The sequence below is a fragment of the Paenibacillus sp. Soil724D2 genome, assembly GCF_001427935.1.
GTDB lineage: Bacteria > Bacillota > Bacilli > Paenibacillales > NBRC-103111 > Paenibacillus_E.
Window position 1 is genome coordinate 1 of sequence record NZ_LMRY01000006.1, and the last position, 57,671, is coordinate 57,671.

The following is a 57,671-nucleotide window of genomic DNA, read 5'->3' on the forward strand; positions in this document are numbered from 1 at the left end:
TTTTTTGTATTCGTCCACGAAAATACATCATATTATTCCTTATATAGGAAATTATTCTAACAATATTTTCATGTTAGGTTTGATGCATTTGTAGTGTGAAAAATATCCTTACAGCCTCGCTCAGCGCACAAAACTGCTTTTTTCTCGTCTGTAAGAATGAAAAACATCGTTACAGACACGATTCCAYTTCCCCCTCGCAYCTGTAACGATGAAAAATATCTTTACAGCCTCGTTCAGCGCACAAAACTGCTTTTTTCTCGTYTGTAAGAATGAAAAACATCGTTACAGACACGATTCCACTTCCCCTCGCATCCATAACGATGAAAAATATCTTTACAGCCTCGCTCAGCGCACAAAACTGCTTTTTTCTCGTTTGTAAGAATGAAAAACATCGTTACAGACACGATCCACTTCCCCCTCGCGACTGTAACGATGAAAAATATCTTTACAGCCTCGCTCAGCGCACAAAACTGCTTTTTTCACGTCTGTAAGAATGAAAAACATCGTTACAGACACGATTCCACATCCCCTCGCATCCGTAACGAGGAAAAATATCTTTACAGCCTATACACTGGCTGCAGGTTATTGCACGCTTTCCAACAATAAGAATTTGAATTGGCTACGTCAACTCTCATTGGAAAATATGCAGTATTCTAAGGGATGGGTATAACATTATGATCTGCAGATTGGATTATGTGCAATGGAATCATCTCAATCTCTCATACCTCAGAAAACTTATACCTTTCTTCATTCTTAAAAAAAGGAAGGAACCCAAACCAAGGGTTCCTTCCTCTTCTCCGCATCTTTATGGTAAGTTCGACGAACCCATCAAGTAACGATCTACTTCACGAGCCGCTGCGCGACCTTCGTTGATCGCCCAAACCACGAGGCTTTGCCCACGACGCATGTCACCGGCAGCGAAGACACCGTCTACGCTTGTCGCAAACTTACCGTAGTCCGCTTTCGCGTTGGAGCGCTCATCTTTGACGACGCCGAGTTGATCCAGCACCGTGTTCTCCGGTCCTGTGAAGCCCATCGCGATCAGTACCAGCTGAGCTGGGTATACTTTCTCGCTGCCCGGAACTTCCACAGGAACGAATTGGCCTTTCTCGTTCTTCTGCCACTCGATGAGCACCGTGTGCAGTTCCTTCAAGTTGCCATTCTCATCCCCCACGAATTTCTTCGTGTTGATTAAGTATTGGCGCGGATCTTCGCCTTGCACCGCAGCCGCTTCTTGTTGACCGTAGTCCACTTTGTGGACTTTTGGCCATTCCGGCCAAGGATTGTTCGCAGGACGTGTGTCCGGCGACTTGGGCATAATCTCAAATTGCGTAACGCTCTTCGCTTTGTGACGCAAAGATGTGCCCACGCAGTCCGTACCCGTGTCACCGCCGCCGATGACGATAACATCCTTCCCTTCGGCGGAAATGAACTCGCCGTCGGCATGCTCGGAATCCAGCAAGCTCTTCGTGTTCTTGCTCAGGAACTCCATAGCTAAGTGGACGCCGCCTAGCTCACGGCCCTCGATCGGAAGATCGCGGCCTTTCGTTGCACCGCCGCACAGAACGATGGCATCGAACTCCTCCTGCAGCTTCTCAATCGGGTAGTTCACACCAACGTGAGCGCCGGTAACGAACGTGATCCCTTCGGCTTCCAGCAGATCCACACGACGCTGGACGTACTTCTTATCCAGCTTCATGTTCGGAATCCCGTACATGAGCAGTCCGCCCACACGGTCTGCACGCTCGAACACGGTTACCCAGTGTCCGGCTTTGTTCAGCTGCGCCGCTGCAGCGAGTCCGGACGGACCCGAGCCTACGACAGCTACCTTCTTACCTGTGCGCACTTCCGGAGGCTCAGGTGTAATCCAGCCCTCATCGAAGCCTTTATCAATAATGGCTTTCTCAATGCTTTTGATCGTAACCGGTGTATCCTTCAGACCTACCGTACAAGATCCTTCACATGGCGCCGGACATACACGCCCCGTGAACTCAGGGAAGTTGTTCGTCTTATGCAGACGGTCCAGAGCCTCTCTCCATTGACCGCGATATACCAGATCATTCCATTCAGGAATGAGGTTATTAACTGGGCAACCAGCGGCCATGCCGCTGATTAACGCCCCCGTGTGACAAAATGGAATCCCACAGTCCATACATCTAGACCCTTGCGTCTGCAATTTATCTTCAGTCAGCGGCGTCGCAAACTCCTTCCAATGTCCAATCCGAACTAGGGGAGCAGCTTCAGTTGCCACTTCACGACGATGTTCTATAAAGCCAGTTGGTTTACCCATTTACGTTTAGTCCCTCCTGAGAGTTTTCGCTAGAAAACTTACTTCGTAAGCATGTGCTGAGTTCTTCGCTAGAAAAACTGGCATCGGAAGCAAGCGTCACATGTTTTGCTTATGCAAGACTTACTTCGTCAGCATCTGGTCTGATTCGTTAGTTTCCACCGACACGTGAAACATCCCTCATATTCGCCTCGAATGCAACCATGACGGCTTCTTGTTGGCTTAGTCCGGAGCGTTTCACCTTTTCGATAGCATCAAACATCCGTTTGTAGTCCTTCGGTATAACTTTCACGAACTTCCAAACGTACTCATCCCAGTGCTGAATAACTTGGTGGGCAACGCTGCTATCCGTAAATGTGGCATGATGCTGAATCATCGTTTTCAGTTCGTTCATTTCATACGTTTCTTCCAACTGTTCTAGGTAAACCATTTCTTTGTTCACCTTACTTGAGAAGTCCCCCTTCTCATCCAGCACGTAGGCGATACCGCCTGACATACCTGCTGCGAAGTTGCGTCCCGTAGAACCGAGAACAACAACACGGCCGCCTGTCATGTATTCACAACCATGGTCGCCTACACCTTCGACAACTGCTCGCACACCGCTGTTTCTTACGCAGAAACGCTCGCCTGCAATACCACGGATGTAAGCATCCCCGTCGGTTGCGCCATAGAACGCTGTATTTCCAATAATCACGTTATCTTCAGGAACAAAGTTCGACTTACTGGAAGGGAAGATAGCCAGCTTACCGCCGGATAAACCTTTACCAACGTAGTCATTCGCATCACCTTCCAACGAAAGCGTGATCCCTTTCGGTACGAAAGCACCGAAGCTTTGTCCCGCAGAACCATTAAAGTGGAGGCGGATCGTATCGTGAGGTAATCCGTCCACGCCGTGACGACGTGTAACTTCACTACCTACAATCGTTCCGACAACACGGTTGACGTTTTTAATTGGCAGGATGGCATGCACATGCTCCTTGCGCTCAATAGCAGGCTCACAAATAGCGAGCAGCTTCGTTACGTCCAAAGAGCGATCCAAACCATGATCCTGCGACATTTGGCAGAAACGGCCTACATGCTCGCCCATCTCTGGTTGGTGCAGAAGCGGCGATAAGTCGACGCCCTTAGCTTTCCAATGCTCGACAGCTTGCTTAGACTCAAGCACATCTGTACGGCCGACCATCTCTTCAATGGTGCGGAAACCAAGCTCAGCCATCATCTCACGCACATCCTGCGCGATGAAGGTCATGAAATTGACCACATGCTGCGGATCCCCGGCAAATTTCTTGCGAAGCTCCGGATTTTGCGTAGCAACCCCAACTGGACAGGTATCCAGATGGCACACGCGCATCATTACGCAGCCAATAGTAATGAGCGGAGTTGTAGCGAAGCCGAACTCCTCAGCCCCGAGCAGGGCAGCTACGACAACGTCGCGCCCCGTCATCAGCTTGCCGTCTGTCTCGACGACGATACGGCTGCGCAGGTTGTTGAGCACGAGCGTCTGATGCGTCTCCGCCAGACCTAGCTCCCACGGCAGTCCCGCGTGACGAATACTCGTCTGCGGCGACGCGCCTGTTCCTCCGTCGTAGCCGGAGATCAGGACAACGTCCGCTTTCCCTTTGGCTACGCCGGCAGCGATGGTGCCAACACCGACTTCGGATACCAGCTTGACGCTGATCCGTGCCCGCGGGTTGGCATTCTTGAGATCGTGGATCAGCTCTGCCAGATCCTCGATCGAATAAATATCGTGATGCGGCGGCGGCGAGATTAAGCCTACGCCTGGCGTAACGCCGCGAACCTCGGCTACCCAAGGGTACACCTTGGTTCCCGGGAGCTGACCGCCCTCGCCGGGCTTCGCGCCCTGCGCCATCTTGATCTGAATCTCGTCAGCATTGACGAGATAATGGCTTGTGACGCCGAAGCGGCCGGACGCCACCTGCTTGATTGCGCTGCGGCGAAGGTCGCCGTTCGCATCCGGCGTGAAACGCTCTGGATGCTCGCCGCCCTCGCCGGTATTGCTCTTGCCGCCGATGCGGTTCATCGCAATCGCAATCGTCTCATGCGCTTCTTTACTGATGGAGCCATAGGACATGGCTCCCGTCTTGAAGCGCTTGAAGATCGACTCAATCGGCTCCACCTCTTCGATCGGGATCGGTTGTCGGCCTTCCTTGAAGCTCAGAAGCCCGCGCAAAGCCATATATTTCTCATCCTCACGTTTGATGAGCTTCGAGAAATTCTTATACATCGTGTAGTTGTTCGTACGAACGGCTGATTGTAGGGCATGCACCGTTTCCGGTGTGTAGAGATGGTCTTCTCCATCCCGACGCCACTGCAAGTCACCACCGGTGTCCAGCACCTTATCGCGTCCCTCTTGCTCGGAGAAAGCACGGTTGTGGCGGATCAAAGCTTCCTTAGCCACAATATCGATACCAATCCCGCCAACAGGTGTGTGAGTCCATGTGAAATATGAATCGACGAGCTCTTGGCTAAGTCCAATCGCTTCGAAAATTTGCGCCCCACGGTAACTCTGGATCGTGGAAATGCCCATTTTCGCCAGGACTTTAACAACGCCCTTCGTTACCGCTTTAATGTAGTTATATGTCGCTTTCTCAATATCAACGCCAACTAGCTGCTTACGACCTATCATGTCCTCTAACGTTTCCAACGCGAGATACGGGTTAATAGCCCCTGCGCCATAACCGAGCAGCAAAGCAAAATGGTGCACTTCACGCGGCTCGCCTGACTCTACTAGCAAGCTCACCTTGGTCCGTGTGCCTTGGCGAATCAAATGGTGATGGAGTCCCGAAGTGGCAAGCAGCGCCGGAATCGGTGCCTTACGGCTATCCACACCACGGTCTGAAAGGATTAATAATGAAGCGCCCTCCACAATGGCTTGATCAGCAGCAGCATAAAGGGCTTGCATAGCACTTTCCAGACCCGCTGTACCTTCGGCCGCCTCGAATAGTGTAGGCAAGGTAACAGTTTTGAAGCCATCGCGATTAATATGACGCAGCTTCGCCAGCTCTTTATTGGAGAGGAAAGGCGATTGCAACCGGATTTGTCGACAGCTCTCCGGTTCAGGGTTAATCAGGTTGCGCTCAGGACCGATTGTCGTACCTTGAGCTGTAATGATTTCTTCGAAATTCGCATCGATCGGCGGGTTGGTAACCTGCGCAAACAATTGCTTAAAATAGTTATATAGCAGCTGCGGTCGATCGGAAAGCACGGCAAGCGGTGCATCTGTACCCATTGAACCAATAGGGTCTACACCCGTTTTGGCCATTGGCTCCAGTGTCTTACGCAGTTGTTCAAAGGTATAACCAAATGCATGCTGACGCTGCAGTACCGTGTCATGGTCGGAACCGAGAACGATTGGTGCATCTTCCAAGTCTTCAAGTGAGATAAGGTGCTCGTTCAGCCAATCGCGGTAAGGCTGTTCGCCAGCGATGCGGCTTTTGATTTCCTCATCCGTCACGATGCGTCCTTCTACCGTATCAACAAGCAGCATGCGTCCTGGTCTGAGACGATCTTTGTACAGAATACGCTCAGGCTCAATATCCAAGACACCCACTTCTGAAGCCAGTACGATTAAATCGTCGGTAGTTACATAGTAACGCGATGGCCGCAAGCCATTACGGTCAAGGATTGCCCCAATTTGACTGCCATCGGTGAAAGCAATGGCTGCTGGACCGTCCCACGGCTCCATCAGTGTACTGTGGTACTCGTAGAAAGCCTTCTTCTCATCATCCATCGTTTCGTGTTTGGACCAAGGTTCTGGCACCATCATCATCGCTGCATGCGGCAGCGAACGTCCGGAAAGCATGAGGAATTCTAATGTATTATCAAACATTTGTGAATCGGAGCCATCCGTATCAATAACAGGAAGAATGCGTTTGAAATCTTCGCCGAATAATTCGGTTTCGCACATAGCTTGACGGGCATGCATCCAGTTCACATTGCCGCGCAGGGTATTAATTTCACCATTATGAATCAAATAGCGGTACGGATGTGCACGTTCCCAGCTCGGGAATGTGTTCGTACTAAAGCGGGAATGAACGAGTGCGAGTGCGGTGTCTACTTTCTCATCTTGTAATTCAATGTAATAAGCGTCTACTTGCGCAGGCGTTAACATTCCTTTATATACAATCGTTCTGCTAGACAAGCTAGAATAGTAAAATTGCGATTCACGATGAGATAATTTGATAGCGTTTTCAGATAGCTTACGAATAACATATAGCTTACGCTCAAAATCCAAGTTGCTCGTAACATCTTCACTTTGACCGATAAAGACTTGACGAACAAACGGCTCCGCTGACTTCGCGGTATCTCCCAAAGAACTGTTATCCGTTGGAACGGTTCTCCATCCGAGGAATTGCTGCCCTTCTTGTTTGACAATTCGCTCAATTATACTCTCACATGCTTGGCGTGCCTCCAAATCCTGAGGTAAATAAACCATACCTACACCATAGCTGCCAGCAGCAGGGAGCTTTATATTCTCCTTCTCACAAGCGGACTGAAGATACGTATCCGGGATTTGCATCAATAAGCCTGCCCCGTCTCCCGTTTTCGGGTCACTGCCTTGACCACCGCGATGATCTAAATTACAAAGGACACGAAGCGCCTGCTTGACGATTTCATGTGATTTGACACCTTTGATATTGGCAACAAAGCCAATACCGCACGCATCATGCTCAAACCCCGGATCGTACAATCCCTGTTTGGGAGGTAATCCAATTTTAGTCATGTTGTGCAACCTTTCTTCCCTCGTTTTTGGTTGTACTCTTCGTCCTTGCCCGGACAATGGAGTCGTTTACCCTTGGACGCACGCGTTAAAGCGCTAAAAAGTGATGACACGCGAATGCCTATTCCATCTAAACCAAGCTAATTAATTAGATGAAATATTCTCAATATTTTTTATATTATATTAACACTTGATATCTTATAGTTCAATTCAAAAATAAATAATATGAAAAGGGTTTCATTATAATAGATTCCAGCGTGAAAATAGCAATGCCTGCACACTCCCTTAACGTATAGTACGTCAATGAGAGCGGACGAATCTGTACTGGCTCGACCGTCGATGTAATTCCTAGGCTTCTCGCCATCAGAGATGCCCGATAAGCATGGAAGCCATGCGTTACAATAACCGCTGTCCGATAACCTTTTTCCATCATAATCGCCTGACTGTTCTGCAAATTCTCCATGGTGCTTCGAGACTTCTCCTCTAAAAGGATAGCCCGCTCCGGTACTCCTTTCTCCATTAAATAACGTTTCATCGTTTCAGCTTCAGAGGGTTCACTGCCGCCTTTCCCCCCACTCGCAATAATACTCGGAGCTAATCCGCTCCCGTAAGCCTCTACCGCAATATCCAATCGTTCACGTAAAGCCGGACTCGGCTTGCCATCCCATACCGCAGCGCCTAGAATAATGATACAATCACTAGGAGTTCCATGGGAATGTTTCCAAGTATAGTTAACTTTCCAACTCATGAAAGAAAAGTAAAACAGGATGATTAGGAACAAAGCGACGAGTATCCAAAGCCAAGTTTTGAGTTTCTTTTTCATAGGCCCATGATAGCAAACTTTCTATGTTTCATGCTATGATAGCTTATACCGCTGCAAAGAACATACATCCAGATTCCACAGCCTAGGAGGAACTCTGTTTTGAGTATACAGCATACTTTTTCAACCGGAACGATCTGGGAGCCTCTTTATCAATGGCAAATGAATGCCCATCCGATTGAAGTTGAGCTTTTCCGGTCGCAGCCGGTTCGCCGTCTGAAGTTTCTGCATCACTTCGGGGCATCTGCGCTTTTTTCACCGATGACACATTCCCGTTATGAACATACCGTAGGCGTCTGGTCATTAATGGCTCACTTTTGCCCAGATGAACCTCATCTACGAATTGCTGCACTTCTACATGATATCGGACACTTGCCATTCTCCCATGCGGTTGAGAGAACACTAGGGTACGATCATCACCAGCAGACTGAGCAATTAATTAGGCGCGGCGTTGTTGCTGATATTCTTATCAAGCACGGCATTTCTCCACCATCAATTGTGGATATTTTAAATCAAGACAGCCCTCTAACGAATAAAACAACGCTTCTCGGGCTCGATCATCTGGATAGCTTTCTAAGGGACACTTATTATGCCGGACAACAAATACGGCCACCCTCTGAGATTGTCAAAGGGCTTCGCTTACGCGGTCATTATGTGGAAGCTGACGAAGATACGGCTGCTGCACTGGTTCATGCGGTCGTGGAGGACCACCGGCTCTTTCTGAACCCGCAGTTCCTTGCGATGGATGCTTTGCTGGCCAAGGCCGCTGCTCATCACTGCGAGTCGAATCCCGGCATGAAGGAACGTATTCCATCTCTTATGGATCACGAATTGATCCAGGAGCTTTTGCAAAGCAATAATGCGATTTCCAGGGAAATCATCCATGTGCTGATGTACGAGCCCCAACGGATTCAAATCACTGGGGAGCCTGTTCCAGGCAGTATAGAAGTCAAAATTCGAAAGCCTTACAAGAAACAGCCGCTGATCGGCGATAAGCTCGCTTCAGAAGCAAGCTTTCAATCCGCCGTCAAGCTGGCAGAACTCGATAGTATGACAGCCACTTACTTTTTCACCATATAACATTTATTACATCCGCAGAGGGGAATGGCCCAGCTTGGCAAAATTGTATTTCCGTTATGGTACTATGAACAGTGGTAAATCAATTGAAGTTTTACGAGTCGCACACAATTATGAAGAACAAGGAAAGAAAGTACTGCTCCTCACGTCCGTCGTAGATGACCGTTTCGGGGTTGGCAAAGTTGTCTCCAGAATCGGCATGCAAAAGGTCGCTACCGTGGTGGACAAGGACTTGGATATGATTGCACTCGCGAGCACAGAACGCCCAAACTGCATTTTGGTTGATGAAGCGCAGTTTTTGAATAAAGAGCAGGTTGCTCAATTAATTGAAATTGTGGACGAATTGGATATTCCCGTTATTGCTTATGGACTCAGAGCTGATTTCATGGGGCAATTATTCGAAGGAAGCGATGCCTTATTAGCCGTAGCTGACACGATCGAGGAGATCAAAACCGTCTGTTGGTATTGCGACAAAAAAGCAATTATGAACATGCGCTGCAAAGACGGGGAGCCGATCTTCCACGGTGAGCAGATTCAAATTGGCGGTAATGAAAGCTATGTACCTGTGTGTCGTAAATGTTATGCAGCTAAGCGGAAGTCTTCACAAATTTAATGGCTATACTTATAAATAGGTCACAAAGAAATGGTTTTACTAAGAAAGGTGAGTTCCTTGCGAAAAAAACGGATTTTGCTCTTATCCGAGGGCTTCGGGAAAGGTCATACGCAAGCGGCTCACGCGCTTTCAGTGGAGCTTAGGCAGAGCTCATCTGAGATTATTACACGCGTGATCGAGCTTGGCGCTTTTTTGCATCCTACCTTGGCACCTTGGATCTTTTCGGCATACCGCCGCACGGTTACATCACAACCCAAACTCTATGGTATGCTTTACCGTAATCAGTACGAAAAGTCGCCGAGTCGCGTCGCTGGGCTTGTTCTGCATCGTATCTTCTACTCCCAGACGAAAGCAATCATCAAGCAGCTAAGACCAGATATCATCGTTTGCACGCATCCTTTTCCAAGCATTATCGTCTCTCGTCTCAAAAGAGCTGGACTTCATGTTCCTCTCTTCACCGTCATTACCGATTACGACGTTCATGGCACATGGATTGATCCAGCCGTAGACAAATACTTGGTTTCAACACCCATGGTGAGAGAACGTTTGATAGGCCGCGGTGTGCCGGAAACGCATGTTGAAGTCACGGGAATTCCTGTGCATCCTAATTTCCGTTTGGAACATAGCAAAGAGCAGATTCGCCAAGAATTTGGTCTAAAAGCCATGCCCACTGTTATGGTCATGGGCGGCGGTTGGGGTGTATTTAAAAAGGAAGAAAAGGAAGAACTGCTGACGTATTTGGCAAGTTGGAGCAAGGATATCCAGCTTCTAATCTGCTTGGGTACGAATGAAAAAGCGCGTCAACAGCTACTCGAGGAAGACGTGTTCCGGCAGCCTAACGTACATCTAATCGGTTACACTAGCGAGATTAACAAGCTGATGGACATCTCCGATCTGCTCATTACGAAGCCTGGCGGGATGACCTGTACAGAAGCGATGGCCAAGGGCATTCCGATGCTGTTCTACAGCCCCATTCCAGGTCAAGAAGAGAAGAACTGCGACTATTTTCAGGAACAGGGTTATGGTCAGAAAATTATTTCGCTAGAGATGATAGATCACTGGTTCAATTTACTGCTTGAACAGTATCCCGAGCTTGTGAAACGTAGAACAGATATCCGCAACCATCAAAAATATACGGCGCAAGACTGCTCCGCAGCCATCATGCAATATTTAAAGTTATCGGAGAAGCGCCCCTATGTGCAGGCATCAACAACAACACCGCTCATACAATGGTATTAACCATGTATAGGGCGGTGTTTTATTTATGGATCCCCTTCACCGATTCGGCAAGCAGTTCATCTTCACTTATTTGCTTATCTGGTTCGTCGGAAGCCTCTGGATGATGGCTGTGCTTGGCAGCGGTTCTGTTCAGGGGAAACTGCTCGGAATTGACGTAAATCAGTATCACGAGTATGCGTGCTTTGGATTTGCAGGAGCTTTAGGCGGGGCGCTGTATGGACTGCGCATGTTTCATGAGCATTACCACGACCTCACCACACAGTGGGTGTACTGGTACCTGATGCGCCCGATACTATGCTTTGGATCAGCGATCATTACCATCGTCTTATTCGAGAGCGGCATCCTACTGTTGCAAGTCGGGGACTCGATGGCCGCTCGTATCAGTGTGGCGTTTCTTACCGGATATGGGTACGGGAAATTCATGGAGAAGATTCGTGCACTGACGACTACGTTTTTTAACGGAAATGGGAACAGTACCGGAAACGGTAGTAATGGCGGCGATCAGCCGAAGAACTAATAAGATGGTGCAAAAGACATGTTGCTGCCGCGACATGTCTTTTTTTTGCTCAAATTACCATAAGAGCTGAATCGAACCAAATTTATATTGAATTGGATTGGCTTTATTGGAGATTATAATTTTGTCACCCATTTATACAAAGGAGAACAACATGAGAATATTTATTATTTTGTGTATTTGTCTATTTTTGATGCAGCCTGCTGCTAATGCCGCCCCTAAGAAAGATCGAGCTTATTATGAGACACGCGGAGAAATCGTTTGGGAAATAACCACCGATGAGAAAGTCATTGCACTAACGTTCGACGATGGTCCTCACCCTGAATACACAGCTCAGATCCTGGAACTGCTCAAACAGTACGAAGCTAAGGCCACTTTCTTCGTTGTGGGTAATAAAGTAAAGCTTTACCCTGACGTTCTAAATCAAACTATACGCGAGGGCCATGAGATAGCTAATCATACATATAGCCACGCCTATCTAAGCAAAAAAAACAACATTAAAAAAGAAATTAATCAAACAGAGGAACTTATCTATGACACAACTGGAAAACGGTGCCTATTGTTTCGCCCGCCTGGAGGGTTTTATAACGAGCGGCTTGTAGCTACTGTACGGGCGGAAGGGTATAAGATGATTATGTGGAGTTGGCAATTGGATACAAAGGATTGGAGTACACCAGGGGTCAACAAAATTGTAAACCGCGTATTAAAGAATGCGAAAAACGGAAATATTGTGTTATTTCATGACTATATTGAAGGTCCTACACAGACCATTGCAGCCTTGAAGATCATTTTGCCGGAATTAAAAAGTAGGGGATATCAGCTAGTTACCGTTTCACAACTTCTAAATTATAACAAGGCTCTCCCTGCAAAAATTGATTAGACATAGAGATGCCTAAACCTAAAAAGAAATTTGAAATGGAGTGCTTTGCGATGGTACATTTTAAGCTGCGTTATTGTTTGATACTTTGTGCGCTGCCTGTTTTGTCCGGATTCACAGTATCTGCTGGCGATTCCGTCATGACCGAAATTATGAATGAAGCTCCAAAAAAGCGAATCTTACCTATTTCTGCAAAAATAGATCGTGTTGAGGGGGCTATCCCTGGTTACAATGGTCTGGAAGTCGATATTCAAAAGACATACGAAATGAACAAGAACAACCTTGGCGGCAGATCTATTCATTATGTTTATAAGGAAATACCACCGGAGATTCATCTTAATCAGTTGGGAGCAGCCCCTATTTATCGCGGCAACCCTCAAAAACCTATGGTTTCGTTCATGATCAATGTGGCATGGGGAAATGAATATATCCCTGTTATTCTCGATACACTGGACAAGCATCATGTGAAAACAACTTTCTTTCTGGACGGATCTTGGCTTAAAAAGAATGTGACCACGGCCAAACAAATCCTGGACCGCGGTCATGAATTATCCAATCATGCTTATTCTCATAAAAACATGAGCCAATTAAGCAACAGCCAAGCTTACCAGGAGATCTCGAAAACCGAAAAACTGCTCTCTCAAGAGCTGCAAGTAAAAAACCGCTGGTTTGCTCCCCCGTCGGGCGATTTCGATAAAGAGACTGTAGAAGTTGCTCAAAGTATGAAGCTGAATACGGTGTTGTGGACGTTAGATACGGTTGATTGGAGAAATCCAAGCCCGCAATCCATCATTCATAAAATTAGTACAAAAGCAGGCAATGGTTTCTTAATCCTCATGCATCCTACTCGATCAGCAAGTAAAGCCTTGGATGGCATGCTTACCGCTGTCAAGAATAAAGGATTGCACGTAGGGACTGTAAGCGATGTATTGTCTACAAATCGGGTACCAGTTGGTGAACAGTACTTTGGGACAGAATGACGTGGAACTTTGTGGGGAGTTACAGAACGCGCTTAGCCTTAACAAAGCGGTCTTTCCAAGAACCATTCAATTCAGATATCGTAACGCCAATGCCCGGGCGGAAGGTATGCAGCATAAGGCCGTTACCCAAGTACACTGCAACATGTCCGATACGGTCGATACCGCTTTTATTTTTTCTTTTGGGCGTGGTGAAAAACACGAGATCACCTTCACGCAGTTGATCCATAGACACCTCTGTACCAAGCTGACTCTGCTGCCTTGAATCTCGCGGCAGCGACACCCCTTGACTGATAAAGATGTATTTCAAGAAGGAAGAACAGTCGAAAGAGTCGGTTTGGTCCGACTTCGCCCCGAATACGTAAGGGGTTCCAAGGAAACCAAATCCTTTCACAATGAGATGGTCGGCTTTGCGTTTCCAACTTGGCTCCTTTTGATCCGAATGGGCAAGCTGTTCAAAATGCGCGACAACTTTAGCTATTTCGGCAGCGGATATCTTTACATTCTTCGCATTTGGGACTGGATCGTCTCCATCTTGCGTCATCTCTTGTGTGAGAGCGTTCTCATTCTCCTTCACGGAAGGCGCGCTGCTATCAGGAGTTGTCACCTGCTTATCGGTAGCAGCATCCTGTCCTGATAACTGAATAGGAGCGGTTGCTACCCATCGATTAGAGTGAGCATTCGAGAATGCAGCTGATAATTTCATGTTTTCAGGATTTTTCATGGTAAAACCGATTAGTACCAGAAAAGCAATGACTAGAGCGGATATCGCATATTTTTTGGCAAGCATGTATGACTCCTCTAGTAAGCAAGTTTACCTATACCATTCTACGGTCATTGGCTAGGTTAGGGGGTATAGAGGATGGAATTTCATGGGTGATGTAACAGCAAAGAAGCCTTTCCTTCAGCAGTACTCTGCTTCCAGAAAGGCTTCTTCGTTATTTCGCTGTATCAAACGTATGCACCTTGTTCCAATTAACACCACCGTTAGCGGTGGTGTACATGACGCTTGGCTGCTCATTACCATTCGTGATAAGCCAGCCTTGATTTATGTCTGCCATAGCCAGCAGCAGCTCACCAAAGCCTGTGAACGACTCCTTGCCGTTCACCCATGTCTTGCCGCCGTCCTTGGTCCATCCAACGGAGTTCGGCTTGTCGCAGCTCGGGCACTGCCCGCCCATATAAGCTACGTCTGGACTCACGACGTAGAGAGGTCCGGGCTTGGAGCCCGTATTCTTCGGCCCTGTGTTCTCACCAGCAGGGAAACCTGGAGCTGGTCCCCCTCCGGCGGTGCTGTTTGCCAGAACCGTCAGCCAGTTCTTCCCGCCGTCTTTCGTGTGAAACAACGAATACGAGGTTTGAGTCATCCCCGATTCCCCAATTAACTCGACCCACGCATCGTTCACACCTGCAGAACGAATAACGACTCCGGTTAGTGAGGCTTCTGTTTTACGCGACATCACCTTATTCCATGTCTTGCCGCCATCCTGTGTTCGTTGGACTTCGATAGTATCCTTGACTTGTCTAACAGCCCATCCATTACTTTTATCATGGAAATAGGCGTCCCCCTTCGTGCCCTCGGGTAAAGGCAAGGAAGTCCATTTCACTCCTCCATCCACAGTGTGTGCATTTCCGCTAAATGCTTCCGTCTTCGTTACAAAATGAAGGAACGCCTGATTCGGTACTTTACCAACGGATGTCCAGTGCTGGCCTCCATCGTTCGTACTTAGCAGTTTACCTTCATCACCGACTGAAGCCCAAGCATCTTGACTATTCAGAGCGAACAACTGCTTAATGTCGCCTGTCCCCTCGTATTGAACCTTCCATTTCACACCACCATCATCTGTTCGTGCGATCCAGCCTTTGCCGCCGATCCAACCAGATTTGGCATCAGCCAGCCTTACCGCTGTTACCCCGTTCATCGATACCTTCGATGGTGTTTCATTACCTTTATTGGGAACAGCTGTGGGACTAGGAGCCGGTGTTTCAGCGGCAGCTGTCGGTTGTGGCGTGATCGTTGCACTAGGTGTCGGTGAATTTGAAGCATTCACTGTCCCGCTTGTTGTTCCGGATGATTCACACCCTGTAAGTGCAAATAGCGTTATTGCCAAAAGCGTAATTGTTTTTCTCAACATGATGATAACTCCCTTCACTTCTAATCGTTCATCGATCTACCTTATAGACGTAACTTTCATCGGAAAAGTTGAGCCTCCAGACATATTTTGATTGGCAAATTTAGTATGTCCCATAACGGATCGCACTTATGTTGGCAGCGCCAATGGCCGACATCCTCTTTTTAGCAAAATAATAAATTAGGCATGACTCATCCCATAGACGAATACAATCGAATCAAGGAGGGGGACATTGTTACGGAAAGGAAGAGGATCGGTTGAAATTCATCTGGGGTAAAAAAGAACTCACCTTAATGATTATTCCGGGCGCCAACCACCGAACCGTAAGATTCAAGCTTCCGCACAGCAGTTTGTATATTGTGCCTAGCTTGATCCTGCTCGTGTTGATTGGATTTTTTGTCACGATTTACTTAATGAATATCTACTCCCATCAAACGAGAACCAGCATGCAGCAAACGTTCGATGGACAAGAACGCCAACTGGTTAATCAAATTACACTTAAAAATAGCGAACTAGAACAGCTTCAAACCAATTTGATTGACTTATCCCAGCAAGCGAGTGAATTTAAGGTGAAGTTAGAAGAAATTAAGAAACTTGATCATGTCATTCAGTTAATGAGCCAGACAGAAGGAACAAACCGGACAAGCAAAAAGATTTCAATGGAGAGTACAGAGACTCAGAGTGGCTTACGCTCTGACGTCGGCGGCAGTGAGATTCCTGTTACTTCGCAAGAAGTATCTTCTTTGGTCAGCAGCACCAAACAAGGACTTACTTCGTTAGTTGGGGATATTAACGCGCTGCTTGTGAATTTGAACGAATCCGAAGCTAGGCTGGAAGAAGCCGAGCGACTGCGCAGCATCACACCGACACTTTGGCCAACGACGACCCACCTTATTACATCAGGTTTCGGCATACGCAGAGATCCTTTTACGCTTAAACCGACCATGCATGCCGGGCTCGACCTCGATGGTGAGATGAATGACCCCGTATATGCCACTGCTGCAGGTAAAGTCGTAGAAGCCAGCTTTGACAACGAACATGGTAATCATATTATTCTCGATCATTCCCGAGGGATACAAACGGAGTACATGCATCTGAATAAAATGCTCGTCAAACGCGGAGAATCAGTAACGAAAGGTCAAAAGATCGGCCTACTCGGCTCCACAGGACGAAGCACGGGCTCCCATCTGCATTATGAAGTTCATAAGAACGGCGTCCAGATTGACCCCTCCCCTTATCTCATTACCAATAGAAAGGATGAACCCTAATGCTTGGAAGCTCTAAGTCGAAGCGAATTGATGCTAAAACAACCGATACATTGATCGGGGGCAGTACCATTTGTGAGGGTAAAATCATGTCCGAAGCCAGCCTTCGCATCGAAGGCCAGATGAACGGCGACATTGAGTGCGCAGGCGACATCACCATTGGTGAGAACGCTGTTGTGCAGTCCAACATCCAGGCACGCGATGTCATCGTTGCCGGCAAAGTGAAAGGCAATATTCACACCAAAGGCAAGCTCATCGTGACCAGCTCCGGCGTGCTGGTTGGCAATATCGATGTCCGTTCCTTCATTATTCAGGAGGGCGGCATTTTTCAAGGAAGCAGTGCGATGAGCCTCGCAGTTGTGAATGACAAAGGCAGCGGAAACGGCAAAGTCATCGATGCTAAAGCACATAAACAGCAGAAGAGCGAGCAGCAGGCTGCTTCTGGCGGGAACTAAAAACAGGGGAGCCGCGTGTGCGGTTCCCCTGTTTTTAAGTTCATAACTGGATTAGTGCTGCACACAATCCAGTTTCCTAGTTCAGTTCGAACTTTCCCTCAACGTTCGATTGCGTACAAATTGCGCGAGTAAACGGGCTCCGTAACCGGTCGCGCCTGCCGAATGCCAGCCTTGAGCAGACGAGACATCCTTTAGAGACGCCATATCGATATGGGCCCAACGCAGAGATGGCTGGACGAACTTACGCAAAAACAAAGCTGCCGTTGTAGCCCCTGCTTCTCCTACCCTGCTGATATTGCATATATCCGCATAATCGCTGTGTAGGTAAGCCTCGTACTCATCGACAAGAGGAAGCTGCCACACTTTTTCGCTTACTTGCTTCCCGGCTTGTGAGATCTCAGCCACAAAAGCGTCCTCCCCCCATATCCCAGCATACTTGGAACCTAGAGCGGCTCCGCAAGAATAGGTCAAGGTTGCAATATCAACGGCTTCCACTGCCCCTAAGCACTGGGCATGAATCAAGGCGTCGGCTAGCACCAAGCGGCCTTCCGAATCCGTATTGCCCACCTGAACCGATACACCATTCGGGTATTGCAGCAGCTCGCCAGGCAGCAATGCCTCACCGTCTGGCATATTTTCGGCAGCAGCAATAAGCACAACGACGTTCGCCTGCACGTCCCCAGCAGCAAGAATATCAAGAGCGCCTATCACGGCTGCCGCCCCAGCCATATCCATTCGCATATCGCTGATATCGAAGTCCTTCTTCAGACTGATCCCGCCTGTATCAAAAGTAATGCCTTTGCCAAATAGGGCCGTAAGCGGCAATGTCTCATCCGTACAATAGCGCAGCTCCAGAAGCGCTGGAGGATACTTGCTGCCTTTGCCCACGGCGATCAAGCCGACCATACCTTGCTGCTCCAGACGCTCCCCTTCATAAACGACAGCCTCGACCTTCGTACCGGCAAAATGTTCCACAGTCCTCTCGATGAGAGTCTTCGGACGCAGCATATTGGGGGGCTCATTCGCGAGATTACGGGCTAGAATCGCCCCTTCTGCATAAATGCGGCCCCATCGTACCGCTTCATTCAACACTTCGAATCTTGCTTCGGTGAGAAACTGCAAGCTTACTTCCGTATGTACGGTCTGTTTCTTTCGATACACCTCGAACGCATAGGTGCCGAGCTTCCAGCCCTCCACCCAAGCGGTAACTGCTTCCGCTTCGCTAGTGGGAACCGAATGTTCACATCGCTTCAGCAGCTCGCCCAAATTTATGCCTACTCGCTCTTTCTTGTGCTTATGAATCGCACGTCCTGCATTCCCCGCTGCCTCGCGGATTCTTTCCGTATCCAAGCGCGAGTTCTCTCCACAACCAACCAGCAGCGCGTCACGCTCTCCAATACGGCCATGAAGCCAAGTTAGCTCTCCTCGTTCTCCCATATGCGGCAGAAGTGAATAGGCTTGCAGCCATGAAGGAAGGCGTATCGCTCCCATCTCTTCGATGTCGTCCGAGCAGATGGGAACAATGAGAGTCTGGGCATCATTTTCTCCACCGACCGTAAACGTCATTTTAAGATACCTCCATCTTCTAACCGCTGCCATGTTTCAAAGGAATGCCTTCCTTCTTGCAGACGAATAACGCGGGCGCCCCGAGGTAAATCTCCATAGGTGCTGCAGCCTGTCACTCTGCCAAAACATAACCGAATATCATGCAGCGTACCACAGTAATCATTGTCATGATCATGTCCGACAAAGGTTCCCATCACATCGCCCATTTCCACCATGGCAGCAAATAACCCGCTGTTGAGTTTGGGACAACATACCTCTTCGTGCTTAGTACCGCTCACTTTCCCCAGTTTCCATACATCGTCGTATTCAGGAAGCGGGATATGGAAAAACGCAAGACCAGGCAATATAGCCCCGCTCCGTTCGCGGAGAGCAAGCGACTGCTGCTTATACCAATGCACCTGATCCGAGGCAATCCAAGCGTAACCGCCCACTGATTCTGGTGCCATCACACCGGAATCGAGAAAATAAAGAACAGCAGCCGGATTCCCGGATTGCACGCTTTGAATCGTATGCATGTAATTGCCAACGCCGCTGAGCTCTAATGGTCCTGCTTGCGAGTAGCAGGTCTTATGCTCCAGTGCAATCGCCATCAGTTCCTCACGTGTCACATCCGCCTCCGCATCATGATTACCGAATACGTGCGTCCAGGGTAAGCCAGACTCAACCGCTGGAGCAATAGCTCTGCGAAAGGATGCTGTAGAGTCAGATACGCCATAGCTTGAAATCAGATCGCCCGTATACACGATGAGATCCGGCTTCTCCGCCGCTAGCACTGCACTGACTAGAGCGAGCGTCCTCAAATCCTCCTCATTGTCCTTGTCGCCTCCTATATGCAAGTCCGTGAGCTGTACAATAGTAAATGTCCCGTCCTCCCGGAACCTCAGATCGTCTGCCATTCATCCATGCCCCTTTCTAATCACAGCTTCAAATATCTGAATAAGTTACTAAGAATGTATGCACAAACTCGGTAGAATGATGTTGTAAAAAGTGCAACAATTACTGCTTAGATCCCACCAATCTCCTTTGATGTTGCATGATAGAGTCAATTTCATAATTCAAAACCCTTGCTACATAAGGATTTATAGCGCATTCAAAAACAGTCACCTACCCAAGATATCCATTGGGTTCCAAGATTTCATGTTATTCTCAGTTTTAAGTACTACAAATAGGGCATTTAAGTGGATAAATCCCTTTCTGAATTCTGTAATTGTTTGAATCTCAATAGCTGGTACGATGTTTATGGCGCCTTATGGGAAAATAGTGCTTTAATAGTGAAATTAGCTCCTTAAGGTTTATCCGACGATATTTCTACCGAATCCACACTTCATTTGAACGTTAAGAGTCTTTAGGGACTTCTATTTATACATAATACGGTGAAAATGAAGAGATAGCAGTCTCTAAAGGCTCTTATCCGATTGTTTTTCTCCGAATTCACACTTTACTTGACGGATAAGAGCCTCTAGGGACTCTTATTTTTACAAAATACGCTGGAAATGAAGAAATAGCAGTCTCTAAAGGCTCTTATTCAACTGCATTTCTCCTGAATCCATACTAAATCGGACTTTTATTATGAAATTGACTCTGATGTACAACAATTAGTCCCCTTACAGGCCATTTCGCAACAAATGGGCTCGTTATACCACCTCAGAATGGTCAGATCCCTGTTCTTTATTTTGTCTAATAAAAGCTTCCAGCCCTTCCTGATCCGGGGTACCGGTGCTGCCGCCATAAGCTTCGACTGACATAGCTCCGCAAACGTTGCCATATAACAGGCAAGTCTCGACGTTCAGCCCTGTTAAGAACCCATAGATGTAACCGGCATTAAACGAATCTCCTGCTCCTGTCGTATCTAAGGCCTTGACGGAGAATCCGGGGCAAGACGATTGCAAACCGTCTTTCATCGCTACGGCTCCTTTGGGTCCGAGCTTGACTACAACATGCTTGCAGAAGCCCGACATATAGCCTAAGCTGTCATCTATGTGTTCGAAGCCCGTATAGTGGTGCGCCTCGGTTTCGTTCATCAGAAAGACATCTACATAACGCATCAATTCAAACACCCCGGAATACCATTCTCCGGTATCATCCCACCCTACATCGCAGGATAGTGTGACTCCCATCTCTTTCAACTTCTTGGCCATAGCAACGAATTCGTCATGGTTGCGTCGTCCTCTATAACCGGTTACGTGGACATGTCTGCCTGACGCTACTTGAGCTAAATCCAGCTCACTTACTTGCATCTCCGCGTTTGATCCTGCATAGGTAATGAAAGAACGATCCTGTTCCGGATTAATCGCTATCGTTATGCCTGTACGACTCGTTTGGCTAGTCAAGATCAGACTGGTATCGATACCATATCGACCAAACTGTTCCCGGATATAATGACCGTAGCCATCATCTCCAAGAACGCCGTTAAAGGCTACATGCAGCCCTAGCTTAGCTAACGAGATCGTGAATAGAGCCGCACCTCCGCCTACATGCATCAACATATCTTCAACAAAAATTTCTTGTCCAGGCAGAGGAATCTGATTACAGCCCACCACTACTAAATCAATATTGGCATCGCCGATGACAACCGCATCAAATTTGTTCATTCCGCACTTCCTCTCCCGCTCCGTTCTCTGTCCTATCTCTCAGTTTGATAGGCCCTGCAGCTGTCGCGCACGACAAGTTTATGTCCCAAGATCAAATCTTCCCTCGGACTGAATGTAGGATCTGAAATTAATTCAATCAGCGTATCCACCGTAATTTTCCCCATGTCCTGAATTGGCTGCTCCATGGAGGACAAGCGCGGACGAACGAGCTCCGTCAGTTGGCTTCCATCAAAGCCGATGATGGATATATCGTCCGGAACTTTTAGCTGATGGTCATGAATGCAGTTCATAGCTCCAACCGCCATATCATCACTTACTGCAAATAAAGCGGTAGGACGAGGCTCACAAGCAAGCAATTCCTTCATCAGATTGTATCCGCTCTGCGTCTTATAGTCGCCGAACCGGATATAGTCATTCACAATCTTGACCCGGTTATCTTTGAGGGCATTCCGGTAGCCTACATAACGGTTCTGCCCTGAGGTAATATCTCTCATATCCCCGCCAATAAAGGCAATTCGTTCATGTCCAAGCTCAATTAAATAACGGGTCGCATCATAAGCCGCCTCGTAATCATCGATAATGACAGAAACGAACTTATGATCTAAAGGTCTTACACTTGAAAAGATGACCGGGATATCCAATTTATTAATAAAACTGCGAATATCATCGCTTAATTTCTCATGCATAATAATAATGCCGTCTACACGCATCTCTTTAAACACATTCAAATATTTCAGCTCTTTATCCGTATCCTCGATAATGTTGCAGACCAGTAAGTTGTAATCATTCAAGCTCGCCGTTTCCTCGATACTGCTCAATATGGTGGAATAGAAACTTGATGTAAGATCGGGAACAATGACGCCAATCAGGTTCGTTTTCTTCCGTACCAAACTCCTCGCGATGTGGCTCGGTGCATAACCAAGCTCGTCAATAACGCGTTTCACTTTGGCCTTCAGATCGTCCTTCACGTATTTTTCTCCGTTTAACACTCTCGAAACTGTGGTTACGGATACTCCCGCTTTCTTGGCTACATCTTTAATTTTGGGCGCCATGATTATCATCCTTCCTTACTAGCAGCATAAACAATTTTCTCTGTTATTCGACAAATATCGGCTGAGCGAAAGCCCCGAATCCACCTTCCAAGTAGACAGCGATGCGAATATAACCTTCATCGCCTCTCACCGTATACTTCACCTGTTTGATTCTTCCTGTTTCCTCCTGAAGTATACGGCCTTCTTTACCGATCAATGTCACATATTTATACATTTTATCATATAATGGGCTTGATCGAAGATCATAAATAATTTGACCGTCTTCTACCCGAATTCCATCAAAACCATAGCCTGTAGAAACATAAAAGCTGCCCTCACGAATCGCGGTAAGAATAGCTCCATTCGTATTTTCTTCTGAAAGCACCATATTCCAGGCTCGCTTCTCCTGCCCGTAGACATGTGAGTCATCATTTCCGAAGCCCCATACCCTGCGTCCTGCGGACAATAGGTAATCCCATTTATCAAAAGCGATATCGTATTCCGGATTTCCATCCCCATTTACAACTTCAATGCCATTGTACCGCTGCATGCTGAGCATATCCTCATGCCGCCAATAATGGGAGAAAAAACGGTTCGGATGAGCCAGTATAGATAGGCCGCCGTTCTCTACACATATATCGGAAAGCCTTTGATAATTGTCAATCGAAAATTCATTGGAATAGCCATCCATGAGAGATCTCGGAGGGTGGACAAGCAGCATATGCGTTTGGGAACTGCTCACCTCAATGGCTTCAAATACGGTCCCAATCGTATGTTCATCCTCATGCTCAGTAATCAGATCATGATCGGATATGCCTAGAAAGTCATAATCGTGATACATGCGGTACACCGTAGAAAGCGGATGATGTCCGTCACTGTTAGTCGTGTGGTTATGAAAGCTGCCTCGCAGCCAGATACCTTGTCTGTCATACGGATTTGTTATTGCAGTCACTTACAACCTCTCCTCTTTGGCGTCTATTCTTTGACCGATCCAATCATCGCACCCTTGGCAAAATACTTCTGAATAAAAGGATAGGCAGCAATAATCGGTGCCACAACCACGATGATCGTCGCCATTTTAAGAGAATCTCCCGTAAGCTGCATGCGTTCAAGCATTTGATATTGCGTCGTACCAGCGGCCTGCATCAGGGATTCCCGAATCGCATCCTGTTTGGTTAACATCTCCTGCAGCAGGGTGGATAAAGGTCTAAGCGAAGCGGTTCGGACAAAAAATGCACCTGTGAACCAATCATTCCAATGAGTCACGGCTGTAAACAATGAGATCGTTGCCAGCACAGGCTTGCTGAGCGGCATGATAATCCGCATAAAAATACCAAAGTCGCTGCAGCCGTCCATCCTTGCCGATTCCTCCAGACTGATGCTAATCTGCTGGAAAAACGTCCGCATGATGATCAAATTCCACGCACTGTATAATCCCGGAAGGACATAGACCCAGATCGTATTGGTCAAATGCAGACTTTTGAGCAGCATATAATAAGGAATGATGCCGCCAGAGAACAACATCGTAAAAAAGACCATAAGCGTAAAAAATCGTACACCCGGCATCGTCTTGCTTTTTAGCGAATAGGCAGCCATAGCTGATAAAAATACGCCTGCAATGGTACCTAGAGCCGTACGAAATATGGAAATGGCAAATGCCTTGCCGATATTAGCCGATGTAAACACTTCACGATAATTTTCAAGCGTCCATACGCGGGGCCAGAAATAGATTCCTCCTCTTTCCGCATCCTTACCTGCGTTAAAGGAAAGTGCCAGTATATTAAGAAAAGGCAATATGATGGACAGGCATAGGAGAATAATGAGGGCATAATTAACGAACTTGAATATTTTTTCACCTGCTGAGAGCTTATAAAATTCATTTCCCACGTTAATCTCTCCCCATACTAAGAAGTGCGCCCCCCGCCATGATCTGGGGGAGCGCCCGCTTCCCTACTCATCTATTCATTATTTGAGAATAACCTTCGTCTTAGGATCGCTGTCCTTCTTCATAAGCAGTTCTTCGAATTTGTCCAAGCCAGCTGCCTGTAATTGCTTTTTCGATGCATCTAGAATTTTTTGCGCTTCATCCATGCTTTTGGCATAGAACGCGCGAATGACGCTTTCATTGTAGTTTGTTAAGGCTGTTTTTAATTCATTGCCTGTCGCAAGCTCATTAATAAATGAAAGCGGACGATAGCCATCGTTGATGATTGCGTTTTTCTTCTTTTCGTCATATCCCCAGTACTCAGCAACTTTCAGCGGTGTCGCATTGGCTTCCGGTGAAACAGCATCGCCATACTGAGCTTCGCCGAAATCAGCCAGTCTGTTGATATCCGTACTGCCGAGATAGCCTCCCCAGCTATTCCCTACTCCCTCAAAGCCAAGCTCCATAGCCGCTTTCGGATCTTTGTTCCGTAGCTCTAACACTTCTTTCTTGACCAAAGGATTGCCTTTGGCATCCAGCGTAAAGTCTCTTCCCTCTAGACCGTACTGCCAGAGAAGCTTGCCTTCACGACTGGCCAGGAAATCAGCGAATTTGACGATATCCTGCGGATTTTTCGTTGTTTTTGGAATCGACCAGGCCAAGGACCCACTCTTATAGTCAACGGACATTCGGTAGCTTCCATCCACAGAATTAATAGGTCCAAGCGGAAGATAGCTCATATCTTTATTGAAGTCCAAATAGCTATGCATATCGCCGATAATGCCAAATGAACCGTTAATAGCTCCTTCAGTCGCTTTGTTTTCCTGCATCGCATAATAATCAGGAGCCATTAGTTTATCCTTCAAAAGCTTCTGAACGAACTCAATACGCTTCATCGGATATTCCGTCTTGCTTTCGTGAACAATTTTACCTTCCTTGTTCTTTTCGAAGTGTTGGTCAGTCGCTCCCCAGGTCATATCATTGAACAGGGGTCCATTCTCGTGATTGCTATTGCCCCAATATCTAGGTCCAAGCGGGATAACCGCTTTTCCGTTTTTATCTTTGAAATTGCCATCTTTGATCTTCTGGGCCAATTCATACACTTGATCCGTTGTTTTAATCGTTCGAGGATCAACCTTCAGCGCTTCGGCGATATCTTTACGTATAAAAGGACCTCCGACATACTTGCGCTCTTCGTAGCCGCCCTCTCTTTGAATGTTCATATGGACAAAGTAACTGGAGCCGTTAAATTCCGGACGGAACATAACGCCGTTCTTCGTATCAAGCGGCAAATATTTATCATCCAAATATTTGCTGTATATCTTTGTACCTTTAATAAGGGGAGTCAGGTCAGTGAACATGTCTTCTTTGGCTGCTTTCAAAATGACTGGCATTTCTTGGCGACCGCTGTTATTCAGATAATAAACGATGAAGTCCGGTAAATCATTGGAAGCCAGCCCTGCAATCAGGCCGTCAATCGCATGCTGCGAGTTTACACCTTCCATTTGCAACGTAATCCCTGTCATTTCTTTCATCTTCTTGGCGATCTCCGGATTGATGTCTTTCGTTATATCATCGCTGTCAATAAACAGTAGTCCCTTGAGTGTTCTGTCTGCAATCCAAGTTGCGGGCTTGCCACTGCTAGCTGTGGTTGACGGTGTTGAACTAGCATTGTCCCCTCCACCTGCTGGTTGATTGGAACTTTCACAACCGGCTAGCAGCAAACTTGCTGCCAAAGGCATAGTAATCCATTTGACCCAACTTTTGCTCATACAATACTCCCCTTATCTTTCAATTTTTATGAATAACACCCGAGGGCGTCCTTCAACAGTTGAAAATTGGACATCATGGTAACGTTACCATACTGATTCGTCAAAAAACTTTTTGGAAGCTCGATTTGCCGTTACAACAAGAATCAGTCCAATAACACCCTGCATTAAACCAACCGCAGTCGCATAGCCGTATTGTCCATTTTGAAGGCCTACACGAATGATATAAGTGTCAAGAATATCGGCTAACTCCATATTCCCGGGTGTTCTCATGAGATAAATTTGATCAAATCCCGCCTGCAGAATGCTGCCCAGCGACAGAATAAACAGGATCGAAATCGTTAATCGAATGCCCGGCAAGGTAACATGCCAGATTTCATGCCATTTATTAGCGCCATCTATCTTGGCGGCTTCATGCAGCTCAGGATTAATGCTGGCAATAGCGGCCAAATAAATGATGGAATCCCATCCTATGCTTTTCCAAATATGGCTTCCAAACATGAGTGAATAAAAGTACTTGCTTTCCATCATGAAAAAAGTGCTTCCGTCTCCTCCGAAGAATCGGATCGCCTCATTAAGCAGCCCTGTTTCGGGAGCAAGCATCCGCTGCATAAGGCCAATGACGATAACCCAGGAAAGAAAATGCGGCAAATAAGATATGCTTTGTGTGATCCCGCGAAATCTTCGGCTTCTAACCTCATTGAACATCAGCGCAAGCAGAATCGGAAAAGGTAGCCCCAGAAATAATTTGATACTGCTGATAATAAGTGTGTTTTTAATCAACTTTCCACTTTGATAATCGTTAAAAAAAGCTTTGAAATACGTCAACCCCACCCAAGGACTACCAAGGATTCCCTTATTAAACTGGTAATCCTTAAAGGCTAGCATGAGTCCACCCATCGGGATATACGAAAAAATAACGAAAAATACAATACAGGGAAGGAGCATGAGATATAAATGCTTGTGCCCTAGTATTCTTTTCCCCAGATCAGCATTTTTCTTCTTCGCCGCAGCGCCAACTCTAGCTTGCGGCAGATTCGTTTCCATGTTATGACCACCTTCCTAAGGGTTTCTGCAAACTTTTCTGGTATCGATTCCATATTGCATGTGAATAAAAAATTCTGTTGAAAAATCGTCCGGTAAGCGTTTTCTGAAATCGCTACCATATACATCTGCTTTTAGTATAAATCCATTACCACCTTTTGACAATACAAAATTTCATTTAATATTCTTAATTTTCTGTAAATGACAGTTAGGATCATCGTGCACCAAAAACAAATAAGCGCGGAAAACGCGCTTATCCTTGCAGCCCCAGTAAATGAATGGGTTAATTTACAGCCTAAGAGTCGATTTCATTGGAGTAAATCCAATAGAAGTCTGTCTCCGGGCGATGAATCGACCATTTGGTTGGATAAATTCCAATAGAAATGCGATTTTCACAGCCTAATAGACTATTTCATTGGATTTACTCCAATGGTTTTGTGGTTCTCTATCTGAGGATCTAATCGGACGATAAATAAGGAGTAGGCTCCGCTTACCCCAAATTCTTACATGTGTACAAATAAGCACAGAAAATGCTTTCGGCGAGAACTGCCCGTGCAGAAGCTACGTTTCAAAATCGATAGCTCCTCTGCTGGTAAATTCGTTGACTACTAGTTTTATTCGACAAAGAGAAAAAAAGAGCCTGATTCATCCAGTAATTTGGATGAATCGGGCTCTTCTCTTTACCTACCGTTCTCGACTTCTTGCAGCATCGACAAATCAACGAATTTACTTAGATCGAGTTCCTCTTTGTTAATGCCCTTAATATAGCGAGCATCGATGGATACCTTCGCCATCTCCTCCATCACCTTGACGTCAACGTCAGTGGTGAGTTTCAAACGGCTCAGCGAGGCTTTGATTAAGCCCTTATCCATCCCTTTACCGCTATACTTTTTCAGTTGGTTGTTGATGAGATCATAGGCTTGCTCCGGACTGTTCTGGATGAACGCGATGCCATCCCTATTCGCCTTGATTGCACCCTTCACCATATCCCGGTGCAGGGCAATGAACTTGTCGCTTGCGACCATGATGACCGTCGGATAATCGCCGTTGTTCGGCGGGATCGCCTTCCAATCGACGACGACTTTGCCAAGTCCGGCCTTCTCGATCTGTGTCCCCCATGGCTCGGGGACGAGCGTCGCATCGATCTCCTTCTGACGGAAGGAGATCAGCGCATCCGACGGGGAGCGCACGATGAGGTGCGCACTTTCGGCACCTCTGCCCAAGCTCACACCTTCTTGCTGCAGCAGCATGCGCAGCGAGATTTCGTTCGTGTTTCCTTTGGACGGGATAGCAATCGTTTTATCTACTAAATCTTTTACAGTATTAATTCCCGAGCCATTACGCGCAACCAATACCGCGCCGCCGTTATTTGAACCGGAGACAACCCGATAGTTCTTGCTTTTCAAAAAGAAGGTTGTCGCGGGTCCAGGACCAACGAATCCGACATCGATATCCCCTGTCGCCATCGCGATAGATAGGTCAGAGCCGTTATCGAAGGCTGTGACCTCAATCTTAACTTCATTGCCCCATTCCCGGGCGAAATAACCTTTTTCTAGCGCAATGTACGCCGCAGCGTGCGTTACATTTTTAAACACACCGACCCTAACAACCTGAGCCTTGCCAGAAGAAGTCAACTTCTCCTCGCATGCACTCAGCACTAAAACAGCGACCAAAAGCAGCATCAGCACCCATGCCTGTTTCCTCATCCGGCCCACTCCCTACTCAAGACTTCGAGCCAGCGAGGCCGTAGCGCTCTAGCACTTTATCTTCGAGTTTCTTAAAGCAGAAGTGATCAGAAACTGTGCCCAGTACCGCGATAATAATGACAATACACAGCATCAGTGAGGTATCGCCCAGATTTCTTCCGTCCTGCAATAGCTGGCCTAGCCCAGCCCCTTTGGCAATAAGCTCACCGGCAACAAGCGCGCGCCATGCGAAAGCCCAAGCCGTGCGAACACCATTGATCAAATGCGGGAACGCGGCAGGGATCATGACCTGCACGAATAGATTAAACCCATTGCCCGTCCCCATCGTCTGCGCGGCGCGCAAATAAATAGGCGGGATGTTTTTGATACCGGTACGGCTGGCCAATGCCATCGTCCAGGTTGCTCCGAGTGTCGTAATGAAAATAACCGAAGATTCGTTAAGACCGAACCAAATAATAGCAAAAGGCAGCCAAGCAATACTTGGAATGGTCTGCAAAGAAACCACCAGAAATCCAAGTGTATCATCCAGCATTCTATAGCGTGCGAATAAGAACCCAAGGGTTGTACCAATCAGCAAAGACAATGCAAAGGAAACCAGCAACCTCGCCATACTCGCAAATGTCGCTTGGAGCAGTTCGCCGTGCACCAACCCGTCATAGAAGGCTTGTAAGGTTTGGGTTGGCGAAGGGAACTTCCATCCCCATCCGAATATTCTAAATCCCGCCTCCCAAGCTATCAGAAGCAGTACCAGAAAAATCGTTCTTCTTGATGCTGTACTCATCGCCAGTCTCCTCCCTTACCACTTTCTCCAGCTCGTCTGCCAGCGCGTCCATGATCGAATTCTCCACATGATGGAGGACGGTGTCTGCGCTATCCCGAGGTCTCGCCGCTTTCACGGCGAACTCCTTCTTAATCGTTCCGGGACGCGTGGACATCACGAATACACGATCCGAGAGGATTACGGCTTCACGAATGTTATGGGTAATGAAGAGGATCGTTTTGCGCGTACGCATCCAGATTTCTTCCAGTTCTTTATGCAAAATAAGGCGTGTTTGCTCGTCCAAAGCGGCGAACGGCTCGTCCATCAGCAAAATCTCTGGGTCCATGGCAAGCGCCCGGGCGATTGCGGCCCGCTGCTTCATCCCGCCCGAAAGCTCATGCGGATAGCGGTCTGTAAAACGGCTGAGATGCACAGCTTTAATCTGTTCCATCGCCAGCTCGTAACGCTCTTTTTTTCCAATACCCTTCTGCTTGAGACCGAAGGCTACATTGTCCAGCACCGTCAACCATGGGAATAGACCATGTTCCTGGAACACGACGACTCGGTCCGCTCCAGCGCCGGTCACCTTTTTCCCATTCACCTGAATAATACCATCGCTCTGAGTATCGAAGCCTGCGACCAAATTCAGTACGGTCGATTTCCCGCATCCGGACGGGCCCAGCAGGGAGACGAACTCCCCCTTTTCAATCGTTAAAGTGATATTATCCAGTGCCTGATAGCTGCCGCCTAATCGCTGAACAAACGTCTTGCTAACGCCTTTAATCTCGATCAAAATGCCTACCTCCACTCGGGCATGTCCCGTCGTTTTTCACCTAAAACAGCATTTTTAACCCTGCCAAGCCAAGTCCTATGATGAATCCGCATATCGCACCGTTGACACGGATCCACTGCAAATCATTGCCGAGCTTATCTTCCATCAACTGGGTCAGCTTCTCGTTCGTCAGCTTATCCAGGTTTTCTTTGACGAGTAAACCGATTTTGCTGTGATTTTGCTCCAAATAAGCAGCGATTTGCTCTTGAATCCAGCTCTCACCGCGCTGCAGCATATCCTCGTTTTCTTTCACCGAAACCAGCATTTTACGAACCACCGGAACCACATGCTGAGGCACAAAATCGGGCTGATCCACGAAATCCTCTGCCTTCGCCTTCAACCGCTCTAACAGCCCAGATAATTTCTCATCGAGATCGAATAAGCCCGGAAGCTTCGCTTTCAAACCTTCTAGCTCAGCCAAAAGCTGTGGATTCCGCTCAAGCTTGTTCAGTTCATTCCGAATAAAAGTAAGAACCGCTTCTCTGCGCGGATGATTCTTCGTTCGCATTTGTTCGATGTAGGAAAGAACGAAGTTCTGGATAATGCCCCCGATCTTCTCTTCATTCACCATACCGATGAACGCATTAACGGCAAATGCCATGAAGCCATTCGACTGCAAACCCTCGAACGCTTTGAGCGCCATAGCGCCCAGTTGATCGCGCGTATCCGCCTTAACGGCCCATGCTTCCACTTTATCGATAACAAAATCAAAGGTTTTGCCGTCATAACCGCCATCAACTATGCTGTCTACAATCGTGCTAACGAGTCGACTCGTATCCACGTCTTGGAGTGCTTTATGAATTTCCTCCGCTAAAAGCGGCGTTAATTTGTCCAGATCAATCGCGTTTAAAGCTTGTTTGGCAAGTGTCGAGAGACCTTTGTGAAGCGCCGCATTGTCCAGATGGCTCTCCGCCAGCTCAAGTCCGCGTTCAAGAAAACGAATTTGCTGCAAGCGAACACGAATGGTTTCTTTGGAAAGCAGTTCATTTTCAACCGTCGAGACAAGCGCTTTCGTAATCTTCTCACGATTCTTCGGCAATAGGGCCGTGTGCGGAATCGGAATGCCAAGAGGGTGACGGAAAAGGGCACTAACCGCAAACCAGTCAGCCAAGCCGCCTACAACGCCAGCCTCAAAACCACCTTGCAAAAAGGTTCCCCATAGGGTTGAAGATACCGCTGTGGGCAGCGTGGCCAGAAAGCCTGCTCCCATAACTCCTAAGGAAACCGTCGCTATATACTTTGCTTCTCTTTTCATTGTCATAACATCTCTTTCTGCTCGAAGTTAATGAATCATTCCTTCTATTTTATCACAAAATGCGACGAAAACCGTTCTCGAACCTTTTTTTGTTGAATACACTTCGTTGATACTAACAAATGAATGTACATGGCGTAAAGTTTAGTTATAGGAGGAAATTTTCCATGAGCCTAAATGAGACAATAACACCATGGCAGGAGCATTTATTCTGGGTTGAAATTTTACAGGATCATGCCATCTTTGTGGATGAGGCGCTCGCGAATGAAGAGGTACAATGGATCACGATTGCCAAGCGTTACATCGGTGCTTTTACAGAACTGCGGAACCGCATTTTGAAAACAGACCCAGTTCTGCCTGTCTCCTCGGAAACGATGATTCAGCTCTCAAAAGATATATACCCTGTTGTTCAAGGATATTATCAATTCGAGGGCTATTTGCAGCATCTGCGCATTCAAAATAAAATCGTTGTCTCCTTAACTCCCGTCTATTTCAATGGGACCCTTTTGGAAAACGGAGAGTATATACGCATTCTGCATTATTGGATGAATGGAGTCCCTTATGAGCCCCTTCCGCTCGTTACGCTGGTGGAAATGTGGCTTGAGGATCAACTCGGTCACGCTGTACTTCTTGCCAACCATTTGGACCCAACAGAAATGGAGCTAATCAAAACCACACAGCTATTCGCTCAACAATTCAGCGCTCACATCGTCAAAAACACAGCTATCCGCGGCTTCCTCCGCTTCACAGCGCCTAATTTCCCTGTTCAGCAAAAGTTTGCCCGGCAAGTGGCTGAAACCGTCATCCGTTTTTACCATGTCGTCGAGGGTGTTATTCGCGATTATCAAGAAACCGAACTTCTCAGCCGGTTGACACTACGGTTCCTTGAACATCATTTACCCGAAACGTGCTATTTCCTGCGCAAGCTGGCGGAATATAATGGGGAGATTGTGGGGCTGCCGGATTGTCCGCTGACGAAGCCGTCTTTTGAATAATGGCTGGTGGGGGGAACGATCTTACACATCACTTCTCCCAGCTCAATCAAACCTTTCTTCTGTGATTTGCAAGATCAGTAATCGAGCTGTGCAACGGTGCGAATAATAGCAAGATAATCTACGCATATGACAAAGAGAAGCGAAGTTGTACTTTATACAACAATTTGTCCCTGAAGGTGAGGATATCCTCTCCGGAGTTGTACAAAGTGCTACAATTCACCTCAAATCGAGCATCTTTGAAGCAAATTAGAACAAACTGTTGCACAGCGTACAACAGTTTTCATTTGGAACCGTGAAATCCCAAAATATGTTGTATGCTGTACAACAATCTTATCTGCAACCGCGAAAAGATCACAGCCTATCTCACCAAAAAAAGAGCCATCATTGGCTCTTTTTCGTTTGCTATCTCTCGCCTTCCCACTCCGCGTAAAAATGCTGGAGGTACTGCTCCATGAAACGGTGCCGCTCCTCGGCCAGCTGCCGGGCGTAGGCTGTGTTCATTAGCTCCTTCAATTTCAGGAGCTTCTCGTAGAAGTGATTAATCGCGGTATCTTTCCCAGCGCGATACTCGGCCTCCGTCATATGCTCACGCGCCATGACGGTAGGATCGTGAATCGGGCGACCTTTCCAGCCCGAATAAGCGAATACGCGCGAGATGCCTACCGCGCCTATCGCATCCAACCGGTCGGCATCCTGCACGACCTGACCTTCCAGCGTGCGCATTGGCGGACGCGCGCCGCCCTTGAACGACATCGTGCTGATGATCTCCAGCACGTGCTGCACTTGCTCCGCTGGCGTGCCGCTGGCAGCGAGCCACGCCTCCAGCTCGCGCTGCGCAGCGGCTGGATCGGCGTTCAGCTTCTCGTCGACGACGTCGTGAAGCAGCGCCGCAAGCTCGCAGACGAAGCCGTCGGCGCCCTCCTGGGCAGCGATGCGCTTCGTCGTCTGCACGACGCGATAGATATGCCACCAGTCGTGGCCGCTGCTATCGCGCTCCAGCTTCTCCTTCACAAGCGCTTCTGCTGCGAGTAGAATTCCCTCTATCTTCGTTTGTTCCTCTTCATGCTGCTTCATTTCTTCTTTCTCCTTTTTCCTTCGGCAGACTTTCCTTCACTAGACTTGCCCTCCAAAGCTCCCGTCGGTTGCGGGTCCATCCCCTTCACCTCGGTGTACTTCTGAATAATTTTCTTGAAGTTTTTGCCATATTTATCTTCCAGCTTAGCGCCCATATCCTGCTGCAGCTCGTGGATCACCATATCACGTAAGAAATTGTTCAGCAGCAGCTCCACCATCGCTGGATGCTCTGTCATCATCGCAAGAGCCGGCTCATCGCCGCCTCGTGTACCAACAATTGCCAGCTTGCGGTCGATCAGCAGTGTAAATTTCCGCCCATTGCGCTTCTGCCAACCCTCCTCGCGTCCATGCTGGAATTGATGAACCCCGCTCGGCAGCTCCGCTTCGCCAATCGTCGAAACTAGCAATCGCACGCCTTGCGCTGGCACTAGCCGAAGAGCTTCCTTCAGCAGCAGCGCTTCTTCCGACCATAGCTCACAGAGCGCCTCTTCCTTCGCTTTTTTCAGCTCAGTTCGTATACGCTCTATGACCTTAACGTCTCCCTCCAAGCTGAAGTACTCCGAGCGGTGCGCATCCTGCTTCGGCATATGCGCTTTCACATAGCGGATCGAGGCTTGCAGCTCCGCTTCAATCCGCTCGCCGATCTCCTCGATCGGCACGCTCTGATAATGCGTGGGCTCACCGTGACTCGTGAGCACGGCCCCCTTCTCCGCGAGCTTCTGCAGCGCGGAGTAGACGTTCGAGCGCGAAACGCCAAGCTGCTTGGCGATTTCGTAGCCGGTCTGCGTGCCGCTTTCGGCGAGCACGTGCAGGCACTTGGCTTCAAGGTCCGTGAAGCCAAGATTTTTTAAATGCAGATGAACATCCTCCATGCCAGCTCCCCTTTTCATCAACCCGTTATGATTTCTTGATCAATATTGTAACATGATTTTTCACTTCAAGTTGTGTAGACTTCTGCTTCCTATCCAGTACATTAGCTGGACTCGGTGCAAGATTCGCAGCTTCATCAGGTACTACGAGCTGCTTATAAAAAAAGACCGGATTGCGTCAAAAGCACATCCGATCCTACTTCTACTTGAATCCTACAAAGTCTCAACTTCCGCAATCTCAATATAATCCATACTTTTCAACTCATCATATACTTCCGAAGCATATTTCCTATCAATAAACACGATGAAATGCAGCTCTTGCTGCTCCTGGTTCAACTCTTTAATATGTACGCTTTTCATCTTGTAACCTTTGGCAATGATCGCTTTGATAATCGTAGTTAAGTTGCCGTCATGGGAGACGACGAGCCTCACGCGCAGATCCTTCATAATAAGGGGTCTTGGGCCCATTTTCTTAATATAATAAGGCAAAACTACAACGCTAATCATGATAAGCAGGAGCCCAAAAAACGCTTCTACAAAGAAGCCTGCCCCAACCGCAATCCCAAGTCCAGCCGCCCCCCAGATCATTGCAGCCGTCGTTAATCCGATAATGACATCATTGTGTTTGCGAAGAATCACCCCAGCCCCAAGAAAACCGATTCCGCTAACGACTTGCGCAGCTAGACGCATGGGGTCCATCACGTGCAGTCCCATGACGGCATATTTATTGGCCGATTCGATGGATACGATCGTCAGCAAGCAGCTGCTTAAGCAAATGACTAAAGAAGTCTTGAGTCCGAGCGGCTTATTCCTGATTTCCCGTTCCAGACCAATAATGAGACCAAATATAGCTGAGATCCCTAATTTCATTAAAATGTGCCAATCCACGGAAAGTATCATAGTTGTTGACTCCTCTTTATTAAGTAAGCTTTACAATATCTTAACATTACTTTGGAGTAAATGACCATTTGTTAATTACAAAATCATCATATAGACTCGTAAAACCGAGCATACGCCTAACGGTCGCCGATATAAGCGCGGAATACGCACTTTCGGCGGGTCTACAAAGCACTGTAGCTCAGACGAATAGGCGCTAATAACCTTTCGGCGGGTGTAACAAAAAGAGGCTGTCCCACTAAGTAGATAAATCTACTCGTGGACAGCTTAAGGTTTTTGGGACATTCGAATCGATATTCAAAACAAAATCCATACTTCCATTGGATTTTTCCAATGGAATCGACTCACAGGCTTCGAAATTCGTAGTTCTATTGGAATAACTCCAATAGAATTGACTTTTAGGGTGCCAAATCACTATTTCCACTGGATTAACTCCAATGGAAGTAGCAGGCAGACTGCAGAAAATGCATGAAGTAAGCTGAATTTTCCAAATAGACTTTTATATGAAAATGAATGAAATGGTGTCCGTCAGGCAATGTTGGTTTGGGACAGCCCCTTTCCCGTTAAATCCGAAACCGATATCCCGCTCCCCAGATCGTCTCGATGTATTGCGGGTACGATGGGTCTTGCTCGATCTTCTCGCGCAGCTTGCGAATATGTACCGTCACTGTCGCGATTTCCCCCATGGCGTCCATGCCCCATAGAAGGTCAAAAAGCTGCTCTTTGCTGTACACCCGATTCGGATTCATCGCGAGATGGGTGAGCAGGTCGAATTCCTTCGTCGTGAAGACGACTTCTTTCTCGTTTACAAAAACACGGCGCGCTGTTTTATCAATCATCAAACCGCGAATGCGGACTTCATCATTCCGCGTTTCGCGCCGCCCCATCAGTCGTTCGTAGCGTGCTAAATGGGCTTTCACTCTGGCCACCAGCTCGCTGGGGCTGAAGGGCTTGATCATGTAATCGTCAGCGCCGAGGCCGAGGCCGCGGATTTTATCGATGTCTTCCTTTTTAGCGGAAACCATCACGATGGGAATGTCCTTCTCACTGCGAATACGCCGGCAGATTTCGAAGCCATCCACCTTCGGCAGCATAAGGTCGAGAATAATGAGATCATAATCCGTAGAGAGGGCTCGCTGGAGCCCCTTGTCCCCGCTATTTTCGATATCGACTTCATAGCCGCTGATCTCCAAATAATCCCGCTCCAGCTCGGCAATACTTTGCTCGTCTTCAATAATTAAGATTCGACTCATTCTTCGCTCTCCCCCTGCTGACTAAGCGGTAATGCCATGTACACGGTCGTTCCCCGCCCAATGATGCTGGTTGCGCTGATTCTCCCGCCGTGCTCTTCCATAATTTGTTTGGCTATCGCCAGTCCAAGCCCGCTTCCTCCGGTAGCCGTGTTACGTGAAGGATCCGCCCGGTAAAACCGATCAAAAATATAAGGAAGCGACTCCTCCGATATGCCTTGACCTCTATCTTTTATTTGAATGACGGCATTGCCGTCGATCTCTCTCAACGTTAAGGTAATGTGGCACTTGCCTTCTTCACTATATTTTATCGCATTTTCGATAATGTTCAGCAGGACACGTCTGAGCTTGTCACGGTCTGCTGTTACATACAGCGGTGACTTCGGCAGCTCGGTGAGCGCGAACTGAACCCCTTTTTTCTCCATATCGAACTGCAGCTCCTGCGCGCAATCCAACACGTATTGTCCGAGATCTACCTTCTCGAATTGAAAGGGCACTTTGCCCAAATCCAGCTTGGAGAACAGAAATAATTCATCAATGAGCCGGTCCATATCAGCTGCTTTGTTATAAATGGTTCGAATGTACCGGTTCAGCTTGTCTGGTGAATTCGATACACCGTCCATAATCCCCTCGACATATCCCTTAATCGCCGTAACCGGCGTCTTCAGATCGTGGGAAATATTCGAAATAAGCTCTTTGCGGTTCTCTTCATATTGAAGCTGAACTTCCACGGACTTCTTGAGCTTACGACGCATTTCTTCAAATGCCGTACTAAGCTCACCAATTTCATCATCGGAATGCGGGATAATCTCAAAGTCGAGATTACCTTCCTTGATCTCCTCCGCTGCGCGCTTGAGCGCTCTTAGAGGTCTAATAATACTGCGAGAAACGAAGTAAGTCAGAACACCATTCGTCAACACGAGAATGAGAATAAACGTAACGATGACGGATTTTGAAAATTGGTGAAGATACTTTTGAAAGGGGCCTCCGTCCAGAAAAACGAATACAGAGCCTTTACTATTATCTGAAAATAAAAAATCCTGCTGCCTAGTTATCCACAGGGAACCTTGATTACGCTGAAATTGACCGGATGATGTGCCAAATGAAGGCAGCTTGGAGGTATTCTCAGCCTCACCCTGTTTAATATACGGTGAAACGTACGTAATCTCTTTATCCTTCCGGATGATGATGCCCATATTAATTTTATGGAATTTGGCCTCTAGATCCTTCACGAATGCGGGATCCAGAAAAGCATCCGGTTCCGTATCCGTCTTCGCTTTCATATAAGCGACATTTTCGAGTTCTTGATCAACAACACGTTTGATCGGATTGCCTTGGGAGAAATCGACCTGAAAGACGGACTTCAGATTCCCAAACGTTGCGACGCTGATTAAGATCACGGCTAGCACGGAGAGCACAAGCGGTACAAGCAGCATGGCTATATAGGAAAGTACCAGCCGTAAACGAATCGACATCCGAATCAAATCTCCTTTTTATCAAACAAATAATATCCTGCTGTAAAAAACAATATACTACACGCCATCAAAAACATAAAGATGCTGCTCATCTTGCCAATAGCCATCGAGCTGCCAATCCAGAGCATATGCCAATCTGTGTAGGCTGTTGGTGAGTAAGTTGCAATTTGCGGAATGAAAAAAGCAGCTACTTTAAACGCCAAATAAAGAAGAATGCTCACAGTCAATGCTGAACTGCTGCTGGAGAAGAACTGTGCGAGAAGCACGGCCGCAATACTAAGCACAAGCAGAGGAACAAAGGCCGAGCCATAAGCTAGGAACCAAGTAAATACTGTACTTACGCCTCCGAAATCTTGGAAAAATAAGGCAGAAACGATCGAAGCCAGCAAGGCCGCGATTAAATAAAGAACAATGTACACACCCAGCGCAATTTGCTTGGATGCGAAAACCTTAAACCGAGTGATGGGCCGAGTGAGCGTATTCTTCATCGTGCGTTCTCCCATCTCACCAGCGAATACATCCGCGGCACCCATGAAGACGAACAAAGGCAGGAATATACTCGTAAACAAACCGAGCATGACGATAGGGAAATCCCCCGATGCAATGGCTCCGATGCCGATGCCGCTTTGAAAGCGTGCAAGCAGTAAGCCTGCAATAACCGGAAGAAGCAGAGTAACAACTAGGAAGAAAATCGTCTTCTTCTTTGATGCGAGTTTGATCGTTTCGTTCCAGACGTTGGCGGTTAAGCTATGCATGGGCTGCTAGCCTCCTGACTTCATTGATTTCGCGCAAGTACGCTTCTTCCAGCGTCGCGCTGCCTTTGGCTAATTCGGATACGAGCCCCTCGCGAATAAGCCGCCCTTGATGAATGATGCCCATGCGATTGCACATCAGCTCCATTTCATGAATGAGATGGCTGGAGATGAGGAAGGTAATTCGCTCTTCACTCGCTAGGCGCATGATAATTTCCCGAATATGAACCATCCCTTCAATATCAAGCCCATTGGTCGGCTCATCGAGAATAAGCAATTCAGGCTTTGACAGCATCGCTGCCGCTAGTCCGAGCCGCTGCTTCATGCCCAGTGAGTAACCCGCAACCTTTTCATGCTGAAAAGGGGTGAGTCCGACAATCTCCAGTACTTCATCCACTCGCTGCTTGCCGATCCCAGGATAAAAGCGCGCCGCTAGCTCCAGATTCCGCTTGCCGCTCATATAGGTGTAAGCTTCCGCTGTTTCAATCAGCACGCCAACCTTCGCCATTGCCTGTTCATAATGCATAGACACATCATGGCCGAACAGCTTTACTTCGCCTTGCTGCGCCCTTGTTAAACCCGTCATGATCTTCATGACCGATGTTTTACCGGCGCCATTGGGTCCGAAGAAGCCATAGATATCGCCTTGCTGTACCGTCATATTCACTTGATGGATGCCGCGCAAATTTTTGTAAGTTTTCGTGAGGTTCTTAATTTCTACTACGGGTTTCATGAACGGGCCGCCTTTCAGAACGAATGAGGAGGTCAACGATCGTTGATGCCTCCCCTTGACTTTCTATTAATGTTTCTCTCCCCAGTTTTTGCGGGAATTTTCATCAAACTTCACATTTTCCACTTGTTTTCCTGTCAAATCAATCGTATCTGGCGTTGTGGAGTTCAGACTAGATAAAGTCATATCTACACTTAACACCACATCATGCGCAGCACCTTGAGCATCTTTACCGGAAATATGAATTTGTGCCGTTTGATTCGTAATGTGGTTATCCGCATCCACGCTTGCGTTCACTTCGACCTCATCCATTTTGATGTCTGTTACAAGCTGAGGCAGGCTGTTTTTGAGTGTCGTTACATCTACACCAAGGGTATCCGCTTTAGCCGGAATTGGACGGTGACTGTTCTCTGCAGTGCCGTGTTTAATAACTAACGAGCCAATTGTGTTCACAACAGGTGAAATCTGACTTCCAGACAATTTGAAATGAATGTCCTTTACGTTACCAGGTGCTTCACTCATGGTTACATAGTTTTTCAGGTTACCAACCAAGGCATCGACCACATTTTCCACTTCGCTAATCACTTGCGGGTCAGGTGTGTGGTTTGCTTGCTCATGCCCTTTGAACTTGCCCGGCATGCCATCACCTTCCAGTACTTTATACACCTCGGAATCCTCGGTTTTTACAATCTGCTTCCCATCTTGGCTGTAGAAGTGAATGGTTTGCTCATCCGTTCCGCTTTTCACTGTGACTACTGCGCTGCCAGCTTGATCGACACCACTGCTTTTAATTGTTGATTTCACATTGAGTAATGAAGCTCCATTGTCTTGTAAGGACACATTCACCTGGCGAGTTACATTCTTCACCAATGCTGTTTGTTTGAATGCTGATTTGAATGTCTCATACCCGGGAGCTTCTCCCACACCTGCATATACCGAGGTCACTAGCATCATGCTGCCTACCGCAACGCCTAATCCCAACATCGCTAACTTCTTATTCATATCTTATTTCCTCCGCGTATACATACGCTTTATCTAATTTGGATGCGTTCCTCGCTTCCATGTATTCATCTTATCCCCTCCGCATTAACTGCCTCTAAATCACCTATTAACCGTGCCTAAAACAATTCTTAAAACTTTATTAAAAAAAGCCTCTAAAACCGCAGAATTTGCGGAGATGAAGGCTTTAAATATGGGTCAATAGCTAGTACTGCTGCTCTTTTTCCCTCATCTTAAGCATCCCGGAGTGGGATAGGTGGATAACAACTTTTATATCGCCTAATTGATAATTTTCCAGCGGTTTCTCCCCGTTAGTTGTAAGCTTAGACCACTCCGGAAAAGCTTGCTTATATAATACATGCTCGAGCTGATAGATATCCGTATCATGGCTTTTCCCCTCCTTGCAGGTTTGCTCGATTTCCTCAGCGATTTGTTTGGCGATCTGTTTTCGCAGCGTATCTTCATCAATGTTCTCTAACAATTCGGCAACCACCGCCTCGGCTTCAATATGAATATCAAATAGGGGTTGATCTCCATTCATTCGCGGCGTAATGCTGGCTTTAGGCTTCTGAATAATAACAGATTGTTTTGCCTTCCCATTTATATAAACGACCATAGGCGTACGGGCGGTGCTGTTTTCTAACCAGCGTGCTCCTTTGAACTGATCCTCTGATAGCCATTCCACATGATTTTTTTTAGCTATCGCATAGACTCCGCTTACTTCTAATTTAGGATCTGGTTTTTCATTTTTCACCCACACATCCTTACGAATAGCCAAAGTGGGCATCATCACCGTGTACCCAGGTTCTCTAGATAGAGCAGCAAACCTGTACAATTTGAGCGGACGAATATAAGCTCGTTGATGGTAATTTTCTTCAGGCTGCATAAGAATAGAGGCCAAAGGGGAGACATTGAAGAAAGGGATAACCGAAAAAATCGTCTCTATCGGCTCATCCGTACTATAAACCCATGGGGTAAACCTTGTTTCCCCATAGCGTACTGAACTGTCCGTAAATTTACCCACACCTTCCTTTAGGGCCTCTCTTGTAAAAACATAAGCACCCACATGCCCCCAAAAGGCTCGCTGCTGTAAGGTTTTGTACAAACGGTCGAAAGCCGCATTAACCGTTTCCCCTTCCTCTTGTCCGACCCAAATCGCAGGGGAGTGCCCTCCTTTACCCCCTTCCTGTTTAGCCACGCTAGAGAAATCCAACATTTGAAAATACACCACATAGCGCCCTTTTTGATAATCGAAGCCTATCGCAGTAATGTAATTCGTATCTTGGATCGTCTTTATATCCCAACAGCCTGTCTGACTAACCAGAAGCAGCATTCCGATGACCAGTCGTCCTAACCCTTTCGTTATCATGAGGACTCCCCGCCCTGGCGTGTGTCATCCTTCGTATGTAATGCTTTCGGTCTTCGCTTCATTTTGTTCCACGGCTTGGCCAATATGGCAGGGATGATATCTCTGAACTGAGGCGGCGATAAGGGCGACAAGTAAGGCACACCGAATGATTCTAATGTTGATAAATATAAAACGAGCCCCATGAGGGATACCATAAATCCGAAAATACCGAAAATTGTGGATATTATCAAAATCATGATCCGGAGCACGGTAATCGTCCCCGCTAGCGATTGGTTCACTAGGGTGTACATCGATATCGTCGAAATGGAGGTCACTACTAATGTTGTAGGGCTCGTGATTCCCGCGCGTATCGCGGCGTCCCCAACAATTAGCCCACCGACAACAGTAACAGTTTGTCCTACTACCTTGGGCAGCCGCGCTCCCGCTTCACGAAACAATTCGAAAAGCAGCAGCATGATAATAAAATCCATCGGACCTGACAAGGGTAATCCTAACCTGGATGTAGCGATAGTGGCTACTAAGGGAAACGGGATTTGATCCAGATTAAATGCGGAAATTGAAATCCAAAAACCAGGAAATAAGGCTGAAACGATCAACCCGCCTATCCGCAAAACACGTTCGAATGCGACATAATAGTACGGGGAGTGCACATCTTCGGGGGATTTCAATATATACATCAAATTCGCTGGCGCAATAAGAACCATGGGGGAACCATCCACTATGACCGCGAATCGTCCGCGCAGCAAGCTATCAGCTACATAATCAGGTCTACCCGCATAATCCAAAAGGGGAAAGAATGGGTATTTGCGTCCTGACATCTCTTCTTCTAATTGCGAGCTGCTAATCAGGGCATCAACGTTAATAGCTTGAAGCCGCTGCTTTGCTTCCTGGAGGATATTAGCATTAATTACATCGCCTATATAGAGGAGAGCTACCGAGGTGTTACTTCTCGTTCCGATTTGCATTTTTTCAACACACAGACTGCGCGTCAGCAAGCGTTTGCGAACGAGCGCGATATTCGTAACGACGCTCTCGGTAAAGGCATCTCTTGGACCTTTGATGGATGTCTCTGTACTTGATTCCTCTGGTGAGCGGTTGGGCGGCGCAGAAATATCCAATGCATACAGCAGTTGCGTCTCTTCGAAAAATAAGATCAGCGATCCTGCATATAATGAAACCGTCATCGACTCTATGGCGTTAGAACCCGTAATTTCAATCAATTGAAGCATCGTATTCACATCTAGCTTAGACGCACTATCAAGTTCATTTTTGAATAAACCTTCAAGCTTAGGCAGTACGAGATTCTCGATATGATCCATATTGGTCATACCCTCACAGTACATGAGTAACACTCGCCCCTTCGGATGAGCTTCCGATAATCGATAAGATTTCACGATGACATCACCAGACAACGCAAACCAATCCCGTAAATCCTGCTCATGCATTAGGCATTCTTCTCCTTTCGTTTTCCCGGCAGGATAGACATCACAAGCAAAACAAGAAGCAAGCTTAAGCCTATTCCAAACATAATGGGATAATATCTATTTTGAATTAGATGCACCATCTGGTTGTCTGAAACTGGGTACAAGCTCGCCGCTAGGAACAACAGGCTGATCCCTATCAGGGTTAGAGTCCGTGTTCGCTTCTTTTGAATACCAATAACATCCACACTAAGAAACATGAGCATCGACGTCCGAACACAAGCCCCTGATATCCATTGGAAAATAGACAAGAAATCCAAGTGGGAAATATATTTCCCCAAGGTAACCATACGCCATTGTTCAAAAGCTGGATATCTTAAATCCGCGGCTTCAAAGGGGCCAAATATGGCAATGGAACCCGTTAACGGACCTATGGTAAGTCCGATCACACATGCCGCAAGAATCAATAAAGCTGGCAGCCGGATGCGTGTATCCACATGATGCTGGAGGAATACGATAGCTAGCAGTTCGAAGGAGGCGCCACAAGTTAACATGATGGATGCAAGTGTAGGTCCATAACCATGTGTAAATAAAGGTGTAAGAAGGCTGTAATTTTTATATTGGAAATTAGCTCCCATCACAAAATACCCAAGAAAAACGACAACCGGAAGTAGAATGCCTGAGGTAATTGCAATCGCTCGCACCCCTGATCTCGCCGCGAAAAAGCAAAAGATTATAAACAAAAGAGCAATCATGAAAGGCGGTGTTCGAGGTAAATAGGTCACATGTGTCCATGTCACCATTTCTTTTATGGTTATAATTGGTTGAGCAATACAAATGGTAATGAGAACTAGTTTGAATGGAAAAACGACCACTTTCCCAAATTTCCGTTGGATCCACTCCATCATATTCTGCTGTTTCGTGCGTTTAATAACGATATAAAGCAGACATACCCATAGGAGCATAGGAATCAGGGAGACCGCTGCGCCGAGCCAGGAATCACGTTTACCCCAATGCAGCAGCACCGGAATTAACAAGACATGGTTCGTAATGCCAATGGAGAGGATTAAGACAAAATATAATTGAAGTGCGGTAATTTTCTTGGTTCCGGACATAAGCTAATCTCCCGCATTGGTATTAGGTGGAAACTTTTTATAAGTTAAGATTTCCAATTCAAGTGGATTTATGCGGTGCGACAAATTAGATTTAGACACCTATCGAAATTAGGTCTTCCATCGATTGCAAAAAGAGAAGAGAGGGTGTAAATTTAATGAATAATTACATTGTACGTGAGCTTGGTGAAGGGGTGAGGTGAAGGTATGTTTACAGAAGAAGAAAAGGACGGTTTGTACAAGAGCATTTATACAAGACGGGATGTACGAACATTTTTATCGGATCCTATCCCAGAAGAAACAATAATGAAATTGCTAAATGCAGCGCACCATGGTCCTTCCGTTGGATTTATGCAACCCTGGAATTTTATAATCATTTCTACGGAAAAAGTGAAAGAGCGTTTGGCTTGGGCAGCAGATAAAGAGAGACGAGCTTTAGCCATTCATTATGAAGATACACGTCAAGATGAATTTCTAAATCTCAAGATTGAAGGGATTAAGCAGGCACCAATTACGATTTGCGTTACTTGTGATCCAACACGCGGCGGTTCTCATGTGCTAGGAAGAAATTCGATACCAGAAACCGATATCATGTCCGTTGCTTGCGCGATTCAAAACATGTGGCTAGCGGCATGTGCAGAGGGATTAGCGATGGGCTGGGTAAGCTTCTATAAGAAAAATGATGTGCGAGATATCCTTGGGATACCTCCTCATATTGATCCAGTAGCATTGCTATCCATTGGATTCACAGAAAATTATCCAGAGAAGCCCATTTTGGAGACAGCCAATTGGGAAAAGCGCAGGAGTCTGAATAATCTAATATTCAGCGAGACTTGGGGAAATCAAAAAGTTGATTAGTCATGAGGTCTAAAATAAGAAAAACGGCTTGCGTTGTCCTACAAAACTCCAACATTCGATTTTAGAGTCATTCAGCTTTCGTGAGGGCAAATGGACTATAGTAGTTACCAAAGTTGTAGTTTATACAACAATTTGCTCGCCCATAGACTGATTAGCAACTTGAAGTTGCAGTTTGTACACCATCATTCAACCGCGAACAGGATTCATTCATTAGCTACCTCATTACTCAGAGTATAGTTGATGATTGATCCCGATTTAAATTCATATTTATTAAGAAAGCCGCCCTCCGATCAATCGGAGGGCGGCTTTGTGCATCCTATTTTAATAGAATGTTGCAAGAATGATGACCAACAGAATGTACAGTACCAATACGATAGCTGTGCTAGAATATCCAACGCCTGACATGGCTATTCCTCCCTTCTGCCTGCAAGAACCTTTTCTTTGTTGTTGTTCGAGATATCCTATGTCGGGCAGGGCAGATAGGTATGGACGTATGTCTATTTGTTCAAAAGAAAAGGTGTTAATTCACCTAGATAGAACACGTCCAAGTGATGAAGGGCACGGGTGCAAGCGGTGTAAAACAGCTTGCGTTCCTTCGCCTCCGCGTAGACAGCCGCCCCGGCATCGTAGAGAATAACGGCGTCGAACTCGAGCCCTTTGGCGAGGTACGCCGGCAGGATCATGACGCCTGCCTCATAGTGCAGCGTCTCTTTGGTGATCCGCGCGAGTCCCGGCAGCAGCGGCTTCAGGCTGGCGTGCGCGCCCTGCGTCTCGCGCTCGGTCTTGCAAATGATCGCGACGGAGCTTGCGCCGCCGTCGCGTCTAGCTATTGCCGCCTCAGCCACGAGGTGGCTGAGCTCGGTCTCGCCCGCCGCGCGCAGAACACGCGGCGCCTCGCCGCTGCGGCTGAACGGCTCGATCGGCTCGCCGCCAGGCAGCACGCGACTAGCGAAATCGACGATTTCGCGCGTCGAGCGGTAGCTCTTGACGAGGCGGATGGTCTCCGTCTCGTCTTCCTTCATCAGCTCGCTAATGGAGCTGTACTCGCTCGTTTGCCCCTCGCCATCCGTACTGCTCGCGTTAGCATGCGTGAAGATCCCTTGATTCCAGTCCCCGAGCAGGGTGAACCGAGCACGCGGGAACAGCTTCTTCAAGTACGCATAGTGAAATGGCGAGTAATCCTGTGCCTCATCCACGAGACAATACCGAATGGTCCCTACGCGCAGTTGGCCCTCAACAAGGCCCTTCAAATAGACAAGAGGTGTCGCATCTTCGTAATGCAGCATTCCCCTAGCAAGCGCATCGGCCGTGAACGTGCTGATCGTATCCCAATCTGCAGGTAGACGCTGCTCCGAATGGTGCATAAGCTCTTGATGCAGTTCACTATTTGTATAAAGATCTTGGTACATCCCCAGCACGTCCACATAAGCGAGCTTGCGCGCTTTCTCCCTAAGTGGAGCAATCGCTTTATGCGCTTTGACCTTGCTCATCTTTTTCATCTCTGGCTCGGTGCCCAAATATTTCGGCTCCCGCACCATTTTACGATAAAACCTCTTCTGGACATCGGCTTGAAACTCATCCAGCTTCTCCAGCATCCACTCCGATAATTGTTCCATCCGTTCACCTAGAGCAAGAATCGAGGATTTGCTGTAAAATCGTTCGCTAAGCTCAGCGGCAGTAATCAATACTTTCTTACCGACTGATAAATCTTGGAAACGAATACCGCCGTTTTTCAGCTTCTCCCCGTAAGCCTCAATGACATTGAGGAAAGCAGCGGACGTTTTGTAATGAATGCTTTGCAGCCGCGCTGTGTAGGAGGGGTCTTGATCCGTCCCCGTAAGGATGAACTCCAATTGATCGTAGGGATCTTCCAGCGTCAGACCCGTGTCGCTTAATTTATGTGTTAAATAGTCTTGGAATGTCGTCTGCTGCATGGTAGCTTCGCCTAGCTCCGGCAGTACGTGAGAGACGTAGTCGCTGAACAGTGAGTTCGGCGAGAACAAAATCATGTTGTCGGCGCTTAGCGTCGTCCGATATTTGTAGAGCAGATACGCGATGCGCTGCAGCGCAACGGAGGTTTTGCCGCTGCCGGCCGCCCCCTGCACGACGAGCACCTTGTGCCGATCATCGCGGATGATCTGGTTCTGCTCGCGCTGTATCGTCGTAACGATACTGTGCATCTTCTCGTCGGCGCTGCGGCTTAGCATCTGCTGAAGCATCTCGTCACCGATGGAGATTCCCGTATCGAACACATCCTGCAGCACGCCGGCTTTGATGATGTACTGCCGCTTGAGCATCAGCTCGCCGCTGACATCCATCTCAGGTGTCCGATACGTCGCCGGGCCCGGCGGATAGTCATAGAACAGGCTAGCAATTGGCGCGCGCCAGTCATAGATAAGAATTTCATCCGTCTTGGCATCAATAAAAGATGTCAATCCGATGTAAATCTTCTCGCGCCCTTGCTCCCCGTTCTCCTTGAAATCAATGCGGCTGAAATACGGAGCATCGACAACACGCTGGAGCTTACGCAGCGCATCCTGCGCCAAGCGATAGCTGCGTTCTTGACCCTGCAGCACATGCTCCTGCTGGGCCATACTCGCTGCCGTCTCAATCAAATCATCCGCATTATCTGCATTGACCGAGATATCATCCCAGAAGCTGCGGCCAATCGCTGTTGCTTCCGATCGTCGCTCATCCACCGTTTGGCGCAGCTCTTCAATTCGCTGCTGTATATTAGTACGTACAGAGGCAACGCGCTGCGTCTCCCTCTCCCGTTCTTCGTTCTCTATAGGCATACGGTCTCACTCCATTTCTATCTATTTATATACACCATGAATTACCTCTTCAAACTCAGGCTCTTCCATGTGCACATCATCCATATCGCCCCAGCTGCTGACGATACGCAGGACTTCCATCGCTTTCAGCTCCTGGCGGTTGCAAGCGATTGTGAGACTATTCGCTTCTTGCTCCAACACGCGAAACGGAAGTTCCCAGCTCGCAGGAACTTGGATTTCACCTCGATAAGTGACCTTCATCATCGTTGGTAAGCCAATACGATCCCGCAGCTCATCGATCGACCCGTCATAGCCAATTTGCCCATGATTGATCACGATAACTCGTTTACACAATTGCTCGATATCATCCATATCATGCGTAGTCAGCAGAATCGTCTTACCGAAATCCCGATTTAAGGTCTGAAGAAAGCCGCGAATGTTTCGCTTGGCGACAACATCCAACCCGATGGTCGGCTCATCCAGAAACAAAATATCCGGATCATGCAGCATCGAAGCCGCCAAATCTGCTCGCATCCGCTGACCAAGGGACAGCTTCCGGACAGGCGTATCCATCAGCTCTTTCAGTTCAAGAAGTTCAGTCAATTCGCCTAACCTGCGGCGGGCTGTGCTTTCCTCCACCCGATACATCGCCGTAAGGATCTCATAAGAGTCCTTCACCGGCAGATCCCACCACAGCTGGCTGCGCTGACCGAATACAACGCCAAGCTGCCTTACGACTCGCCTTCGATGCTTCTGAGGACTATAGCCGTGAATCAACACCTCGCCGGAGGTTGGGTGAAGAATGCCGGTGAGCATTTTGATCGTCGTCGACTTTCCCGCTCCATTAGGTCCAATATACCCGACGAACTCGCCAGATTCAATCTCGAAGCTTACATCGCGTACCGCTTCCTTCTCTTTATAGGCTCGTGAGAACAAAGTTCGAACACCGGAGAACCTGCCTTCTTTGACTAGCGGAGTTTGAAAGGTTTTGCGCAAATTCGTTACGGTTATCATGTTTCTTATGATCCCTCCTTGTATGAAACCCTCGATTAACTTCCTGTGCTTTGATAGCGAGATAATCCTAGCTTCCAAAAGCGCATAGCCAGCCAAAGCGTAGCGAATGAAACAGCAATGGTTCCTAGGAGCATCCAGATGCCGCCTTGATGTCTCAGTAAATATAAGGTAGGTATGTAATTGACGAATCCTACTGGAACCAGTACCAATAGCGCACCCTGCAGCCACTTTGGATACAAGGAAAGCGGATAGCGCGCCGCGGTTTGGGAAGCGTCTTCGGTCATATTTTGCAAAGATTCGATCCGTGTCAACCAGAAGCCAGCAGCCGCAGTTGCTAAGCCAATGGCGAATAAAATAATGGCACCTGTTATGATAATTAACACCGTTAAAGGTACGGCTGACCATCCGATTTGCCCATTAGCCATTAAGGCTTTCATAGCAATAAAAAGTAAGATGATGCCCTGCCCTACTTCAGCAAATAAGAGACGAGCGTTTTGTGTCATCAGCGCCAGCAGCACGGGAACAGGCCGTGTGAGCAGCGCATCCAGATCACCAGAAACGAGATATTTCTCTAGATGATGCACATCGGAAGCCAGCGTGCGATAAATCGCTTTGGATATCATCATGACCCCATACAGATAGCACACCTCATAAAGGGTCCAGCCTTTGATATTGCCAAAACGCATCATCACAAGCGCCACCATCAGAAATTCTGAGATATGTACAAAAGAAGCCATCACGGTCGAAAAAAAGAAATTAAACTTATACTGCATTCGGCTTCGCAAGCTCGCCTTGATCAGCAGCATATAGAGCCTCACTGACATCATCCGCCCTGCACCTCCAGCTTTCTGCGTACCCCCTGCGTAACAGCCAGACAGACACAAGTAAACCCGATGCTCCAAAAAAGAGCGCCGAGCACAACAGTTCCTTGTTCAAGCTGCATGTAGATACGAGTTGGGTAATAGAGTAGATAGGGATATGGTGTGTAAAAGCTAATCGTGCGGAGCCAACCTGGCAACCATTCTAGAGGAATGAAAAAGCCGGAGAGCAGCGTACTGAAGGAATAATTGACCCAATAAAACCAACGTGACTCAGTGGTCCACAAAGCTGCAACCCCTATCAAAAAATTCGTGCAAATGGAGATATATGCCGCCAAGACGAGCGCAATCGCTGTCCAGCCATAAACCGAAGCGTGATGTGGAAGCTGTAAGGAGAAAATGAAGTAGTAGAGGGCATAAATCGGGATGAATTTATAAAGAAACTGATAATATACCTGGCCCCATTCACGGCTCATCGCCTGATAGAATAAGTGTACCGGCCGCATGAGATCGACCGCAATTTGCCCGGTGCGCACCGATTGCTCGAGCCCGAGTCCATTCGTTGTGAACTGCGTAATCCAAAGGATCGCTTGGTTAAAAGCAATATAACCTACAATCCCTTTCGCCCCGTACTCGCCGAGTGACGAGTCGGTCCCTAAACCAGTCCAGATGCTAGCATAAATGAAGCCAAACACCGCACTCACTGCATTGTGCAGCAGATGCGAACCGCGATACTGCAAATTCCTCGCATACGCCTTGCGCGCCAAAACCGCGAAAAGCATAAAACACCTCCTGAGCTGTTTTAATCCTTATCAACTAGCTTTTTTTGCAGCCGCCGCGTAGAGACGGAAGTCTATATTACCAAAGTTACCCTAACCATGGCAATGATTATTTTTTATCGCAGATGGTGCCGCCACGTAACGATGAAAAACATCCTTCCAGATCATTTCACACTGGGACCCAACCCTGATTCCGTTTAATTAAGCATGTTTATCATCGTTAAAGTGCTGCTTCACCTCTTTTCCCGCCACGTAACGATGAAAAACATTCTTCCAGCTCACCTCACATGCCAATCCACCCCGATTTCGCTTTCTTAAGGATGTTTATCATCGTTAAAATGCTGCTTCACCTCTTTTTCCGCCACGTAACGATGAAAAACATCCTTCCAGCTCACCTCACATGCAATCCTCTCTCCTTATCTCTTTGTCTCGCTTTTTCCCCAACACCACCAAAAACGAAAAAGTCCCCGTCTCGTCGCTCAAAGCAACAAAACAGGGACTTCTCTTACTGCGAGCTCACTGGCTTAGCCGGCGGGGAATTGCTGTTCACTCCCGCAGCCTGGGGAGGAACATTTCCTTCATTAAACTCAGCGTTATAGCTATCCTGAATGGTTTTGGTCAAATAGTCATGATCGATATGTTCAGCCAAGTACTGCTTGCCGAAAAGTAAATCGTACTGCACATTCCTGTAGTCATTAAGGAGTACTTTCGATGATTCGGGGACTTCAGCATGAAGTTCTTGGTTCTCATCAACAACAAGATTACTCAGTAATCCTGGCACTTGCGCCGCCAATTCGGCATTCAACTTGAAATTAGCCGGTTTTTCCATATGCAGCATATCCAGCACGTGGGCACCGAGGAAAGAATCACTAAGCAGTGGAATGTCCTGCTTCGGCATATCGAAGTTCGACCAAGTCACAAGCGGAATGCTGTGCATCTTCTTCACTTCTTCCAGCGACCAATCATTTGCGTTACTGCTTTGGATGAAGCCTGCTTCTTTATATACTTGATAATCTAATCCCAGCATCGGCAAATGGTCCCCATAGAATACGATCATCGTCGGTTCATCCGATTCTTTAAAGTGATCGATTAGCATTTGCAAGCTTTGATCCGCATCGTGTGCACCCTGCGCGTAGGTCTCAAGAATCGATTTTGCTTCTGGCGTCAAGTCACCTTGCGCTTTGAACTGATTTTCTCCGTACCGAGGTTCATCATAAGGTCCATGGTTTTCCATGGTTACTGTGTACATAAACATAGGATCCTCGGTTTTATCTACTTCATTTATAATGCTCCTAGACACTTCGGCGTCCGAGATAAAATAACCCTTCATTTCCGGATTCACGAAATGTTCACTGCTCTTAAAGCTTTGGAAACCTAACTCCTTATACACCGAATTACGGTTCCAAAACCATCCTTCATAGGAGTGAATTCCCATACTTTTGTAGCCCTGATCGGCAAAATAACTCGCCAAGCTCGGTACAGGTTTCGTTATATATTGTTGATACGGAATGGAGCCCCCTGGCAGGAAGCTCATCGAGTTCCCCGTTAACACTTCGAATTCTACATTGCTGGTACCGCCACCGAATTGGGGGGACAGCAGGTATCCGGATGTCGACTCCTTCTGCAAGCGGTGGATGGTGGGTACCGGATCTTCACTGAACTTCACATTCGTTAACAAAGTCGGATCCCAGAAAGCCTCACTCATAATGAAAATCACATTCGGCTTCTTCCCATTTAGAGAATTAGTATCTACAGACTTTTTCATTCCTGCTTTTTGCATGCCTACCTCTTGGAGATTAGCTGCAACGGTCGCAATACTTTGATCACTATACGTTTCTGGCTTTTGAACGATCGAATTTTTGACATTGAGGGTGAAAGCCAGGGCTAGTCCATTATTCGCATAGTTCTCTTTCTGATTCCACACAATTTCGTTTACACCCAAATGGTCAAGAATTTTGCCAGCTAACGGTGTTTTGATTGCAAATGCATATAAGGCATAGAGCGCGAACAGCCCTAAACCAATTCGACTGATAATAGAAAAAGATACGCGCGGGAGTATCCATTTCAATAAAAAGACAAAGATGACCGCGATGACCACAGCTCCGATTCGGAGAAGTGCGGCTTTCCCTGTTACAAGCGAAGCAATATCCATACTTTCTTTATTCAGCAAAATATCCCATGGGAAGAAGGGCTCCCCGATCATTTTCACCTTCATATAAGAAATCAGTGCCATAAGGCCAAGCAATAAGGTTGCGATGGATCCGGAAATAGCTAATGATCCTACAACCGCATAAATCAACGCTAATAAACAGAAGGATAGCCCTACATTTAATAGAAAAAGTGACTGGTTAGATGTTATCCATTGGGCCGTTTCATGCAAAGAACCGCGTTCAAGAAGTTCCATTCCTGCTACAGAAAGTATGGGTAAGCAAATCATAAATAATAAAAGCGAAATCGTCGCTCCCAGACGGTTTGGTCTCATCTTCTTAGGAAGATGGTTCCGGGGCTTCAAATTCAAGTGCATATTGCATCACTCTCCTCTTGCCCCTATTATAAACACCAATTGTGAAGGAATTATGTAGCTAACCTTAAAGGAACCTTAGTTTTACCATAAAAACCCATTATTTGAGTCCAGCCAGCCATGAGGCCAACGCCTTCAATTCTTCCTCTTTCAGTGCCACTTGGAACGGCGGCATTCCGCCACCACCCTTTTGAATGCGCTTTATGATCTCCGCTTCATCTAAACGTTCTCCAACTTTTTGGATATTAGGGCCTTGTCCGCCTTGTAATTGATTACCATGACATGAGATGCAGAAATTTTGATAAATCTTAGGAACGTCCACTTTTACCGCCGCCGACTGCGCTTCATTTTGTTTATTTCCACAGGCCGATAAGCCGAGGGCCAGAACAATTACACCAAACAGCTTTAATTTCATACGCGCGAAACTCCTTCAATCTGTTATATTTCTCTCATCATACCAGAGCATAGATTGTAAAATAAAGGAGTAGCGCTATTCACCGTTATTATGTTACTTAATGAGGCTATTTATCGGTTCTAACATTTGGAAAATCATTACGCAAATTGATTATGCGGGCTGGATAAAATAAAAGACATGGCTGGAGCGTTTGCCCAGACCATGTCTTATTTAGGTTTGTAAATATCTTTAAGCTAGTTTCAACCGAATGACGTTCCACGATGCTTTGCCAAGTATTGCCTGAATCTGGCTGTTTGACGATATGGCCGCATTACCGCCTGTGTGAGGCTTCACCCGATCCTGGGCATCCATTGTATTCGAGGCTTTCAGATCATCGTTTTCCAGAACGATATGCTCGATAACTCGGCATTCACCAAAACTGCGCAGATCCAGCTCCAGAGGAAGTGCTTCCTCCAGATGACGGTTAACTGCGAAGATCGTCACTTCGGACTTGTCTTCGTTATGAACGGCAACTGCTTCCAAGTAAGGCACATCCGTATAATCCTTCGCGTCATATTTCGGTGATTTGATCAGCGGCACAAGAACAGTCCCTCGTCCAAATACACTGGCGTGCATGTAAGGATAGTAGATTGTTTGTTTCCAGGCTGCTCCCCCATTCGCGGTCATGATCGGTGCGATGACGTTAACGAGTTGTGCCAAACAAGCCATCTTCACACGATCCGCACGCTTCAACATAGAGATAAGCATACAGCCAACTAACAAGGCATCTTCATGGTTGTAAATGTCTTCGAGCTGTGGCGGCGCGATGGACCAAGGCTCTATTTTGCGATCCGCATCGTTGGAGTGATACCACACATTCCACTCGTCGAAGGATAAGTTGATTTTCTTCTTACCGCGCTTTTTGGCCTGAATATAATCTGCCGTCGAGATCACTGTGTTGATAAACCGATCCATGCCCATAGATTGTGCAAGGAAATTGGCTGAATCCTTATCACGATTGCCATAATATTGATGCAGGGAAATATAATCAACGTGATCATACGTATGCTCAAGTACTGTCGCTTCCCAATCAGGGAAAGTCGGCATATTCAGACTGGAGCTGCCACACGCAACAAGCTCGATCGAGGGGTCGACCCATTTCATAACTTTGGCCGTTTCACAGGCTGCGCGTCCGTATTCCGCGGCAGTTTTGCTGCCTATTTGCCAAGGGCCGTCCATTTCGTTGCCTAGACACCAGGTTTTGATGTTATGAGGTGCCTTGTAACCATGCGTGATCCGTAAATCACTCCAGTAGGTACCGCCTTTGATATTGGAATATTCAATGATATCTCTTGCCTCATCCGGACCGCGAGTCCCCAGATTAACGGCCATCATGGCTTCTGTATTTGCTTTGCGGCACCAGTCCATGAATTCATTCAATCCAACTAGGTTTGGTTCAATGGTGCGCCATGCCAGATCAAGCCTCTTCTTACGTCCTTCTAACGGCCCAATGCCATCCTCCCAGTTGTAACCGGATACAAAATTACCACCCGGATAACGAACAATCGGAACATCCAACCCTTTTACCAGCTCTAGTACGTCTGCTCGAAAGCCTTGCTCATCCGCTTGCGGATGTCCAGGCTCGTAAATTCCGCCATAGACCGCACGTCCCAGATGCTCAATAAATGAGCCGTAAATACGAGAATCTACTTCTCCAATTTTAAAATCTTTGTCAATAATCATACTCGCTTTCATGGACATTGTATTCACCTCGTAGTATAATTAATAAAAATATGAATCGATTAATACATTTATTATGTTATGACTATATTAAACAATAAACAGCGGATGATTTCAAGCTTTTCTTCTGCTTTCTGTTGAATTCATATTTTCATTAATTAGTCTACTTATGAGGAGATTGTCCGATGATCCAAACGACAACAGACCGCAAATGGCTGCCTCTGTATGAGGCGCTGGCTAGCGATGTGCGGCTTAAGATACTGGAGCTGCTTGCTGAGCAAGAGATGAATGTCAAGGAATTAGCCCATATGCTTGAATTAAGCAGCGCCATTGTAACCATGCATGTAAAAAAGCTCGAGGCTGGAGGGCTTATTCAGACCGCTTTAATTCGTAAGCAAGGCGGTACGCACAAAATGTGTAAGTTGGCCATCTCCCTCATCGAAATGCGGCTCCCGCGGCCAATAGAGCAGCAGCGAGTTTTCGATGAAGTTGCGATTCCGGTTGGCCACTACACACGCTTCGAAGTTCATCCAACCTGCGGTTTGGCTACGGCTGACCATGTGATTGGTCAGTATGATGATCCGCGCTTCTTCTTCGAGCCCGAGCGGATGCATGCTAAGATTCTTTGGTTCGGCAGCGGCTTTGTGGAATATCGTGTTCCGAACTATGTACTGCCCGGTCAGATACTAGAGGAAATCGAGATTTCGCTTGAAATTAGCTCCGAAGCACCAGGAATTGAAGCGAATTGGCCGTCCGACATTCATTTTTACGTCAATGATGTGCTGCTTGGCTATTGGACGAGTCCCGGTGATTCGGGACATGGCCGCGGCCAGCTCACCCCTGCCTGGTGGCCGGATTCAATCAACCAATACGGTTGGTTAAAGATCATTCGGGTCACCGAACAGGGAACGTTTCTTGACGGACAGCAGCTATCTGCTGTCTCGATCAAGGATATCCCCATGTCCCGCAATGAGTGGACACTGCGGCTCGAAGTGCCGAGAGATGCGGCGCACGTCGGCGGTTTGACCTTGTACGGTGAAGGGTTTGGCAACTACAACCGCGATATTCTGTTTCGCACCTACCGCAGGTAGGGAACGAACCATATTTAAATAAGGGGCTGTCCCAAGCCACTTTTTGGGATTATGTCTTGCTACCCTTTACTTTATTATGTTAACTATTTGCCCCGAGGGAACGTCAATGCTCTATTTGGATGAAAAATACTTGAAAGCATGAGGAAGTGGAACGACGATGCGTTATTTCGCGTTTTTTTGCCTCCGGGTCGTTCATATGAACAAATAGAGCACCCACGTTCCTCTTATTCGGTTTTTAGCTCAGATTTCCTAAAATAACGAATCGACGTTCCGCTAACTAGAGTCGGGTGACTTACTATTGCAATCGGCCCTATGTGAATTTACACTACTTTCGGAGCAAACTCTTCTTTTAGAAACAATCATACGTCTACGACGGGACACCCAAGAATGAAAAAAATATGCTCCTCCGATGCAATGCATTTTATTTTCGTATAAAAGTGATGCAACGAAAAAAGAGCCCCTAGGCTCTTTTGAACTTGATGTGCTTCTTTTTTGACCTTCATCAGACCATCTTTTGACAGTCATTTCACAATTGCTGCTCTTAATCGATTCACACCAAATTCCAAATACCCCTTTAAGCAGCTCAACATATAAACCCAACCTTCTTTATTATCTATCAATTGACTGATTAGGTCCCCATCATTTTCATTAAAACCCTCTTCGTTAACTTCAATAACGGTGCTCGAATTATCCAACTCTTTCAGCGTAATCGTAACAACATGTCCATCATCCGTTGCACCCCACTGGAAAACAATTTTCTTATTTAACTCAATTTCCAATACGTTAATATCCACTTGTGCATCGTACTCATCATATCTCCAAGTAATCGTCTTGCCTTGCTCCAATCTTCCAGAACCCGAAGAAAACCAATAATTAGACATTTTTACTGGATCAATAAGAGCTTCAAATACTTCATTAACGGGCTTAACTATTTTAAATTTCGTTAGGTTGTTCATCTTAAATCAACTCTCTTTCGACGTAACTGTGATTGGTTAAAGAGAAATGGGTGGTAAAGTGCTGCCTGTTTCAAGTAAACTCTTTAAGTTGCTCAGAATGGCTGGCCATCCATTATTTAATCCCTCAAAGGTATCTTCTCTATCCACGATGTCCGCAGATGTCAGATTTTCATGCCTAAGTATTAGTTTGACAGTCGAATCCAGCGGTTTCAACTCAAAGGTAACCTGCGACGGCTGCTTACGAGTGGTTTTATCTCCTACCCTGTTCCATGTAAAAGAAAGTAAACGATGCGGCTCGCACTTTAGTATGA

Annotated in this window: 48 protein-coding genes (1 of these 48 running past the window's edge); 11 read left to right on the forward strand and 37 right to left on the reverse strand. The window is 47.0% G+C overall.

Annotated features, from left to right (window positions below):
- Positions 1-805: 805 nt before the first annotated feature.
- The 3 genes from ASG85_RS07410 to ASG85_RS07420 form a co-directional block, all read right to left on the reverse strand.
- Positions 806-2,290 carry a glutamate synthase subunit beta gene (locus ASG85_RS07410; RefSeq protein WP_057302529.1) on the reverse strand — a complete coding sequence of 495 codons (1,485 nt, stop codon included), beginning with the start codon at positions 2,288-2,290 and terminating at the stop codon, positions 806-808.
- 148 nt (positions 2,291-2,438) lie between these two features.
- Positions 2,439-7,031: a glutamate synthase large subunit gene (gene gltB / locus ASG85_RS07415; RefSeq protein WP_060645827.1), complete on the reverse strand. Its 4,593-nt coding sequence runs from the start codon at positions 7,029-7,031 to the stop codon at positions 2,439-2,441.
- A 202-nt stretch (positions 7,032-7,233) separates the two neighbouring features.
- Positions 7,234-7,851 (reverse strand): YdcF family protein, encoded by a 618-nt coding sequence (locus ASG85_RS07420; RefSeq protein WP_060645828.1) that lies wholly within the window; start codon positions 7,849-7,851, stop codon positions 7,234-7,236.
- 99 nt (positions 7,852-7,950) lie between these two features.
- Between ASG85_RS07420 and ASG85_RS07425 the strand changes: the two genes are divergently transcribed.
- The 6 genes from ASG85_RS07425 to ASG85_RS07450 all read left to right on the forward strand — a co-directional run bounded on the left by ASG85_RS07425 (position 7,951) and on the right by ASG85_RS07450 (position 13,148).
- The gene (locus ASG85_RS07425) at positions 7,951-8,928 is read left to right on the forward strand and encodes an HD domain-containing protein (protein ID WP_057302526.1); all 978 of its coding nucleotides are present in this window, start codon (positions 7,951-7,953) and stop codon (positions 8,926-8,928) included.
- 34 nt (positions 8,929-8,962) lie between these two features.
- Positions 8,963-9,538 (forward strand): thymidine kinase, encoded by a 576-nt coding sequence (locus ASG85_RS07430; RefSeq protein ID WP_057302525.1) that lies wholly within the window; start codon positions 8,963-8,965, stop codon positions 9,536-9,538.
- Positions 9,539-9,595: 57 nt separating this feature from the next.
- Positions 9,596-10,777: an MGDG synthase family glycosyltransferase gene (locus tag ASG85_RS07435; protein ID WP_063860204.1), complete on the forward strand. Its 1,182-nt coding sequence runs from the start codon at positions 9,596-9,598 to the stop codon at positions 10,775-10,777.
- Positions 10,778-10,802: 25 nt separating this feature from the next.
- Entirely contained in the window at positions 10,803-11,294 is a 492-nt protein-coding gene (locus ASG85_RS07440) for a hypothetical protein (protein WP_057302524.1), read from the forward strand.
- 151 nt (positions 11,295-11,445) lie between these two features.
- Positions 11,446-12,171 carry a polysaccharide deacetylase family protein gene (locus tag ASG85_RS07445; protein WP_057302523.1) on the forward strand — a complete coding sequence of 242 codons (726 nt, stop codon included), beginning with the start codon at positions 11,446-11,448 and terminating at the stop codon, positions 12,169-12,171.
- A gap of 50 nt (positions 12,172-12,221) precedes the next feature.
- Complete coding sequence (locus tag ASG85_RS07450; protein WP_060645829.1) at positions 12,222-13,148, forward strand: polysaccharide deacetylase family protein; 927 nt, start codon at positions 12,222-12,224, stop codon at positions 13,146-13,148.
- 19 nt (positions 13,149-13,167) lie between these two features.
- Here the strand turns inward: ASG85_RS07450 and ASG85_RS07455 are convergent, their stop codons facing one another.
- Together ASG85_RS07455 and ASG85_RS07460 are read right to left on the reverse strand one after the other, a co-directional pair.
- Positions 13,168-13,935, reverse strand: coding sequence for a C40 family peptidase (locus ASG85_RS07455; RefSeq protein ID WP_060645830.1), 768 nt, complete (start codon positions 13,933-13,935; stop codon positions 13,168-13,170).
- Between the two features lie 148 nt (positions 13,936-14,083).
- A complete protein-coding gene (locus ASG85_RS07460; RefSeq protein ID WP_060645831.1) occupies positions 14,084-15,280 on the reverse strand; it encodes a hypothetical protein in 1,197 nt (398 codons plus the stop codon).
- A gap of 254 nt (positions 15,281-15,534) precedes the next feature.
- Between ASG85_RS07460 and ASG85_RS07465 the strand changes: the two genes are divergently transcribed.
- On the forward strand, positions 15,535-16,545 hold the full coding sequence (locus tag ASG85_RS07465; protein WP_235550086.1) for a M23 family metallopeptidase: 1,011 nt from the start codon (positions 15,535-15,537) through the stop codon (positions 16,543-16,545).
- Positions 16,545-16,997 carry a bactofilin family protein gene (locus ASG85_RS07470; RefSeq protein WP_060645832.1) on the forward strand — a complete coding sequence of 151 codons (453 nt, stop codon included), beginning with the start codon at positions 16,545-16,547 and terminating at the stop codon, positions 16,995-16,997. Before ASG85_RS07465 ends, ASG85_RS07470 begins: the two co-directional genes overlap by 1 nt.
- Before the next feature lie 81 nt (positions 16,998-17,078).
- On the opposite strand, the gene ASG85_RS07475 is transcribed toward ASG85_RS07470, so the two are convergent.
- From ASG85_RS07475 to ASG85_RS07530, 12 genes are all read right to left on the reverse strand, one after another.
- Positions 17,079-18,563 carry a leucyl aminopeptidase family protein gene (locus ASG85_RS07475; protein WP_060645833.1) on the reverse strand — a complete coding sequence of 495 codons (1,485 nt, stop codon included), beginning with the start codon at positions 18,561-18,563 and terminating at the stop codon, positions 17,079-17,081.
- Positions 18,560-19,459, reverse strand: a complete 900-nt coding sequence (locus tag ASG85_RS07480; RefSeq protein ID WP_060645834.1) for a metallophosphoesterase family protein — start codon at positions 19,457-19,459, stop codon at positions 18,560-18,562. The genes ASG85_RS07475 and ASG85_RS07480 overlap by 4 nt, the downstream gene beginning before the upstream one ends.
- Positions 19,460-20,197: 738 nt before the next feature.
- Positions 20,198-21,154 carry a carbohydrate kinase family protein gene (locus ASG85_RS07485; protein ID WP_060645835.1) on the reverse strand — a complete coding sequence of 319 codons (957 nt, stop codon included), beginning with the start codon at positions 21,152-21,154 and terminating at the stop codon, positions 20,198-20,200.
- Between the two features lie 32 nt (positions 21,155-21,186).
- Positions 21,187-22,206 (reverse strand): LacI family DNA-binding transcriptional regulator, encoded by a 1,020-nt coding sequence (locus tag ASG85_RS07490; protein WP_060645836.1) that lies wholly within the window; start codon positions 22,204-22,206, stop codon positions 21,187-21,189.
- 43 nt (positions 22,207-22,249) lie between these two features.
- Entirely contained in the window at positions 22,250-23,137 is an 888-nt protein-coding gene (locus tag ASG85_RS07495) for a hypothetical protein (protein ID WP_060645837.1), read from the reverse strand.
- A gap of 23 nt (positions 23,138-23,160) precedes the next feature.
- Complete coding sequence (locus ASG85_RS07500) at positions 23,161-24,072, reverse strand: carbohydrate ABC transporter permease (protein WP_060645838.1); 912 nt, start codon at positions 24,070-24,072, stop codon at positions 23,161-23,163.
- A gap of 78 nt (positions 24,073-24,150) precedes the next feature.
- A complete protein-coding gene (locus ASG85_RS07505; protein ID WP_057302512.1) occupies positions 24,151-25,881 on the reverse strand; it encodes an extracellular solute-binding protein in 1,731 nt (576 codons plus the stop codon).
- Between the two features lie 84 nt (positions 25,882-25,965).
- A complete protein-coding gene (locus tag ASG85_RS07510) occupies positions 25,966-26,826 on the reverse strand; it encodes an ABC transporter permease (protein ID WP_414858696.1) in 861 nt (286 codons plus the stop codon).
- Positions 26,827-27,602: 776 nt separating this feature from the next.
- Entirely contained in the window at positions 27,603-28,628 is a 1,026-nt protein-coding gene (locus tag ASG85_RS07515) for an ABC transporter substrate-binding protein (protein WP_060645839.1), read from the reverse strand.
- Between the two features lie 16 nt (positions 28,629-28,644).
- Positions 28,645-29,409: an ABC transporter permease gene (locus ASG85_RS07520; protein WP_060645840.1), complete on the reverse strand. Its 765-nt coding sequence runs from the start codon at positions 29,407-29,409 to the stop codon at positions 28,645-28,647.
- Positions 29,342-30,181 carry an ABC transporter ATP-binding protein gene (locus ASG85_RS07525; protein ID WP_060645841.1) on the reverse strand — a complete coding sequence of 280 codons (840 nt, stop codon included), beginning with the start codon at positions 30,179-30,181 and terminating at the stop codon, positions 29,342-29,344. Before ASG85_RS07525 ends, ASG85_RS07520 begins: the two co-directional genes overlap by 68 nt.
- A 40-nt stretch (positions 30,182-30,221) precedes the next feature.
- A complete protein-coding gene (locus tag ASG85_RS07530; RefSeq protein ID WP_060645842.1) occupies positions 30,222-31,475 on the reverse strand; it encodes a DUF445 domain-containing protein in 1,254 nt (417 codons plus the stop codon).
- A 164-nt stretch (positions 31,476-31,639) separates the two neighbouring features.
- On the opposite strand from ASG85_RS07530, the gene ASG85_RS07535 reads away from it, so the two are divergent.
- Positions 31,640-32,467 (forward strand): DUF2935 domain-containing protein, encoded by an 828-nt coding sequence (locus tag ASG85_RS07535; RefSeq protein WP_060645843.1) that lies wholly within the window; start codon positions 31,640-31,642, stop codon positions 32,465-32,467.
- A gap of 402 nt (positions 32,468-32,869) precedes the next feature.
- On the opposite strand, the gene ASG85_RS07540 is transcribed toward ASG85_RS07535, so the two are convergent.
- From ASG85_RS07540 to ASG85_RS07590, 11 genes are all read right to left on the reverse strand, one after another.
- Complete coding sequence (locus ASG85_RS07540; protein WP_060645844.1) at positions 32,870-33,541, reverse strand: HD domain-containing protein; 672 nt, start codon at positions 33,539-33,541, stop codon at positions 32,870-32,872.
- The gene (locus tag ASG85_RS07545) at positions 33,538-34,431 is read right to left on the reverse strand and encodes a TrmB family transcriptional regulator (RefSeq protein ID WP_082588003.1); all 894 of its coding nucleotides are present in this window, start codon (positions 34,429-34,431) and stop codon (positions 33,538-33,540) included. Before ASG85_RS07545 ends, ASG85_RS07540 begins: the two co-directional genes overlap by 4 nt.
- Before the next feature lie 192 nt (positions 34,432-34,623).
- Positions 34,624-35,310, reverse strand: coding sequence for an MgtC/SapB family protein (locus ASG85_RS07550; RefSeq protein ID WP_414858686.1), 687 nt, complete (start codon positions 35,308-35,310; stop codon positions 34,624-34,626).
- 560 nt (positions 35,311-35,870) lie between these two features.
- The gene (locus tag ASG85_RS07555) at positions 35,871-36,560 is read right to left on the reverse strand and encodes a response regulator transcription factor (protein ID WP_060645846.1); all 690 of its coding nucleotides are present in this window, start codon (positions 36,558-36,560) and stop codon (positions 35,871-35,873) included.
- The gene (locus ASG85_RS07560; protein ID WP_060645847.1) at positions 36,557-38,032 is read right to left on the reverse strand and encodes a sensor histidine kinase; all 1,476 of its coding nucleotides are present in this window, start codon (positions 38,030-38,032) and stop codon (positions 36,557-36,559) included. Before ASG85_RS07560 ends, ASG85_RS07555 begins: the two co-directional genes overlap by 4 nt.
- 5 nt (positions 38,033-38,037) lie before the next feature.
- Complete coding sequence (locus tag ASG85_RS07565; protein WP_060645848.1) at positions 38,038-38,787, reverse strand: ABC transporter permease subunit; 750 nt, start codon at positions 38,785-38,787, stop codon at positions 38,038-38,040.
- The gene (locus ASG85_RS07570; protein WP_060646017.1) at positions 38,780-39,517 is read right to left on the reverse strand and encodes an ABC transporter ATP-binding protein; all 738 of its coding nucleotides are present in this window, start codon (positions 39,515-39,517) and stop codon (positions 38,780-38,782) included. The genes ASG85_RS07565 and ASG85_RS07570 overlap by 8 nt, the downstream gene beginning before the upstream one ends.
- Before the next feature lie 66 nt (positions 39,518-39,583).
- Positions 39,584-40,516, reverse strand: coding sequence for a hypothetical protein (locus ASG85_RS07575; RefSeq protein ID WP_060645849.1), 933 nt, complete (start codon positions 40,514-40,516; stop codon positions 39,584-39,586).
- Positions 40,517-40,718: 202 nt separating this feature from the next.
- Entirely contained in the window at positions 40,719-41,882 is a 1,164-nt protein-coding gene (locus ASG85_RS07580) for a Ger(x)C family spore germination protein (protein ID WP_057302501.1), read from the reverse strand.
- Positions 41,879-43,327 carry a spore germination protein gene (locus ASG85_RS07585; RefSeq protein ID WP_060645850.1) on the reverse strand — a complete coding sequence of 483 codons (1,449 nt, stop codon included), beginning with the start codon at positions 43,325-43,327 and terminating at the stop codon, positions 41,879-41,881. Before ASG85_RS07585 ends, ASG85_RS07580 begins: the two co-directional genes overlap by 4 nt.
- Positions 43,327-44,418 (reverse strand): endospore germination permease, encoded by a 1,092-nt coding sequence (locus tag ASG85_RS07590; protein ID WP_060645851.1) that lies wholly within the window; start codon positions 44,416-44,418, stop codon positions 43,327-43,329. The genes ASG85_RS07585 and ASG85_RS07590 overlap by 1 nt, the downstream gene beginning before the upstream one ends.
- Before the next feature lie 204 nt (positions 44,419-44,622).
- On the opposite strand from ASG85_RS07590, the gene bluB reads away from it, so the two are divergent.
- Positions 44,623-45,273 (forward strand): 5,6-dimethylbenzimidazole synthase, encoded by a 651-nt coding sequence (gene bluB, locus ASG85_RS07595; protein WP_060645852.1) that lies wholly within the window; start codon positions 44,623-44,625, stop codon positions 45,271-45,273.
- Between the two features lie 497 nt (positions 45,274-45,770).
- Here the strand turns inward: bluB and helD are convergent, their stop codons facing one another.
- The 7 genes from helD to ASG85_RS07630 form a co-directional block, all read right to left on the reverse strand.
- On the reverse strand, positions 45,771-48,068 hold the full coding sequence (gene helD / locus ASG85_RS07600; protein ID WP_060645853.1) for an RNA polymerase recycling motor HelD: 2,298 nt from the start codon (positions 48,066-48,068) through the stop codon (positions 45,771-45,773).
- A gap of 21 nt (positions 48,069-48,089) precedes the next feature.
- Complete coding sequence (locus ASG85_RS07605; protein WP_060645854.1) at positions 48,090-49,061, reverse strand: ATP-binding cassette domain-containing protein; 972 nt, start codon at positions 49,059-49,061, stop codon at positions 48,090-48,092.
- A 35-nt stretch (positions 49,062-49,096) separates the two neighbouring features.
- Positions 49,097-49,888, reverse strand: a complete 792-nt coding sequence (locus ASG85_RS07610; RefSeq protein ID WP_200961663.1) for an ABC transporter permease — start codon at positions 49,886-49,888, stop codon at positions 49,097-49,099.
- Positions 49,885-50,661, reverse strand: a complete 777-nt coding sequence (locus ASG85_RS07615; protein ID WP_060645855.1) for an ABC transporter permease — start codon at positions 50,659-50,661, stop codon at positions 49,885-49,887. Before ASG85_RS07615 ends, ASG85_RS07610 begins: the two co-directional genes overlap by 4 nt.
- A 502-nt stretch (positions 50,662-51,163) precedes the next feature.
- The gene (locus tag ASG85_RS07620) at positions 51,164-53,182 is read right to left on the reverse strand and encodes a sulfatase-like hydrolase/transferase (RefSeq protein WP_060645856.1); all 2,019 of its coding nucleotides are present in this window, start codon (positions 53,180-53,182) and stop codon (positions 51,164-51,166) included.
- A 97-nt stretch (positions 53,183-53,279) separates the two neighbouring features.
- Positions 53,280-53,594 (reverse strand): c-type cytochrome, encoded by a 315-nt coding sequence (locus ASG85_RS07625; protein ID WP_057302493.1) that lies wholly within the window; start codon positions 53,592-53,594, stop codon positions 53,280-53,282.
- 228 nt (positions 53,595-53,822) lie between these two features.
- The gene (locus tag ASG85_RS07630) at positions 53,823-55,334 is read right to left on the reverse strand and encodes an alpha-N-arabinofuranosidase (protein WP_057302492.1); all 1,512 of its coding nucleotides are present in this window, start codon (positions 55,332-55,334) and stop codon (positions 53,823-53,825) included.
- A 164-nt stretch (positions 55,335-55,498) separates the two neighbouring features.
- Between ASG85_RS07630 and ASG85_RS07635 the strand changes: the two genes are divergently transcribed.
- Positions 55,499-56,404, forward strand: coding sequence for an ArsR/SmtB family transcription factor (locus tag ASG85_RS07635; protein WP_060645857.1), 906 nt, complete (start codon positions 55,499-55,501; stop codon positions 56,402-56,404).
- A 521-nt stretch (positions 56,405-56,925) separates the two neighbouring features.
- Here the strand turns inward: ASG85_RS07635 and ASG85_RS07640 are convergent.
- Complete coding sequence (locus tag ASG85_RS07640; RefSeq protein ID WP_060645858.1) at positions 56,926-57,360, reverse strand: SRPBCC family protein; 435 nt, start codon at positions 57,358-57,360, stop codon at positions 56,926-56,928.
- 36 nt (positions 57,361-57,396) lie between these two features.
- Positions 57,397-57,671, reverse strand: the 3' portion of a protein-coding gene (locus ASG85_RS07645; protein ID WP_060645859.1) for an SRPBCC family protein. The gene runs 181 nt beyond the window's last position; 275 of the gene's 456 nt are visible here — the last part of the coding sequence; the start codon falls outside the window, past its right edge — the gene reads right to left on this strand; the stop codon is at positions 57,397-57,399.

Bases quoted from the DNA above. Each gene is read 5' to 3' on its own strand.
- ASG85_RS07530 (WP_060645842.1), bottom strand. From the start codon at position 31,475: ATGAAAAGAGAAGCAAAGTATATAGCGACGGTTTCCTTAGGAGTTATG.
- ASG85_RS07550 (WP_414858686.1), bottom strand. From the start codon at position 35,310: ATGATACTTTCCGTGGATTGGCACATTTTAATGAAATTAGGGATCTCA.
- ASG85_RS07420 (WP_060645828.1), bottom strand. From the start codon at position 7,851: ATGAAAAAGAAACTCAAAACTTGGCTTTGGATACTCGTCGCTTTGTTC.
- ASG85_RS07585 (WP_060645850.1), bottom strand. From the start codon at position 43,327: ATGCATGAGCAGGATTTACGGGATTGGTTTGCGTTGTCTGGTGATGTC.
- ASG85_RS07490 (WP_060645836.1), bottom strand. From the start codon at position 22,206: ATGGCGCCCAAAATTAAAGATGTAGCCAAGAAAGCGGGAGTATCCGTA.
- ASG85_RS07475 (WP_060645833.1), bottom strand. From the start codon at position 18,563: ATGACGTTTACGGTCGGTGGAGAAAATGATGCCCAGACTCTCATTGTT.
- ASG85_RS07630 (WP_057302492.1), bottom strand. From the start codon at position 55,334: ATGTCCATGAAAGCGAGTATGATTATTGACAAAGATTTTAAAATTGGA.
- ASG85_RS07455 (WP_060645830.1), bottom strand. From the start codon at position 13,935: ATGCTTGCCAAAAAATATGCGATATCCGCTCTAGTCATTGCTTTTCTG.
- ASG85_RS07535 (WP_060645843.1), top strand. From the start codon at position 31,640: ATGAGCCTAAATGAGACAATAACACCATGGCAGGAGCATTTATTCTGG.
- ASG85_RS07610 (WP_200961663.1), bottom strand. From the start codon at position 49,888: ATGATGTCAGTGAGGCTCTATATGCTGCTGATCAAGGCGAGCTTGCGA.
- ASG85_RS07575 (WP_060645849.1), bottom strand. From the start codon at position 40,516: ATGAATAAGAAGTTAGCGATGTTGGGATTAGGCGTTGCGGTAGGCAGC.
- gltB (WP_060645827.1), bottom strand. From the start codon at position 7,031: ATGACTAAAATTGGATTACCTCCCAAACAGGGATTGTACGATCCGGGG.
- ASG85_RS07640 (WP_060645858.1), bottom strand. From the start codon at position 57,360: ATGAACAACCTAACGAAATTTAAAATAGTTAAGCCCGTTAATGAAGTA.
- ASG85_RS07460 (WP_060645831.1), bottom strand. From the start codon at position 15,280: ATGTTGAGAAAAACAATTACGCTTTTGGCAATAACGCTATTTGCACTT.
- bluB (WP_060645852.1), top strand. From the start codon at position 44,623: ATGTTTACAGAAGAAGAAAAGGACGGTTTGTACAAGAGCATTTATACA.
- ASG85_RS07520 (WP_060645840.1), bottom strand. From the start codon at position 29,409: ATGAGTACAGCATCAAGAAGAACGATTTTTCTGGTACTGCTTCTGATA.
- ASG85_RS07605 (WP_060645854.1), bottom strand. From the start codon at position 49,061: ATGATAACCGTAACGAATTTGCGCAAAACCTTTCAAACTCCGCTAGTC.
- ASG85_RS07505 (WP_057302512.1), bottom strand. From the start codon at position 25,881: ATGAGCAAAAGTTGGGTCAAATGGATTACTATGCCTTTGGCAGCAAGT.
- ASG85_RS07625 (WP_057302493.1), bottom strand. From the start codon at position 53,594: ATGAAATTAAAGCTGTTTGGTGTAATTGTTCTGGCCCTCGGCTTATCG.
- ASG85_RS07545 (WP_082588003.1), bottom strand. From the start codon at position 34,431: ATGAAAAGGGGAGCTGGCATGGAGGATGTTCATCTGCATTTAAAAAAT.
- ASG85_RS07560 (WP_060645847.1), bottom strand. From the start codon at position 38,032: ATGTCGATTCGTTTACGGCTGGTACTTTCCTATATAGCCATGCTGCTT.
- ASG85_RS07445 (WP_057302523.1), top strand. From the start codon at position 11,446: ATGAGAATATTTATTATTTTGTGTATTTGTCTATTTTTGATGCAGCCT.
- helD (WP_060645853.1), bottom strand. From the start codon at position 48,068: ATGCCTATAGAGAACGAAGAACGGGAGAGGGAGACGCAGCGCGTTGCC.
- ASG85_RS07635 (WP_060645857.1), top strand. From the start codon at position 55,499: ATGATCCAAACGACAACAGACCGCAAATGGCTGCCTCTGTATGAGGCG.
- ASG85_RS07620 (WP_060645856.1), bottom strand. From the start codon at position 53,182: ATGCACTTGAATTTGAAGCCCCGGAACCATCTTCCTAAGAAGATGAGA.
- ASG85_RS07555 (WP_060645846.1), bottom strand. From the start codon at position 36,560: ATGAGTCGAATCTTAATTATTGAAGACGAGCAAAGTATTGCCGAGCTG.
- ASG85_RS07540 (WP_060645844.1), bottom strand. From the start codon at position 33,541: ATGAAGCAGCATGAAGAGGAACAAACGAAGATAGAGGGAATTCTACTC.
- ASG85_RS07410 (WP_057302529.1), bottom strand. From the start codon at position 2,290: ATGGGTAAACCAACTGGCTTTATAGAACATCGTCGTGAAGTGGCAACT.
- ASG85_RS07450 (WP_060645829.1), top strand. From the start codon at position 12,222: ATGGTACATTTTAAGCTGCGTTATTGTTTGATACTTTGTGCGCTGCCT.
- ASG85_RS07510 (WP_414858696.1), bottom strand. From the start codon at position 26,826: ATGCTCCTTCCCTGTATTGTATTTTTCGTTATTTTTTCGTATATCCCG.
- ASG85_RS07470 (WP_060645832.1), top strand. From the start codon at position 16,545: ATGCTTGGAAGCTCTAAGTCGAAGCGAATTGATGCTAAAACAACCGAT.
- ASG85_RS07590 (WP_060645851.1), bottom strand. From the start codon at position 44,418: ATGTCCGGAACCAAGAAAATTACCGCACTTCAATTATATTTTGTCTTA.
- ASG85_RS07440 (WP_057302524.1), top strand. From the start codon at position 10,803: ATGGATCCCCTTCACCGATTCGGCAAGCAGTTCATCTTCACTTATTTG.
- ASG85_RS07615 (WP_060645855.1), bottom strand. From the start codon at position 50,661: ATGCTTTTCGCGGTTTTGGCGCGCAAGGCGTATGCGAGGAATTTGCAG.
- ASG85_RS07580 (WP_057302501.1), bottom strand. From the start codon at position 41,882: ATGATAACGAAAGGGTTAGGACGACTGGTCATCGGAATGCTGCTTCTG.
- ASG85_RS07515 (WP_060645839.1), bottom strand. From the start codon at position 28,628: ATGAGGAAACAGGCATGGGTGCTGATGCTGCTTTTGGTCGCTGTTTTA.
- ASG85_RS07485 (WP_060645835.1), bottom strand. From the start codon at position 21,154: ATGAACAAATTTGATGCGGTTGTCATCGGCGATGCCAATATTGATTTA.
- ASG85_RS07570 (WP_060646017.1), bottom strand. From the start codon at position 39,517: ATGAAACCCGTAGTAGAAATTAAGAACCTCACGAAAACTTACAAAAAT.
- ASG85_RS07480 (WP_060645834.1), bottom strand. From the start codon at position 19,459: ATGGCAGACGATCTGAGGTTCCGGGAGGACGGGACATTTACTATTGTA.
- ASG85_RS07565 (WP_060645848.1), bottom strand. From the start codon at position 38,787: ATGCATAGCTTAACCGCCAACGTCTGGAACGAAACGATCAAACTCGCA.